General features: G+C 45.1%; 55 protein-coding genes and 1 pseudogene. 26 read left to right on the forward strand and 30 right to left on the reverse strand.

What is annotated here, in order from left to right; all coding sequences use genetic code 11:
• The 6 genes and pseudogenes from QUB10_RS10705 to QUB10_RS10730 form a co-directional block, all read right to left on the reverse strand.
• Positions 1-184 (reverse strand): annotated as a pseudogene (locus QUB10_RS10705) (IS630 family transposase); the annotation flags it as partial.
• On the reverse strand, positions 181-576 hold the full coding sequence (locus QUB10_RS10710; RefSeq protein WP_333201919.1) for a helix-turn-helix domain-containing protein: 396 nt from the start codon (positions 574-576) through the stop codon (positions 181-183). The gene QUB10_RS10710 and the pseudogene QUB10_RS10705, both read right to left, overlap by 4 nt.
• Positions 577-795: 219 nt before the next feature.
• The gene (locus tag QUB10_RS10715) at positions 796-990 is read right to left on the reverse strand and encodes a type II toxin-antitoxin system HicB family antitoxin (protein ID WP_333201920.1); all 195 of its coding nucleotides are present in this window, start codon (positions 988-990) and stop codon (positions 796-798) included.
• A 151-nt stretch (positions 991-1,141) separates the two neighbouring features.
• Entirely contained in the window at positions 1,142-1,507 is a 366-nt protein-coding gene (locus QUB10_RS10720; protein ID WP_333201922.1) for a DOPA 4,5-dioxygenase family protein, read from the reverse strand.
• 216 nt (positions 1,508-1,723) lie between these two features.
• Positions 1,724-1,963 (reverse strand): DUF5615 family PIN-like protein, encoded by a 240-nt coding sequence (locus tag QUB10_RS10725; RefSeq protein ID WP_333201924.1) that lies wholly within the window; start codon positions 1,961-1,963, stop codon positions 1,724-1,726.
• Positions 1,960-2,184: a DUF433 domain-containing protein gene (locus QUB10_RS10730; RefSeq protein ID WP_333201926.1), complete on the reverse strand. Its 225-nt coding sequence runs from the start codon at positions 2,182-2,184 to the stop codon at positions 1,960-1,962. The genes QUB10_RS10725 and QUB10_RS10730 overlap by 4 nt, the downstream gene beginning before the upstream one ends.
• Positions 2,185-2,732: 548 nt before the next feature.
• Here QUB10_RS10730 and QUB10_RS10735 point away from each other — a divergent pair.
• The 4 genes from QUB10_RS10735 (at position 2,733) to QUB10_RS10750 (ending at position 4,507) form a co-directional block, all read left to right on the forward strand.
• The gene (locus QUB10_RS10735; RefSeq protein WP_333201928.1) at positions 2,733-2,948 is read left to right on the forward strand and encodes a hypothetical protein; all 216 of its coding nucleotides are present in this window, start codon (positions 2,733-2,735) and stop codon (positions 2,946-2,948) included.
• A 30-nt stretch (positions 2,949-2,978) separates the two neighbouring features.
• Positions 2,979-3,215, forward strand: coding sequence for a hypothetical protein (locus QUB10_RS10740; protein WP_333201930.1), 237 nt, complete (start codon positions 2,979-2,981; stop codon positions 3,213-3,215).
• A 256-nt stretch (positions 3,216-3,471) separates the two neighbouring features.
• Positions 3,472-3,744: a hypothetical protein gene (locus tag QUB10_RS10745; protein WP_333201932.1), complete on the forward strand. Its 273-nt coding sequence runs from the start codon at positions 3,472-3,474 to the stop codon at positions 3,742-3,744.
• Positions 3,745-4,138: 394 nt separating this feature from the next.
• Positions 4,139-4,507 (forward strand): hypothetical protein, encoded by a 369-nt coding sequence (locus QUB10_RS10750; protein WP_333201934.1) that lies wholly within the window; start codon positions 4,139-4,141, stop codon positions 4,505-4,507.
• Positions 4,508-4,648: 141 nt separating this feature from the next.
• Here QUB10_RS10750 and QUB10_RS10755 read toward each other — a convergent pair whose 3' ends face one another.
• The 3 genes from QUB10_RS10755 to QUB10_RS10765 form a co-directional block, all read right to left on the reverse strand.
• Entirely contained in the window at positions 4,649-5,404 is a 756-nt protein-coding gene (locus QUB10_RS10755; protein ID WP_333201936.1) for a hypothetical protein, read from the reverse strand.
• A 245-nt stretch (positions 5,405-5,649) separates the two neighbouring features.
• Positions 5,650-5,895, reverse strand: a complete 246-nt coding sequence (locus QUB10_RS10760; protein WP_333128634.1) for a hypothetical protein — start codon at positions 5,893-5,895, stop codon at positions 5,650-5,652.
• Between the two features lie 95 nt (positions 5,896-5,990).
• On the reverse strand, positions 5,991-6,164 hold the full coding sequence (locus QUB10_RS10765) for a hypothetical protein (protein ID WP_333201938.1): 174 nt from the start codon (positions 6,162-6,164) through the stop codon (positions 5,991-5,993).
• A gap of 185 nt (positions 6,165-6,349) precedes the next feature.
• On the opposite strand from QUB10_RS10765, the gene QUB10_RS10770 reads away from it, so the two are divergent.
• Both QUB10_RS10770 and QUB10_RS10775 read left to right on the forward strand, forming a co-directional pair.
• On the forward strand, positions 6,350-6,631 hold the full coding sequence (locus QUB10_RS10770) for a hypothetical protein (protein WP_333201940.1): 282 nt from the start codon (positions 6,350-6,352) through the stop codon (positions 6,629-6,631).
• The gene (locus tag QUB10_RS10775; protein WP_333201941.1) at positions 6,632-7,075 is read left to right on the forward strand and encodes a PIN domain-containing protein; all 444 of its coding nucleotides are present in this window, start codon (positions 6,632-6,634) and stop codon (positions 7,073-7,075) included.
• Positions 7,076-7,657: 582 nt separating this feature from the next.
• Here the strand turns inward: QUB10_RS10775 and QUB10_RS10780 are convergent.
• Positions 7,658-8,884, reverse strand: coding sequence for a class I SAM-dependent methyltransferase (locus QUB10_RS10780; protein WP_333102780.1), 1,227 nt, complete (start codon positions 8,882-8,884; stop codon positions 7,658-7,660).
• A gap of 657 nt (positions 8,885-9,541) precedes the next feature.
• Between QUB10_RS10780 and QUB10_RS10785 the strand changes: the two genes are divergently transcribed.
• From QUB10_RS10785 to QUB10_RS10800, 4 genes are all read left to right on the forward strand, one after another.
• Positions 9,542-12,319, forward strand: coding sequence for a phycobilisome rod-core linker polypeptide (locus tag QUB10_RS10785; RefSeq protein WP_333201943.1), 2,778 nt, complete (start codon positions 9,542-9,544; stop codon positions 12,317-12,319).
• A gap of 114 nt (positions 12,320-12,433) precedes the next feature.
• Positions 12,434-12,904, forward strand: coding sequence for a hypothetical protein (locus QUB10_RS10790; RefSeq protein WP_333201945.1), 471 nt, complete (start codon positions 12,434-12,436; stop codon positions 12,902-12,904).
• 70 nt (positions 12,905-12,974) lie between these two features.
• A protein-coding gene (locus tag QUB10_RS10795) for an ISKra4 family transposase (RefSeq protein WP_333201947.1) occupies positions 12,975-14,050 on the forward strand; the annotation gives its coding sequence in 2 pieces (ribosomal slippage) (positions 12,975-13,131 and positions 13,131-14,050; 1,077 coding nt in all).
• A 95-nt stretch (positions 14,051-14,145) separates the two neighbouring features.
• The gene (locus tag QUB10_RS10800) at positions 14,146-15,066 is read left to right on the forward strand and encodes a HEAT repeat domain-containing protein (RefSeq protein ID WP_333201949.1); all 921 of its coding nucleotides are present in this window, start codon (positions 14,146-14,148) and stop codon (positions 15,064-15,066) included.
• Positions 15,067-15,068: 2 nt separating this feature from the next.
• On the opposite strand, the gene QUB10_RS10805 is transcribed toward QUB10_RS10800, so the two are convergent.
• Positions 15,069-15,953 (reverse strand): LysR family transcriptional regulator, encoded by an 885-nt coding sequence (locus QUB10_RS10805; protein WP_333201951.1) that lies wholly within the window; start codon positions 15,951-15,953, stop codon positions 15,069-15,071.
• Between the two features lie 108 nt (positions 15,954-16,061).
• On the opposite strand from QUB10_RS10805, the gene QUB10_RS10810 reads away from it, so the two are divergent.
• From QUB10_RS10810 to QUB10_RS10825, 4 genes are all read left to right on the forward strand, one after another.
• Positions 16,062-16,742, forward strand: a complete 681-nt coding sequence (locus QUB10_RS10810) for a type 1 glutamine amidotransferase domain-containing protein (RefSeq protein ID WP_333201953.1) — start codon at positions 16,062-16,064, stop codon at positions 16,740-16,742.
• A gap of 489 nt (positions 16,743-17,231) precedes the next feature.
• The gene (locus QUB10_RS10815) at positions 17,232-18,596 is read left to right on the forward strand and encodes a P-loop NTPase fold protein (protein ID WP_333201955.1); all 1,365 of its coding nucleotides are present in this window, start codon (positions 17,232-17,234) and stop codon (positions 18,594-18,596) included.
• Between the two features lie 177 nt (positions 18,597-18,773).
• Positions 18,774-19,787 (forward strand): shikimate dehydrogenase, encoded by a 1,014-nt coding sequence (locus QUB10_RS10820; RefSeq protein ID WP_333201957.1) that lies wholly within the window; start codon positions 18,774-18,776, stop codon positions 19,785-19,787.
• A gap of 107 nt (positions 19,788-19,894) precedes the next feature.
• Positions 19,895-20,326: a hypothetical protein gene (locus QUB10_RS10825; protein WP_015175619.1), complete on the forward strand. Its 432-nt coding sequence runs from the start codon at positions 19,895-19,897 to the stop codon at positions 20,324-20,326.
• A gap of 259 nt (positions 20,327-20,585) precedes the next feature.
• On the opposite strand, the gene QUB10_RS10830 is transcribed toward QUB10_RS10825, so the two are convergent.
• From QUB10_RS10830 to QUB10_RS10840, 3 genes are all read right to left on the reverse strand, one after another.
• On the reverse strand, positions 20,586-20,873 hold the full coding sequence (locus tag QUB10_RS10830; RefSeq protein WP_333102770.1) for a YggT family protein: 288 nt from the start codon (positions 20,871-20,873) through the stop codon (positions 20,586-20,588).
• A 408-nt stretch (positions 20,874-21,281) separates the two neighbouring features.
• Entirely contained in the window at positions 21,282-21,605 is a 324-nt protein-coding gene (locus tag QUB10_RS10835; RefSeq protein WP_333201959.1) for a hypothetical protein, read from the reverse strand.
• Positions 21,606-21,807: 202 nt separating this feature from the next.
• Positions 21,808-22,182: a YkgJ family cysteine cluster protein gene (locus QUB10_RS10840; RefSeq protein ID WP_333201961.1), complete on the reverse strand. Its 375-nt coding sequence runs from the start codon at positions 22,180-22,182 to the stop codon at positions 21,808-21,810.
• 350 nt (positions 22,183-22,532) lie between these two features.
• Here QUB10_RS10840 and psb30 point away from each other — a divergent pair, with 350 nt between their 5' ends.
• A complete protein-coding gene (gene psb30, locus QUB10_RS10845) occupies positions 22,533-22,673 on the forward strand; it encodes a photosystem II reaction center protein Ycf12/Psb30 (protein WP_333054512.1) in 141 nt (46 codons plus the stop codon).
• A gap of 106 nt (positions 22,674-22,779) precedes the next feature.
• Here psb30 and QUB10_RS10850 read toward each other — a convergent pair whose 3' ends face one another.
• Entirely contained in the window at positions 22,780-24,927 is a 2,148-nt protein-coding gene (locus QUB10_RS10850) for a DHH family phosphoesterase (RefSeq protein ID WP_333201963.1), read from the reverse strand.
• Positions 24,928-25,301: 374 nt separating this feature from the next.
• On the opposite strand from QUB10_RS10850, the gene QUB10_RS10855 reads away from it, so the two are divergent.
• A complete protein-coding gene (locus QUB10_RS10855; protein ID WP_333201964.1) occupies positions 25,302-26,207 on the forward strand; it encodes a bestrophin family ion channel in 906 nt (301 codons plus the stop codon).
• 73 nt (positions 26,208-26,280) lie between these two features.
• Here QUB10_RS10855 and lnt read toward each other — a convergent pair whose 3' ends face one another.
• The 3 genes from lnt to QUB10_RS10870 all read right to left on the reverse strand — a co-directional run bounded on the left by lnt (position 26,281) and on the right by QUB10_RS10870 (position 30,601).
• Positions 26,281-28,164 carry an apolipoprotein N-acyltransferase gene (lnt, locus tag QUB10_RS10860; protein WP_333202068.1) on the reverse strand — a complete coding sequence of 628 codons (1,884 nt, stop codon included), beginning with the start codon at positions 28,162-28,164 and terminating at the stop codon, positions 26,281-26,283.
• 333 nt (positions 28,165-28,497) lie between these two features.
• On the reverse strand, positions 28,498-29,580 hold the full coding sequence (gene psbA, locus QUB10_RS10865) for a photosystem II q(b) protein (RefSeq protein WP_333083652.1): 1,083 nt from the start codon (positions 29,578-29,580) through the stop codon (positions 28,498-28,500).
• A gap of 673 nt (positions 29,581-30,253) precedes the next feature.
• Positions 30,254-30,601, reverse strand: coding sequence for a histidine triad nucleotide-binding protein (locus tag QUB10_RS10870; RefSeq protein ID WP_333201966.1), 348 nt, complete (start codon positions 30,599-30,601; stop codon positions 30,254-30,256).
• A gap of 251 nt (positions 30,602-30,852) precedes the next feature.
• Between QUB10_RS10870 and QUB10_RS10875 the strand changes: the two genes are divergently transcribed.
• Together QUB10_RS10875 and QUB10_RS10880 are read left to right on the forward strand one after the other, a co-directional pair.
• A complete protein-coding gene (locus QUB10_RS10875) occupies positions 30,853-32,382 on the forward strand; it encodes a YifB family Mg chelatase-like AAA ATPase (protein ID WP_333141728.1) in 1,530 nt (509 codons plus the stop codon).
• A 952-nt stretch (positions 32,383-33,334) separates the two neighbouring features.
• Positions 33,335-34,720, forward strand: a complete 1,386-nt coding sequence (locus QUB10_RS10880; protein ID WP_333141730.1) for a hypothetical protein — start codon at positions 33,335-33,337, stop codon at positions 34,718-34,720.
• Positions 34,721-35,153: 433 nt separating this feature from the next.
• Here the strand turns inward: QUB10_RS10880 and QUB10_RS10885 are convergent, their stop codons facing one another.
• A complete protein-coding gene (locus QUB10_RS10885) occupies positions 35,154-35,996 on the reverse strand; it encodes a hypothetical protein (RefSeq protein ID WP_333201968.1) in 843 nt (280 codons plus the stop codon).
• Between the two features lie 590 nt (positions 35,997-36,586).
• Entirely contained in the window at positions 36,587-36,985 is a 399-nt protein-coding gene (locus tag QUB10_RS10890) for a DUF4342 domain-containing protein (RefSeq protein WP_333153818.1), read from the reverse strand.
• Between the two features lie 398 nt (positions 36,986-37,383).
• Here QUB10_RS10890 and QUB10_RS10895 point away from each other — a divergent pair, with 398 nt between their 5' ends.
• Both QUB10_RS10895 and QUB10_RS10900 read left to right on the forward strand, forming a co-directional pair.
• Entirely contained in the window at positions 37,384-37,509 is a 126-nt protein-coding gene (locus QUB10_RS10895) for a hypothetical protein (RefSeq protein ID WP_333153819.1), read from the forward strand.
• A gap of 907 nt (positions 37,510-38,416) precedes the next feature.
• Entirely contained in the window at positions 38,417-39,901 is a 1,485-nt protein-coding gene (locus QUB10_RS10900) for an ATP-binding protein (RefSeq protein ID WP_333201970.1), read from the forward strand.
• A gap of 179 nt (positions 39,902-40,080) precedes the next feature.
• On the opposite strand, the gene QUB10_RS10905 is transcribed toward QUB10_RS10900, so the two are convergent.
• From QUB10_RS10905 to QUB10_RS10920, 4 genes are all read right to left on the reverse strand, one after another.
• Complete coding sequence (locus QUB10_RS10905) at positions 40,081-40,461, reverse strand: hypothetical protein (RefSeq protein WP_333201972.1); 381 nt, start codon at positions 40,459-40,461, stop codon at positions 40,081-40,083.
• A 255-nt stretch (positions 40,462-40,716) separates the two neighbouring features.
• Entirely contained in the window at positions 40,717-41,685 is a 969-nt protein-coding gene (gene secF / locus QUB10_RS10910) for a protein translocase subunit SecF (RefSeq protein ID WP_333201974.1), read from the reverse strand.
• Positions 41,686-41,832: 147 nt separating this feature from the next.
• Positions 41,833-43,230 (reverse strand): protein translocase subunit SecD, encoded by a 1,398-nt coding sequence (gene secD / locus QUB10_RS10915; protein ID WP_333201976.1) that lies wholly within the window; start codon positions 43,228-43,230, stop codon positions 41,833-41,835.
• Between the two features lie 151 nt (positions 43,231-43,381).
• Positions 43,382-44,365: an alpha-ketoacid dehydrogenase subunit beta gene (locus QUB10_RS10920; RefSeq protein ID WP_333109434.1), complete on the reverse strand. Its 984-nt coding sequence runs from the start codon at positions 44,363-44,365 to the stop codon at positions 43,382-43,384.
• A gap of 378 nt (positions 44,366-44,743) precedes the next feature.
• Between QUB10_RS10920 and QUB10_RS10925 the strand changes: the two genes are divergently transcribed.
• Positions 44,744-45,307 carry a Uma2 family endonuclease gene (locus QUB10_RS10925; RefSeq protein ID WP_333201978.1) on the forward strand — a complete coding sequence of 188 codons (564 nt, stop codon included), beginning with the start codon at positions 44,744-44,746 and terminating at the stop codon, positions 45,305-45,307.
• 235 nt (positions 45,308-45,542) lie between these two features.
• Here the strand turns inward: QUB10_RS10925 and QUB10_RS10930 are convergent, their stop codons facing one another.
• Positions 45,543-45,815 carry a type II toxin-antitoxin system HicB family antitoxin gene (locus QUB10_RS10930; RefSeq protein ID WP_333129908.1) on the reverse strand — a complete coding sequence of 91 codons (273 nt, stop codon included), beginning with the start codon at positions 45,813-45,815 and terminating at the stop codon, positions 45,543-45,545.
• An 81-nt stretch (positions 45,816-45,896) separates the two neighbouring features.
• Complete coding sequence (locus QUB10_RS10935) at positions 45,897-47,264, reverse strand: NACHT domain-containing protein (protein WP_333201980.1); 1,368 nt, start codon at positions 47,262-47,264, stop codon at positions 45,897-45,899.
• A 387-nt stretch (positions 47,265-47,651) separates the two neighbouring features.
• Here QUB10_RS10935 and QUB10_RS10940 point away from each other — a divergent pair, with 387 nt between their 5' ends.
• Entirely contained in the window at positions 47,652-48,491 is an 840-nt protein-coding gene (locus QUB10_RS10940) for an SH3 domain-containing protein (protein ID WP_333201982.1), read from the forward strand.
• A 74-nt stretch (positions 48,492-48,565) separates the two neighbouring features.
• Here the strand turns inward: QUB10_RS10940 and QUB10_RS10945 are convergent, their stop codons facing one another.
• The gene (locus tag QUB10_RS10945; protein WP_333201983.1) at positions 48,566-49,291 is read right to left on the reverse strand and encodes a M15 family metallopeptidase; all 726 of its coding nucleotides are present in this window, start codon (positions 49,289-49,291) and stop codon (positions 48,566-48,568) included.
• A 300-nt stretch (positions 49,292-49,591) separates the two neighbouring features.
• Positions 49,592-50,887, reverse strand: a complete 1,296-nt coding sequence (gene purB, locus QUB10_RS10950; RefSeq protein WP_333039418.1) for an adenylosuccinate lyase — start codon at positions 50,885-50,887, stop codon at positions 49,592-49,594.
• 231 nt (positions 50,888-51,118) lie between these two features.
• Between purB and QUB10_RS10955 the strand changes: the two genes are divergently transcribed.
• The 3 genes from QUB10_RS10955 to QUB10_RS10965 are packed head-to-tail and all read left to right on the forward strand — an operon-like array spanning position 51,119 to position 54,026.
• On the forward strand, positions 51,119-51,325 hold the full coding sequence (locus QUB10_RS10955; RefSeq protein WP_106148795.1) for a type II toxin-antitoxin system HicA family toxin: 207 nt from the start codon (positions 51,119-51,121) through the stop codon (positions 51,323-51,325).
• The gene (locus QUB10_RS10960) at positions 51,322-51,552 is read left to right on the forward strand and encodes a type II toxin-antitoxin system HicB family antitoxin (RefSeq protein ID WP_333201985.1); all 231 of its coding nucleotides are present in this window, start codon (positions 51,322-51,324) and stop codon (positions 51,550-51,552) included. The genes QUB10_RS10955 and QUB10_RS10960 overlap by 4 nt, the downstream gene beginning before the upstream one ends.
• 53 nt (positions 51,553-51,605) lie before the next feature.
• A complete protein-coding gene (locus QUB10_RS10965; RefSeq protein WP_333201987.1) occupies positions 51,606-54,026 on the forward strand; it encodes a dynamin family protein in 2,421 nt (806 codons plus the stop codon).
• Positions 54,027-54,050: 24 nt separating this feature from the next.
• On the opposite strand, the gene QUB10_RS10970 is transcribed toward QUB10_RS10965, so the two are convergent.
• Complete coding sequence (locus QUB10_RS10970; RefSeq protein WP_333201989.1) at positions 54,051-55,229, reverse strand: DNA cytosine methyltransferase; 1,179 nt, start codon at positions 55,227-55,229, stop codon at positions 54,051-54,053.
• 121 nt (positions 55,230-55,350) lie between these two features.
• Positions 55,351-55,587 carry a hypothetical protein gene (locus QUB10_RS10975; RefSeq protein WP_333201991.1) on the reverse strand — a complete coding sequence of 79 codons (237 nt, stop codon included), beginning with the start codon at positions 55,585-55,587 and terminating at the stop codon, positions 55,351-55,353.
• A gap of 238 nt (positions 55,588-55,825) precedes the next feature.
• Here QUB10_RS10975 and QUB10_RS10980 point away from each other — a divergent pair, with 238 nt between their 5' ends.
• On the forward strand, positions 55,826-57,418 hold the full coding sequence (locus QUB10_RS10980) for a metallophosphoesterase (RefSeq protein ID WP_333202070.1): 1,593 nt from the start codon (positions 55,826-55,828) through the stop codon (positions 57,416-57,418).
• The last annotated feature ends 79 nt before the right edge of the window (positions 57,419-57,497 follow it).

The following is a 57,497-nucleotide window of genomic DNA, read 5'->3' on the forward strand; positions in this document are numbered from 1 at the left end:
CAATATCTTGCCATCCATAAGGGACACAAGGGATGCCACAAAATCCGGATTCATCCAAATAGTATAAATCAATTTTTCCCTCATCTTCTAATTGTTTTAATTCTGACAACTTTTCTTTTTTTTCCTGGTATTCTATGGGGTCTGGCTTGCCGCCAACACCTCGACGCATCCTATGCCAACTCATCCTTTTTTTTTTATTATTCTCTTAATTGTTTCTGTACTTATATTGACAGACCATTCTGTTTTTATTTTTTGTACTACTTGCTTTAATTGTTTTGGTTGCAATTTTACCCAGTCTCTAATTTGATCTGATTGTGCGGAATTAAATGTTTCTTTTCTGCCTCTACCTGGTTTATTATATAATCCGAGCATTCCCTCATATTCCCATCGATTCAACCAGTTATACATGGTCTTATAACTAACTTTAAAGATTTTCATTAAATTTTTGTTGTTGATATTTTGTGAAGCTAAAATCAGAAAATGTGCTCTTTGCCGCACTTGATGATGTCTGCTTTCGCGATAAATTCGGTTTAGCAATTTCAACGAAAGTGGATTGATATCTCGAAGTAAAAACATATAAAACCTCTTTGAACAAAACTTGATACTTTTTATTATATCATATTAGTTGTTTGTGTAATTAATTTTGTTGGACTACTTAATATGGGTTTTCAAATCGTGCCGCTGTTGCTATCGGAACTGAAAAAAAATCCCCTTTACTGGTTAGCTGCATTGAATGAAATTACGGGTGAAAATCCCATTAAACCGGAACAAAGGGGAAGGGTAAAACAGATGGCATCAGCTTGGATAGAGTGGGGTAAAGATCGAGGCTACGCGACTATTAGCAACATCGAGCCAACCTTCAATCGCATCTTTTAAATTAGCCATCACTTCTTCCATAGTATCTCCTTCGGTAATGCACCCAGGAAGTGCAGGTACTTCAGCCCAATAGCCACCTTCTTCTGCGGGATGGATGATTGCTCTAATTTTCATACATTTATTCAGTCATTTGTTAAGGATATTATAACTATTATTAGTAAATACAGGAAACTACAGCCGCACCATGTCTCAAATCGGCGGCTAATTATCTATTATCAGCGATAAGTCAGTCTGGAGAAACGCCCTCGCCTTGCGCGCGGATCGATCATAAGCTGGCGTTAGCTGTCCTAGGTCGCAGGAATTCGACATTCAACTCTAGTTTCTCTCCTAGCCACAAAGAATGTTTCGTGTGGTCTGCCACATCGTCGCCTGTTTCAGGGTGGATGAGAATATCGAGCCCCTCACGATTCAGCATTAACCAGGGAACGACTTTGCCAAACTGGTCTGGTAAAAATGCAACTTGATACATTGCTTGGGGGTGGGGGCCAATGGGTTTGTCATGCCAACGCCCAAGCTGCACCTCAAACTGAGTCAATCCTTCTCGTACACGCGCTGCAGCATCGCGATTATCAGCGTCGAAGTAAATATGTCCATGAAAACCAACGATGTTAATGGTGTCTTCTTTCATCATTTTCAGTGGATTATTGAGCAGAGAGCAACAATTTTATATTAGCTTAACTTGCTGGATATTTTATTCACTCCTGTAAACTCCTTAAGTTGATATCTCCTCAGTCTGTGCTTTTTTGGTTTCATGCTAGGACAATACCAGTATACTCTCTGCTTCTCTATCTCCCAACTGACTAATGATGTCGATTTCATCTCGCAGAATTTGAACAATTTTAGATGTTTAGCAATTGCCAACACGGAGATAAATAAATTTGGGAGGATGACCGTAAAGTAAACTCCGTTGATGAAAGTCAGAATCTTTGGAAACAATTACAAAATCATTTGTCTTTGCATATTCCCAAATTTCTGCATCATCAGTATTTGTCAGTCCTAATGTTTTGACATGAGCAGAATCGGGATACAAACCGATAATTCTCTGAAGAATTCGGTCTGAGAGGTTTTCGTCCAACAGTAGTTTCACAGGGATGCCACAAATAACTTTTTTTCACGATCTGCGGCAAAAGCAAGGCAGGCTTTGATGTCTGCCGAAGTTAATTCTGAAAAATCTTCCAGAATTTCTGATTCCGTCATGCCACCGGCGAGATATTCTAAGATGTCGTAGACGGTGATTCGCATTCCCCGAATACATGGTTTGCCACTGCGTTTTCCCGGTTCAATTGTGATGAGGTCGTGGTAGTCCATAAAGCAATATTTTGTACTAATAAGCGTAATTATAGTTGCAAATAATCCTGGTTGGTTTAGGTCAGGATTTCAGGTTTGAGCAAGTAGTGAGAAAAAAAGAACCCTGTCGTTGAAAGTAGCCAAGGCGGATCAGTTTTCTCATGGTCTGCGGCAAAAGCAAGACAGGCTTTGATGTCTGCCGAATTTAGTAGGGTTTTCCACCAATAAGACTCCAAAATTGGCGGCAGTCCGATCGCCCCGTGTCAAGTCGATCGCCCCGACACCACAGGCAAGGCTACAAAATGCACCATCTGGCGGGGTCTAGCGGGTTTTGGCATGATTGGATGGCTGGCACGGCTGATGGGGTTTAAATCGCACCACAGGCACGGCTCGCAAGCTTGGAGAGACTGGTAAGGTCAAGCGCTCGCACGGTTGGCACGGTTGGAGAGGCTGGCATAGGTCTTTATGTAAAGAGTTGATGTTTAAGTATTTTCTCGGTAGACACAGAATTGAAAAAGGTTTAATATGCAATAAGGACTTGTAATCTCTTTCTTTTGGAGAAATGATAAATGTCTAATCATAAAAATGACTTTGAAGATAAAGTAGAGCTAGTTGTGTCTGGAGTTGGCGGTGCTGTGGCTGGAGCATCCTTATCTGGTGCAATAGGTGGGATGGGTTTAGCAGTTGGTGGAACCGCTGTTGCAATTGGTGCAGCTCCCGTTGCTGCTGCTGGTGCTGTTGTCGGTTTAGCACTATACGGAATTAAGAAAGCTTTTTTCAATTAAACGAAATTTTAAATATCTTAGGAAAGAGCTATGGATGATTTAAAAATGGCAGGTTTTTTTAGCAGTGTAGCCGCTGCTTTTGGAACAACTTCTGTAACAGTTGCTACAATTACTTCTTCAGCGCCTGGAATTCTTGGAGCTATTGGGTTTACCACAACTACAATCATAACTTTACCTGCGGCTGGTGTTGTGGCAGCAGGAGCGTTGGTTGGCTTGGGTGTTTACAAAGGAATAGAGATTGCCCGCCAGCAATCAGACTCTCAGTAATAATCCAATTTTAAAAACCTGTTATGCAGAGTAAACCTTACCCGGCCACCTTTCCGTAACAGTTTCAAGCACTAGGCTGGGAAATATCCGTTTCCCAGCCTAGCTTTTGCCACGGTTGGAGAGGTAAGGGGGCGGGGCGAGGCGGTTGAAGCGAGTTTACTGTTTCAAGTTGTCACATAAATAGTTTGCGTGTTATATAAGTATTGGTGAATGGTTTGAGCTACCTTTAGAAAAATCAGAGGATTAGATAGAAATTATGGCTAAGAAAAGTGTCCCACCATTGAATAATATTGTTTATTATCCGGTTGGTACTAGGGTTCTTTGGAATGGTGAACCTGGTTTTGTACATAGTCTGGATATTAAACCTTATGACGAATATGAGGTTGGTTATAACATAGTGTTGGATAGTCAAACTCGTAAAAATGAACCTGAAATAGACAATTCAGGTTATCACGAATTAGTGTTTGAAGACACGGGAGAAAAGAGTAAAGATGGTAAATATGTTCCACCTCTTAAAGGACTAGATTAGTAAGGATTAGGGTTTGAAATCACTATGTAGCTGCAAGGGTTACAGGGCTTAAGCGGGGAAATTAGGATATCCCCGCCTAGAACAAGATTTTGGAGTAAACGAGAAAGTAGCCTTCGCTTTCCTAACTATTGGCAACCATAAAAGCTGTGTGTCACACGCTTGAAAGTATGTATTACAAAGAATTGTAATCGATATTCGCTACGGTTGGGATTTTCTCTCCTGCTAATTAGTCAAATTTGACACCTTGATAGGGTTTTTCCTCCAATGGAGTTTGAAGTCGGAAGCTTCTATATGCTAGTATTGATTGGCTTACAAAATTTTTCTTAACTTTATAAAAATGATTGAAATACAGAACGAACTAGCAAACGGGTTCTTGTTCAGAGCTGAGAAGTTCATGCAACAAGAAAGATATTTAGAGGTAATAGCCTATGCTACGGCTGGCTTACAAATCATTCTTAATAGAGCTAAAGAAGATGGTGTAAACAACTCATCGGAGTTAAATGAAATAACTATTTGCTATTATTTAGGAATTGATATAGAACAATATGTTCGCTACAGAAAGATGGCAGGATATTGGAGTCCCAAAGCATCAGGCAGAGAGCCTTATCAAACATCAGGCTTGTTTTCTCACCAGATAGAACCTGAATTAGAACCTGAATTTGATAAGAAAGATGCTGAAATTTCATTAAACTACTGTGTCAAAACTATAGTAAGTATTGAAGAGACTTTAGATCGATTTAATAAGCCTTTAAGCGAGGAATAATTAATATCCTGATTTAGCAGTGGTTACAGGTCTTAGGTGGGGAAATAGGGTTTAATGCGCTTGCTACAGTCTGAGAGGTGGCACGGTCGGGGCGGTTGCTATTCTGGCGGGTTATTCAGTTGAGTTTTTAGAACTTCTATTTTATTTAATTAGATAGGCGTAATTATCCTTAATTGTTAATCCCAATAATTTCGCAATTTTACTAGAATGATCATGAACTAACTCACCTTTCAATGATGTATGATAATTTTTCAATGCTAATTTAGCTTGTTTGTAATCAGAAAAAGGAACACTCAATGTATGCTGGAAAGGATAAAGAGTCCAGCATCCGATAACGTGTTTAACAGCTATCATTAATTCTCCTTGTAATTCTATACTGTCGTACCCTTTATAAACCACTAAGTTTTTCCCATAGTAAATAATACAATCGGTGTGACGATACATAGACAGTGCTACTTCTATTGTCGTTTCAGCCATAGATGAAAAAGGTGTGGTTCCATGTTCTAAAAAATATTGGTTATCGTTTTTTAAATATTTTTCCAACTTTTTTAAAATCATTAATCTCATGGTTTTTATATTACTTACCCATAATAGATGTCGATGCTCGCTAAGTTCTATTGCACCTAATAAATATGCTGCTTTTTCCCAGTAGTTTTGCCAAAAATCTACAATTCCTAATAATGTGTAATTGTCAATATGATCGTGAAAAGTAACCAGAGCAGACCACAGTAACGCTAAATATGGTGAATTTTCACGAGCTTGTTGAAACTCAACATCTTCAATTTCTGAAATTTGGTGAAGAGTCCTATAAAAAATGTTTGAGGATGTTGAGATTTGTTGTGTAGTAGACGTTTTTCCTAAACCACGCGCTTTTTTTCTTCGTTTTGCTTCTCCCATAATGCCTCTCAAATATTCAAAAAAGTTAACATAACACATAAAGTGTTCATGTAACACAACATCAGTTTTCCAATGGTTACAAGGCTTAGGCGGGGAAATGTGCCTATCCCCGCCTAGCTTTTTTAAAGGGGTTTCAGCCTCTAAATTAAGATATGCTCTTATCCTGATTTAGTAAAGTAACGTGCCTGATATTTGTTGGTCTTCTTAACTGGTTCCCAGGCTCTAGCCTGGGAACGAGCAAACACCTACGCTTTGCGCTTCCGACGGCGAATCAGCACACTCATCACTTGCTTCGGATTAGCTGCACGTTGTAGGGGACTCCAATCGCCAACTTGGGCAAATCCCAGGCGGTACAAAGTGAGTATGGTTTCCCTGACACCCTTGGGCGAACCTGTCACCGTTACACAAACCACATCCTGTTCCGATTCTGCTGCTGAGTCGTCATTTGGCCGTGCAAATTTGTTGTCGTCAGGCAAGAATTCCTGTGACATAATTATGTTCTCCTGGTTTTAGGTTTTCTAGAAAAACCCAAAAACCCAGCCGCCCCGCTTTTCAACGCATAGCAGGGCGGCTACAGAGAGTGTTATCATACTCCGTTAGCCTCCAGACTGCTCATACCAGTTTGGCGGTTAGCTGTCCATTGCTGTTGGTAGCAGCTTTGGGCAGTGCAACTAGATTTTTGGGCGACGCCGGCTACTTCCTCTACAAGCAAAGCAACCTCTAACTTCAAAGCGTAGCCGCAGACGGGGGCCTGTGTCAATCCATTTGGGATACTTCTACTTCGCTCAGCACAAGTTTTGGACTGGTTCCCAGGCTAAGAGTCTAGAAACGAGCGCAATCGCCTACTTCCTAGGCTTTGCGCTACAGTTATAATATTAAAATCAATTTAAAAAGTGCGATCGACCCCGCTATCATCAGCCCAAAAACTTGCACTCAAGGATAATTATGCTGCACAATCTTCAGCAATCTCACGAACAAGAGATACAGACGATTACTCAAGTTTTGGGAAAAATCACCAACCGCACGGCGGATCAGATTAAACCATTACTAGATGCGATGCTCAAACAGCTAATTGAACCTCAACAACGTCCCTTTTATGAAACAGCTACCCCAACAGAATGGTCGATCGCATTTCAAGAATGGGTTGACAGTCATCGTACCCTAAATCTCCCCACTCTTTCAGATGAAGCTATTAGCAGAGAGAGCATTTATGGAGACAGAGGTTAAATGCCGTTTCTCGTAGATACAAACATACTGCTGCGTAGCATCGATACAGCACACCCAATGAATCCTGATGCTGTCAATGCCGTGATTACTCTGCGCGATCGCGGGGAACAACTTTATATCGTACCCCAAAATTTGATCGAGTTTTGGAACGTTTGCACGCGCCCGATCCAGAGAAATGGATTAGGGCGTACTGCAACAGAAGCCGAGGCAGAAATTAATCGCTTAAAACAGCTTTTTCCTCTCTTGTTGGATACCGAAGCAATTTATCAAGAATGGGAGCGACGGGTGATAACGTATAAGGTTATAGGTGTCAATGTTCATGATGCGCGGCTAGTTGCTGCTATGCTAGTTCATGGTTTAACCCATATCCTAACTTTTAACATTGCTGATTTCGCTCGTTATTCACAAATTACGGCTGTTAATCCTCCAACTGTAAAGCCTTGATTAATTGGGGATTTAACATACAGCCTTTTCCAGGTTCATGAAGTACACTATAAATATATTGTGTGGTGTTAATCTGTAGGGTGCGTCGCTGCGAAATATTGGTCGATAAAACTTACAGATTGACGGGTGGCGACGCACCTTACACGGGCTAGAAGATTGTGTGTACCACATCTACATGGAATATGCTGTAAATTATACTCCGAGCAAAGAACAGGCAAGATGCCTGTTCCACAACAAGCTAATTTGATTGTGGGGAGTAGGAGTTAAGCATCTTGCCCGCCCTTAGATTTTACCGGGTGTGAGCAAAATTAGCTGTTTTGATAAGATCGATCGCACTTCATCCAATCCAATCTCCACATCAGTTAAAGTAAGGTGCGTCAGTTCGTAGATTATCGATTTTTCGCGAAAATAACGGCGACTGACGCACCCTACGACTCAACTTGGTGTGAGCAAAATTAGCTGTTTGGATAAGATCGATCGCACTTCATCCAATCCAATCTCCACATCAGTTAAAGTAAGGTGCGTCAGTTCGTAGATTATCGATTTTTCGCGAAAATAACGGCGACTGACGCACCCTACGACTCAACTTGGTGTTAGCAAAATTAGCTGTTTTGATAAGATCGATCGCACTTCATCCAATCCAATCTCCACATTCCCCAAAATCTCCCCAACACTCTTCCCACCACCTTGTAGGGGCGGTGCCCCCGTGCCCGCCCTGTCTGGGGGGGGTACACAACCTTGCAAAAACTCAAATTCCGCACTTGACAAATTGAGCAATTGGTAGTTGCAATCAAACACTTGTTGACTAGGCCAACCGTGCATACAACCACTCAACTCTGGAATTGCCGCCAAAAGTGCCTTATCGTCCGACCAATCAATTTTATTAACAGGCTTTTTGCCCAAGAAAAACTCGTAATGAGTGATTTCCGTATCCAACAATTCAATTAATCGATAAAGCTCCCGTTCCCTCAAACCCTGAGCTCTTTCTATCAATTCCGGCGCTTTGCCCAAAAGTCTTTCTAACTGCCAATATCCCGGATTTGAAAAACCAATAAATTCCAATCCCGAAGCGTCAATTAACTCGAACAAAGTCTCAATATTGTAGTCAATTTCCTGCGGGTGAACGTACATATCAGCAAAACATTCGTCTCGCTGATTTTCTCCTGCCCAACGCTGTTTTTCGTACTTGACAAGACGGTTGTTTTCTGGTAAAGAAGCAAAGATTTGACGACCGACTTTCACACCATCGGGATAGTCACCTTTTTTCGGGCCTTGAAGAAGTGCGATCGCCCTTTGCATCAGTTGAATTTCCCAGCGTCCGAGCTCAGCATACACAAAAATGTGCATCAAACCGCCCTCCGCCAACTTCGCCGCCAGCGCTTGAATGCCCCGGATTGGATCGGGTAAGTGGTGCAGCACGCCCACGCAGTTGATCAAATCAAACTCACCCTCTAACTCGGCGGCATCGTACAGGCTGAGGTGGCGAAAATCTGCTTCGCGCGCTCCAGATCGGCGACAGCGTTCTTGTGCTACCTTCAAAGCACCCGCACTCAGGTCGATCGCCGTTACCGAAGCTTCAGGATTGAGGTGAATCAGATAATCAGTGCTCGAACCAGTGCCGCAGCCAGCATCTAAAATCCGAATATCGAGTTTGGGCGGCTTTTGGCCAGTGCAAAAATTGTAAGCATCAGGCCAACTCCAGCGCCAGTTGTACCCAGGGGGCGGTTCATCTGACAAAGGATCGGGCGGGAAAGGGAAAGTATCGTAAAGCCGCCGCACGGCAGCACTGATATCAGGCGTAGTATCCATAGGTGACATTTGTTGCGCTTGGGGATTCGGGATTGGACTGACAACTGACCGCTGACCACTGACCGACAGCAATTTGATCCGCGCCCCCCGGATTTATCGGTGGGGTCGATTCTTCAATCTAAAATCTAAAATCTAAAATCTAAAATCGGTTGACAGCTTGTGCGTAATAAAACTTATCATTTTTTCTCATATAAGCTCTCTTAAATCTATACAATAAATCTCGACAGGCTTTTTAACAAACAAGGACTGTCAATAGCCCACCGCTGAACTGTCGGGTAAAGCGGAGGCGTCTTTCCGCAGAAAGTCAACAGCCCCGAAACAGGCAGAAGAAAATTTTTGATTTTCTTTTCCTTTAATTCAAGGCACTGGCTGCGATCGCCCAAAGGCAACTCTCCTGCCGAGTCTTTTTTTCCACGGGTATGCCGGCGGAGTGCAGCGGAGGGAGTACCCCGTGCCTGCCTTCGGATCGGACATTTCCCCGCAGGCAGAAAGATGAAACCAAAACATTTTAATCTAAGAAAGTAAGCGCGCCCGAACCTCGTGACAGGTAAAGGCAAAAAGTAAACAAAGCAAAAATACCTACTTTGACCTGCATGAGAAGGCAAGGTTAGTCTGGTTAAATGCTGCAACGATTTAGATAGGGAGCTAAGGAGTCTAATGACTGTAAAAGCAAGTGGTGGAAGCTCGGTTGCGCGTCCGCAACTATATCAAACTGTACCGGTCGCAACAATTTCGCAAGCAGAACAGCAAGACCGCTTTCTACAGCGGGGCGAACTCAGCGAACTGGCAAGTTATTTCAGTTCAGGGGCTCTTCGGATCGATATCTCTGCGACGCTGACCCAAAACTCGGAACTGATAGTATCCCGCGCAGCCAACCGGATTTTTACCGGCGGTTCCCCGCTGGCATTTTTGGAAAGACCACAAGAACCTGCGATGGCTGTAGCAGGTGCGGCTCGCGGCGGATCGGGCAATGTCTCTGAAGGCATGAAACTGGGAACTGTTACCTACGTTGAAGGTCGCGCAGGTGGCGGCAACGGCGGTGGCGGTGGCGGTGGTTTCTTGGGGCTAGGAAATCTATTTTCTGGCAACGGTGGCGGCTACAGCGGCCCAATCCCAGCAGGATTTCAGCCGATCAATGTCTCGCGCTACGGCCCGGGCAACATGACCAAATCTCTGCGGGATTTGAGCTGGTTTTTGCGTTACATCACCTACGCGATCGTAGCTGGCGACCCGAACATTATTTCGGTGAACGTGCGCGGATTGCGGGAAATCATCGAAAATGCTTGCTCTTCAGCGGCCACAATTGTGGCAATGCAGGAAATGAAGGCAGCATCCTTGGGCTATTTCAAAAACAATGCAGAGGCCGCGGCGATCGTCGGACAGTATTTCGACGTAGCAATTACCGAATTCAAAGCTCCCACACCTTCAGACAAGGTGCGTCAGCGCGAAAGCAACGACCAGCAAGGCTTGCAACTGCCTCAAATCTACTTCAACGCAGCCGAGCGCCGATCGAAATTCGTCATGAAAACCGGCCTGTCTTCGGCCGAAAAGCTAGAAGTAATCAAAGCAGCTTACCGCCAAGTATTCGAGCGCGACATTAGCCGCGCATACAGCCAAAGCATTTCTGACTTGGAATCCAAGGTCAAAAATGGCGAAATCTCGATGAAAGAGTTTATTCGCCGCCTTGGCAAATCTCCTCTGTACCGCCAGCAATTCTACGAGCCGTTTGTCAACAGCCGTGCTGTAGAATTGGCCGCCCGCCACTTCCTCGGCCGCGGTTTGAGCTCGCGGGAGGAATTTAGCAAGTATTTTGCGATCGTCAGCAAAGGCGGCCTGCCAGCCCTCGTAGACGCGATGGTTTATTCCCAGGAATATTCCGACTACTTCGGCGAAGAAACAGTGCCTTACCTGCGCGGTTTGGGCCAAGAAGCTCAGGAGTGTCGCAACTGGGGCCCGCAAATTGATTTGTTCAATTTCAGCGCTCCGTTCCGCAAGGTTCCTCAGTTCATCACCTTGTTTGCCGGCTACAACCAGCCTCTGCCAGACCAGCACGTTTACGGTGTTGGCAATGACCCGTTAGAAATTCAGTTCGGCGCGATTTTCCCGAAAGAAACTCGCAACCCCAAGAGCCGTCCGGCTCCCTTCGGCAAAGACACTCGCCGCATCCTGATCCGTCAAGGTGCAGGTATTGACAATCAGTTGAGCAATCCGGCGGCTCGCGGTGCTGCTCCTGGTTCTCTGGGCCCCAAGGTCTTTAAATTAGACCAGTTACCGAGCAACTATGTTGCTTCCAAGAAAACTGCCCGCGGTGTCTCCAGCAGCTACAGCAATGCTTCCAGTGTCAAATTTACCGAAAGTTCCACCCAAGCGGTGATTCGGGCTGCTTACCTGCAAGTGTTTGGTCGCGACGTGTTCGACGGCCAGCGCCAAAAGGTGGCGGAAATTAAGCTGGAAAACGGCGAGATTCCGATGCGCGAGTTTATTCGGATGTTGGCGAAGTCTGACGTGTTCCGCAATATGTACTGGAGCAAGCTCTACGTTTGTAAGGCGATCGAGTACATTCACCGCCGACTCCTGGGACGCCCTACCTATGGCCGTCAGGAAATGAACGCTTACTTTGACATTTGCGCCAAGAAGGGTTTCTACGCGCTCGTCGATGGCATCATGGACAGCATGGAGTACAACGAAGCTTTCGGGGAAGATACAGTGCCCTACGAGCGCTATGTGACTCCCGGTGGTTTGTCGATGCGGACGATGCGATCGGGTTCCGTCGCTGAGCAAAATGTCCAAGCTAAGACTCCTGAAACTCCTCGGTTTATCGAACTCGGCACTGCGCTCGATCGCGGCGATTTCGAGTTACAAAATAGCCTCGCTCAAGGTGTCAGCAAGCGGCGCGAACAAACTAAGGTGTTCAAGCTGACGACTACTTCTGACAAAGTAGCTTTGAAAACTTTAATTCAAGCTGCTTACCGTCAAATTTTTGAGCGCGATTTAAACCCCTACGTTGTGAAGAATGAATTCACGGCGCTGGAAAGCAAACTGGGCAACAATGAAATCAATCTCAAGGAGTTCATTGAGGCTTTGGGCTGCTCGTCGCTGTACGTCAAACAGTTCTACGCACCTTATCCCAATACTAAGGTGATTGAGTTGGGAACCAAGCACTTCTTGGGTCGCGCTCCCCGCAATCAAGCGGAGATTCGGACGTACAACCAAATCTTGGCAAGTAAAGGGATTAAGGGCTTTATCAACGCGATGTTGAACAGCGTTGAATATGCCGAGGCCTTTGGCGAGGATACTGTTCCTTACCGTCGCTTCCCGACTCTGCCGGCTGCGAATTTCCCGAATACTGAAAGGCTGTACAATCAACTCACTAAGCAGAATGGTGAGTTGGTGGTTCCAAGCTTTGAACCAGTAGCTGCTACTGACAGAAGCTAACAACAAACTGCAAGAAAATTGAGTTGGTAGATTGACAAAAATCCCTCGCTATGGTAATGCTGTAGCGGGGGATTTTTGGTAGAGGGCGATCGGGAATTGGGAATCCAGTAACAGATGAATCCAAAGGGAAATAACGAGCAATCAAATCCACTGCAAAAACTCAGGACTACCCCTACAACCTCAGAGGCTAAATTAATTCAAAATCGAGAGACTTGGCTACCGCGTGCCGAAGCTCTAGCAGTAGATAAAGCTCAGGAAGTGATGAATGACCTTTACAGGGAGGGAGCAGAGTACGGTGATGGAAGTTGTGCTTTCATGGTAATGAAGGAACAATTTGAAGGAGGCGTAGGAAATCCACCGCAGTCGCTAAAAGATAGCACCCTCCACGCTGGAAAGTGCCAGCAGTATATTAAGGGACTTCGGAGGCATTTAGCAAAGTTGCCCTCTGAGGCAAAGGAAAAAATTGAGCAGGAAATTGTCAAGATGGAAGAGGCGCTAAAATGGGCTGAAGACTACCGCAACAGCGATGAACCGGGAGCGTGTCACTTTTGCAATAAGTATAAATGCTCAGAAAAAGCAGAATAGTAGCTTTGAGCTATTGTTGAGCAAAATAGGCGAAAATAGTAATGATGTCTTAATTAGTGGCGAATGAATCATGACTCCCGAACAAAAACAGGCAATTAAAACATATGTGGAGGCTATTTCGGCAATTCTTTATGCTGATTGTGACCCTGAATCCTTGAAAACATTAGAAGATATTGAAATAACAGTCAAAGATAAAGTGTTAACTCATGTGACACCAGAGATAGGATTTTTTTTATCTACTCAGCTAGCGGTACAAAAGCAGGAAGGGTAAAGAGATTAAAAAGTACATTAGGTAATTTAAGCATCACCCAAAAGCAAGCAGATAAACTAGGGTGTGGGAGTGGGAGTAGATTGAGTCCACATTTAGAGAACTGTTGTTTAAGACTGAGTGCTAATGTTGCCTATCAAAATGCAGCGAAAGATATTGAATATATCACAGGGATTACGGTTCCAGCGAAGACACAACAAAGATTAGTACATTATCAAAAATTTGAGCAGCCCATTGCAACAGCAGATATTGCCGAGTTAAGTGTAGACGGTGGAAAAGCACGATTAATCACACCACTCGGAGAAAAATCGGAGTGGAAAGATTATAAAGCAATTGTGTCAGAAGCAGGGATAGTAGGTAGTTTTGACAAAAATGAGATAATTATTAATTGGGCAAATCAACAGCCACTAGAAAAACCAGTAAATTGTTTAGGTGATGGACATGATGGTGTATGGAATATATTCAAGGAAATTAGTTGTAAACAGGACAGAAGGGAAATTCGGGACTGGTATCATTTGAAGGAAAATCTTCAGAAAGTAGGCGGTTCAATTAAGCGATTGAAGCAAGCAGAAACATATTTATGGAAAGGAAATGTAAAAAGTGCAAAAGCACTATTTACAGAGTTAAAGAGAAAAACAGCAGTTAATTTTTGCAAATATTTAGAAAAGCACAAAGAAAGAATTATTAATTACGAAACTTTCCAAAGAGATGAAATATGTTCAATTGGCTCTGGCGCAGTAGAATCAGGAATTAAGCAAATAGCTAGACGAATTAAAATATCTGGAGCAAGTTGGAAATCAGAACATATTGGACAGGTATTGGCTCATCGATGTGCTTACTTAAATGACTTAATTGGTAAATCACCAAAAGCTGCTTAAGTATTTTTACTCATCACAAAAGTGACACGCTCCCGATGAACCGGAGATTCCCAGATGGGCAAAACCTTGGAAAGAACAATTGGGGAAATAAAGTAATGCTTAAGTTAGACAGCAAGCGCAGTCGTTATTTAGGAATGGATTGGCAAAGCAAGCAGCATCCATTTGCGATCGAGCCGAATGACTCTCTAATCTGTTGCGATTTAAGAGGTTGTATCTTTGATAAACTAGATTTATCGGGATGTGAGTTTTTTGGTTGTCGCTTGAATGGAACATCTTTTCAAGGAGCAACTTTACATGAAACAAAATTTATTGGCTGTTTTTCTGATGAAGGAGATCGCCCAACGGATTTTAGCAATACGATCGCAGGAAGTGTATCAGTAGTAAGTTCTCACATAAACTTTCTATCGGAAGAACATCAGCCTAATTTTCAAAATAGTTTCTGGGGTGATGATTTAATCTTGGGAGATTCTATCCGAAATGTTTTTAGATGGCCTTCGGAAGTAGCAAAGGCTGCTGCTGATACACTCTCAGAACGCAATGATGTTAGATACAATGCTACTGTAAAATTGGGAGAGTTAGATAATCCCGTTGTTGCTCCTCTACTGGGTTGCTTGCTTGCTGACAAGGAATGGGATGTAAGGGCGATCGCCCTGGAAGTATTAGGGAAGCTACGACATCAGGAATTTGGGTACGGTGACGAAGTATTATTAGAGTGGATGTTTGTATGTCTGGGAGACAAGCATTCGATCGTGCGGCAGACAGCGGCAGAACTTGTAGAAACTATTTCACCGCCAGATCGCGTTTTACTGACTTCTATTAATAGAATGGTTGTAGGTACTTCCGATGAGGAGCGACTGGCTGGTTTGCTGGCGGTTATTGAACTCTGCCAACTCGATGATAATTATGTTGATTTATTGGATCGAGAAGTAATTGATTCTCTACTTTTAAAGGAAGGATCTGAAATTCGCAGCGAATCCTCGCGGCTGCTGGAGATAATTGGCGATCGGGCGATTTAGAATTATTGAAATTGGCAAAATTCTAACATCCGTTTGATTTTTGGCAACTGTCTTTCAGATTTTCGGAAAGCCAGCCAGATGCGATTGGTAACAGCCTGTGCAGGTTTGAGGACAAGTGTCAAGCGATTTTCTTTCACCCAATCTGCACACAAGTAGTCGGGAAGAACGCTAAAGCCAAATCCCAATGCAACGGCTTGTCTAATTGCTCTTAAATCGGGAATAATTAGTTTGGGCTGAACGTCAATTCTTCTGCCAAATACCACTCGCCACAAGCGGCGGGCGATCGGCAATTCTTCGCTGTAAGCAATCCAAGGTTGGGTTAGAAGCCATTGAGCGAGTGGATTCAAATCAGCTTGGCTGGTTCCTTCAGCAATAGGATTTGCAATATTTGGCGGCCCAATAAGCCAGAAATTTTCCTCGAATAGCAGTTGACATTCAATATCGGATAAAGTGATTTTTTGAGTAGCAATTACAATGTCTAGCTTTCCTGCTTTGAGTTGTTGGACTAACTCTGCTGTCAACCCAAATTGCACGGTGTAAAAAGTGCTATCGTCCTGCGGTAGTCGATCGAGAATTCGTTCTGTGAAAAATTCTTGGGGCGTACCGATTCTGATTGTTTGCGGAGTTTGGGATGTTGAGTTTTTGTGGGGAATTGATTCGAGTTTCTCGATCGCACCAGCAATTTGAGTATAAAGTCTTTGTCCCGCTTCGGTGGGAACCCTCCGCCTCGGAGTCCTTTGAAACAAAGGATTTCCCAAAGCTGACTCTCTTGCTGCGACCTGTTGGCTAACAGCCGATTGCGTAAGGTGGAGAACTTGGGCGGCCCCCGATACGGTTCCCACGCGGTAAACCTCGATCGAGCTGCGATACCATTCAAAGTTAATCATAAATAGATTTATACCAGCTCTAAAATTTTATAATTTGTATTTTAGATAAATTCCACCTAGGATCAGAACAACAGGCACAAACACACCTGATAGTAAGAGGAATAGACGATGACTAGCCAAAAAGTTCTGATTGTTTTAACCAGCCACGGTACATTGGGCGACACTGGTAAAGAAACTGGTTTTTATCTCCCAGAGGTGACGCATCCATGGGACGCATTTACTCAGGCTGGATTAACGGTAGATTTTGTCAGCCCCAAAGGCGGTAAAGCTCCAATGATTGGGGTAGATTTAGAAGACCCGCTAAATAGGGCTTTTTTAGAGGATTTGCGACAGGTGGCGCAAGTGGAAAATACTCTCCATCCTAGAGAAATTGACCCCGCAGAATATGGCGCTATTTTCTACGCTGGGGGACACGGTACAATGTGGGATTTTGCGGATAACCCGGAACTTGCTGCGATTGGTGCTGCTATTTACGAAGCAGGTGGCGTTGTCGGTGCTGTCTGTCACGGACCGGCGGCGTTAGTTAATCTTAAGTTGTCGGATGGTGAGTACCTGGTTGCAAATAAGACTGTGGCTGCTTTTACTAATGAAGAGGAAGCCGCTGTGGGACTGACTGAAATAGTGCCGTTTTTGCTGGAGTCGAAATTAATTGAACGCGGCGCTAATTATACGAAAGTTCCTAATTTTCAGCCTCATGTTGTCGTCAGCGAGAGGCTCGTCACAGGCCAAAACCCCGCTTCGGCGGCAGGTGTCGGTCACAAAATGGTAGAATTGATCAAAAATAAGTAGATCCCAAAAAAAGATCGCACCGAGAAACCCGGTTTCTTAAACAACACCTTCGCGTCTAAGTCAAAATCCTGTAAGAAAGTAGGTTGGGTGGAGGCACTCGTACCCAACCTACTCTGAAAATGGCGATGGTATGATTAAAAAAATCTGGTTTTGGGATAGCTAATTACTACCTGTTTTTTTTTCTGCGGTTAACCGTACTCAAATAGCCACTTTTATCCGAGAACATTACTGCCAAATTTTCGTCTGTGATGCCAATGAAGTCGCGCTCGCTGTACGAATATAAATTACTTATTTCTGGGGGTATTAGTTGATTCTATTGATTCCCAGTACGCAAAAAATAAGTATAATTTCAGAGTGATGGTTTAGGGAGGTATCAAGATATTGAGCGTCCCAGAAAACATCAAAATAAGTTGATAATTAGTGCTGATTATTACCATAGCGAAACGAATAAGGTATTAGGGCATAATGTTGTGAAAGATGGAACAGGGTATGGAACTAAATTTACAGAAATTTTATAGCGCCTGCAATCCCAGCTACACCCTGGCAGTAGCAAATCAACAAGACCGACAATACTATATCGATTTCTCTTCAGTGCGGGGCGGCACAATCGTAGAACAATTGGAGCGCACCATCAGCCGTCTGTCCCCCGATGCACCTACCTGTCAATTATTCACCGGTCACATCGGCTCTGGTAAATCAACTGAATTGCTGCGGCTGCAAGCTCAATTGCAGCAACAAGGATTTCATGTTGTTTATTTTGAGTCGAGTAAAGACTTAGACATGGCAGATGTAGATATCACTGACATTTTGTTGAGCGTTGCTCGTCAGGTGAGCGAAAGCATTGAGAAAATGAAAATCAAGCTGCAACCGACGGGTTTTAAAGCTTTGCTCAAAGGGGTTGCTGATGTTTTTCAAACTCAAATAGACTTGAGTGCTGAAGCTAATGTCCCTGGTGTTGGGGAAATAAATGCCAGCACCGAGGGAGAATTTTCTCTGGCGTTGGGAATTGGCAAAATTACTGCTAAGGCGAAAGATGCTCCGAATCTGCGATCGGAGTTGAGGCAATATTTGGAGCCGCGAACTAACGTAATTTTAGATGCACTGAATAAGGAGTTGTTGGAGCCGGCTAATCAAGAACTAAAACGCCAAGGGAAACAAGGACTTGTAGTAATTATCGACAATCTCGATCGCATACACCTGTGCGCGAAACCGACGGGGCGACTGCAGCCGGAATACCTGTTTGTCGATCGCGGCGAACAGTTGGCAAGACTAAATTGCCACGTCGTGTATACAATTCCTTTGGTGCTGATTTTCTCTAACGATTTGGGCCAGTTGACCAATCGATTTGGGGTAGATCCGAAGGTTTTGCCGATGGTGCCGGTGCAGTTGAGCGACGGTTCTGAGTGCTCTGAGGGTGTGGAATTGCTGCAGCAGATGGTTCTGGCGCGGGCTTTTCCCACAGTGCACCCTTCGCAGCGCTATGCTTTGGTTGGCAAAGTTTTCGACTCTGCGGAAACTCTCGATCGCCTGTGTCGAGTCAGCGGCGGTCATGTCCGCAATTTGCTGCAACTACTGTATGGCTGTCTGCAGAAACAAGACCCTCCTCTGTCGCGGGAAACTTTGGAAAATGTGATCATCCAGCGCCGCCACCAGCTTACTTTGGCGATCGAACCCGATGAGTGGAAATTGCTGCGCCAAGTATCCGCTACCAAAACTGTGAACGGGGAAACTAAATACCAAATATTGCTGCGGAGTCTCTGGGTGTTTGAATACCGTTACGGCGAAGATTATTGGTTTGATGTCAATCCGATTTTGGCTGACGCCAAAGAGTTTCGGGAAACAGTTGACAGTTGACAGTTGACAGTTGACAGTTGACGGTTGACAGTCACTCGGCGAGGAAAATCGCTTCTGAACCAACGAAGTTCACTCCTAGCTGACTAAAGAATCAGGGCCCAACTGTAGCAGGATGTGGTATTAAAACTAACAACAGTTAACAGTCAACAGTCAACAGTCAACAGTCAACTAACAAAAATGATTAAAGGCACTACTAAACTGTTAGGAGTAATTGGTCATCCCGTCGAACATTCTCTGTCGCCGGCGATGCACAATGCTGCTATTTCCCACTTGGGAGTCGATTTTGTTTACTTGCCGTTTCCGGTAAAACCAGGGGATTTAAAAGCTGCTCTTGCAGGATTTGCGGCGATCGGCGTTCGGGGATTTAGCATCACGATTCCGCACAAACAAGCAATCCTACCGCTGCTGTCGGAAGTTTCCCCGATCGCCAGATCGATCGGCGCAGTCAATACCGTATACCTAACTGACAAAGGTTGGTGCGGCACAAATACTGACGTTGAAGGCTTTCTCGCGCCGCTGCAAACCCCCCCAACCCCCCCTTACCAAGGGGGGGCTAAAGACGCGACCTCTGGCTTAGAAACGGGCAATACGGCTGTCGAATCCTGTCCCCCCCCTTACCAAGGGGGGGCTGTCGAATCCTGTCCCCCCCCTTACCAAGGGGGGGCTAGGGGGGGTTCCGATTGGAGTCAGAAAGTAGCGGTAATTTTGGGGAATGGCGGGGCGGCGAGAGCTGTTGTGGCTGGATGCGCTCAATTGGGATGTGCAGAGATTCACGTTATCGGCCGCAACGAACAAAATTTAGCGGAATTTCAGCAGAGTTGGGTCAATTCTCCGATGCCCGTGCAGAATTTGCAGGTGCATACTTGGGATAATTTGTCAATGTTAATCTCGCAGGCAGATTTGCTTGTGAACACGACGCCTGTGGGGATGTATCCGCAGGGGGAAAAGTCGCCGGTTGCGGCTGGTGAGCTCGATCGAATTTCAGCAGGTGCGATCGTCTATGATTTAATTTACACCCCTAATCCTACCCAGTTTCTCAAAGATGCACAGCTTCGGGGAGCGCGAGCTATTGACGGACTCGAAATGCTAGTTCAACAAGGAGCAGCCGCCTTAAAAATTTGGCTGGATAAAGAATCTGTCCCAGTCGATGTGATGCGCCAAGCCTTGCGACAGCATTTAGGTCTAGATTAATGCCATTTCTTCAAAAAGTAGCTGTAGTTTTCAGAATTCCTATAAGTAGGAATTTGAGGCCCAATTCGCGCTAAGCTGAGGATTAAAATATACTTGCGCTGCAATTTATGAAATTTCGAGCTATCAGCCTTTTTTTTGCTACTTGCCTAATCGGAATTTTTAGTTTGGTATTCACTCCACCTGCTTGGGCTCTGACGCAGATTAAACTTTCCGACCTTTCTTATCGCGAATGTCCTGCCGAAATGGGAGAAGGAACAGTCACCAGTGGAAGTTCTATGGAAGCTAACTGCTTTTTGATTACTGGGAAAGCTGAAAATAGCACGGGCAAACCAGTTGTCAATGCCGATATTTTCGGCCGCATTTATGATGCTGACGACAATCCGGTGATGCAAAACCGGACTCGCTTGGGTTCTATAGAAGAAGTTCCTCCCGGAGTTAGCGATTTTCAGCTCAGAATTTCCGTTGCAGCAAATCAACGAACACCTTTGAAGCTCAAGCAATTTAAAGCTACAGGTTTTACTGGCGTGGTTCGCCGTTAACGAAACTCTTGGAGATTTTAGATGGCTGAGAAAGAGATTTTGGGTTAGCTGGTGAGAAACCGCGAGGCAGTTTGAGATTTGAGATTTGAGATTTGAGATTGTTGAGTGGGTGGCAATTTCTCCTTTCTAATGTAAGACTAACTCCCCAGCTTTTCAACCGGGGAGTTTATCTAAAAATGTCAAATCTAAAATTTAGTTGTCGGCAGCTAGGTCGGCAAAACAATTTACGCTCGATGCTTAAAAACTTAAGCTTTTCAAACTACAAGGATGTTTGCAAGCTGGTCAAAAGACCGATCAAGAATTCCGAGCCGAACTGCAGTACAAAAAATGCAATCAGTGGCGAAAAGTCAATCCCTCCCAAGGGGGGGATAATCGAGCGGAATAGATTGAGGTAAGGATCTGTTAACTGACTCAAAATTGAAAACGGGGGGTCGTACCAATTGATGTTAGGGAACCAGCTTAACAGCACCCGAATAATCATCAGGGCTACATAGATTTGCAGAAATGTGGACAGCGTGGTTGCCAAAAGGCCTATTGAAGAACTCATAAATTTTGCTTCTAGTTTGAGTAAAGTTTACAGACACTTTAACTGTGAGTTTAGCATAGCTGGGGCAGAGAGAGGGGGAGAGGGCAGGGCTGTTTCATTCTCTTGTAGGGGCAATCCCTCGTGAAGAGCCCCTATATCTGAAACCCCGATGCGCTCGTCTATGGGCCAGGGCGGGGACTCTTGGCACCGCCCCTACAAAATCTTGGTTTTTCTGATAATGAAACCGCCCTGGGGGAGAGGGGGAGCATCAGGCTGTTTACGGGCGGGCAGGATAGGATACTCAACCCCTACTCCCCACAATAAAATTCACTGTTTGTGCCACAGGCCCAAAAGCCAGTTGTTGAGAATAGCGCAAGATGTTAGTAGCCCCCATTGATCTGCCAGACTAATCTAAAATTTTAAATGGATTCAGGAGTCTTGGGCGATCGAACCCTCGCTGTTGTGCTGCTGCGCGTTGCCGTTTACGTCGCCGAGTTGCAGCCGCACGTCATCTATTGCCTGATTTAGCTGGGCAATTTTATCTTCTAAACTCAGCCTTGCTACTTCCATCCCGTCGGCTTCGAGTTGGCTGGCTTTCCTCTGGCGGATTTTTCTGGTTTTTGCGTCTGAAGGTTCACTCAGCAAAGCTTCAGCAGCGCGCCGCGACAGCACCGCGCCTAAAACTGCACCCACCAAGCCACCAACAGCAGCTCCGGCAATAAATCCCCCTGTAAAACCCTCTCGATTACTCATAGCTCAACTCAACTGCGCGATATTTCCTTGATTTGTTTATTTTGACACTCTCCCGGTGAGAAACCAGGAGATTGTTAGTTGTTGTCAGGTAGGCGTTGCACAATTTGAGGAGGATGGTTGTGGGGTGTCCCGCCTGCTGTGAAAATACACGCCTTCGGGCTACGAGATCCCATCCGACAAAACAATCAAAATCATCCCGCAATTATGCAACACCGTCAGGTAAGGCGAGAATTCCGACTTCAGAGTTAAAGCGGATCATTTCCAAAGATCGATCGCCATAAAGATCTTCAATGTGCTCCAAGCAGCACTCGATCGCGAAATCGTTCAATTCAGTCGGCTCAACGCCGTACATTTCCTCAAACACCTCTGAGTCTACCCGACAAAAGCGCGGTCGATCGGCATAAATTCCGCATTCTCGCGTCGCTCTGTCAAAATTAATACACCAACCGTCATCTCCGACTAAGCTCAAATAGAGCGCTAATTCGTCTTCAGATAAATACTCGTCTAAGTCTGGGCGCTCTGTTGGGTCGAGGTAACAACAAGCACCGCACTGCTTTACGCAACGCCAAGTAGCCATAGTTTGATTTTAGATTTTAGATTTTAGATTTTAGATTTTAGATTCGGAGCATTATGTGGAAAATGCCAAACTTTAGGAGACTAGAGCTCTTCAAGTATATCAATTGCCAGCGCCGGAGGCGGATATCCCGAAGGGGCGGTTCGATTTTAGATTTTAGATTTTAGATTGGGGGGACTTTCCAGGAAGGGGCATCAAGTCCCTGGTTTCCTGTGACTGAGAGGTCGATCGTAGTTTACATTTTGTTGAATTTTGTAAAGTTCCTTAAAAAATATGGTCGATCGCCCGGTAAAATCAGAAGCGGATTTTCTAATTCAACAATCTAGACTTAATCACTACAGTCAGGAGGACACATGGACTTTATAACCGATCTTTTCAGTGGTATGGGTGGTGTAGACTACCAACTCATTGTTCAGGTAGCTTTACTCGCAGCCGTCGTGCTTTCTGGCCCGATCGTGATTTTTCTCTTGGCAGCTAAAGGCGGCGACCTGTAATTATAGCACGCTAGGCGGCGATCGATAGTTGGGAGTTTTGAGTTTTAAATGATGCAAAATTCACAAGGCTCGATCGCCAATTTTCCCAGTAGCACGAGCTTTGTTATCAAATACCTAGGGCGTGTTTAGCAGTTTGAATCAAATTCTCAAAAAAAGGTAGAGATACATCGACTTCTCTAGCATCTTTGCGGGAGTTGCCTAATAAACCGATGTTTTGTCCGGGTGCAACAGCCAAAACTTGCCCTTGAGAGTTGCGAATTCTCAATTCCTCGATCGAGCCTGCAGGAGATAGACTGCAAGAATAAGTGCGATCGCAATAATCAAACTCAACTTTTCCGAACCTCGGTAGCCTCGAAGTAGCAGCATTTGCCGGCAGCCGAACGCCCAACAATTCTAACTCAACCGATGTCTTGCCATTAAAACTATTTTCCCGCAATCGGTAAGCAATATCAACCCGCCGAGGCAAAGGAAAATATTCCCCCCAACGCCAAGCAATCGCCTTCACACTAGCCGATACATTTCCATCTTGAGTTGCAGTTAGTTTAACGTGACCTCCTTTACCAACAATTTTCTGTTCAGTTATGCAAACATTAGGCGTCCAAAATACAGGAGCCTTATTTTCAATGCCGCAAGGTTCTAGAGCATCAATTTGTCGGTAAAGGTCGAGATTTATCTCTGCCAAATTTGCCTGCACATCTACTGAAACCAGCGGTTTTAGGTGTTCCGGCTGCAAACATTGATTGGCAAAAATTGACAGTTGATTGCGGAATTCTTCGAGGTTATCAGCAGGCATAGAAAAACCGCCAGCCGCTTTGTGTCCGCCAAATTTAGTTAATAAATCCGCGCAAAAATTCAGCCCGTCAAATACATTAAACTCAGGAATTCCCCTCGCCGAACCCCGGACAATTTTAGCGGGCGGGCACGGGGGCACGGAGGAGGATGAGGTTGTAGGGGCGGTGCCCCCGTGCCCGCCCTCATCCTCAAAAGTACCAATAAACACAGGTACGCCGTAGCGTTCCACCAACCGAGAAGCTACAATCCCGATCACCCCGTGGTGCCAACCCGGTTGCACGACAACTAAAACTCGTTCTTGCTGCAAGTCTAGCTCACTTTTCTCGCACCAAGCGATGGCTTCCTGCTCAATTTCCTGGCACAACTCCTGCCTACGCTGATTGATTTGTTCGCACTGCATCGCGTTTTTAAGAGCCAATTCGCGATCGTCCGTAGTCAGCAACTCTATCACAATTTGAGGGTCAGCCAGCCGCCCCACAGCATTAATCCGGGGCCCAAGCCTAAAACCAATATCTTCAGGCTTTAAGGAATTTTGAGTAGGGGCGGTGCCCCCGTGCCCGCCCTTGAGTTTTGAGTTAAGAATAGATGAACTTTCGGCACTTCCCGGCTGCACTCCAGCCACCTGAATCAAAGCCTGAATACCGGCCAATTGCGAGTGAGGTAACAGCCGCAAACCACGCTTTACCCAGCGCCGATTAACCCCAGTCAAAGGCGCTAAATCCGCAATAGTTCCCAACGTGAATAACTCCAGCAGGGGATTTACCAACCCCCCAACTTTCTGCATATCCTGAGCCAAAGTAATAGCCAAAACATAAGCAACGCCTACGCCAGCTAAACCGCGATAAGGCGAAGATTCCGCGATTAATTTCGGGTTGAGAATAGCATCTGCCGGCGGCAGTTTTGGTGGCAAATCATGGTGGTCTGTAATAATAACTTTAACACCGAGTTCTCGCGCTCTAGCAACCGGGCCGTAGGCTGCAATTCCGTTGTCAACCGTGAGAATGAGAGCGACACCTTCCGAGTGAAATTCTTCTACAATGCGATCGTTAATCCCATAACCTTCTCGCATCCGGCTGGGAATAGCATAATCCACATTCGCCCCCAGAACCCTGAGAGCTCGCAGCAACAAAGCCGTGCTCGTCATCCCGTCAGCATCGTAGTCGCCGCAAATCGCAATTTTTTGCCCTCCCGAAATCGCCTCCCGCAACAATTTGACACTCGCAGCCAAATCTGGAAACTCATCCATTGGCGCGGGCAAAACCAGAGATTCCGGTTCGATAAACCCTTGCACTTCTTTAACAGAATCGATGCCCCGGTTAATCAGTACCTGTGCCAGCAAGGGCGACAAACCGATTTCAGTGGCAAACTGTTCGGCTTGCTGTGGTTGAGGCGAATAAATTTGCCACCGTTGGTTTGGCAATCGGTGAAAATGCGGGGGCACAGATGTCGGTAGCTCTTGCACGGAAGCTGAGGTTTAAATATACATAATTAATCTTACCTAATTAAGTGCATCCGTCCATCAATTTTAGATTTTAGATTTTAGATTTTAGATTTTAGATTGATGCTGATGAGTTTTTTGGGTAAAATCCAAAGGTTGTTTGTAGGAAAGCTTTTTTGGGAAGATCTCACCGCACCCACATAGGGATATAAGCCCTGCTAGCAGTCGTGGAAACCAAAAAATTTTAGACCAAAGTTCAAACCCCCCAGATTTATCTGTGGAGTCAATCTAAAATCTCGAATCTCAAATTGACTAGCGGGAGCTGCAGAACTAAATGTAGCAGGCATTTGCGCTGCCCGCCCTAGGGCGCAGACTACTAATTTAATGAGGAGACTTGCATGAGTGGCGATCGACCACCTTGGTTTAAAATTGCATTACAGGTTCGGGGGTCTGTCATTCCCTCAATTTTGCCCCGCGTTTTGCTGTGCGGCGGCTTTGGAGTTCTTATTTCCCTGCTGCACTTTTTTAAGTGGCCGGTTTCCTTACCAATTTTGTCGAGTATTGTACCCAGTATTGTCCTGGGTCTACTGTTGGTTTTTCGGACAAATACAGCCTACGAAAGATTTTGGGACGGTCGAAAAATGTGGGGAACTTTAGTCAACAACGTCCGCAATTTGGCGCGCCAAATCTGGGTAGCAATCGAGGAAAAAGACCCGCAGGATATCGTAATCAAAAAGTCAGTCCTGCGCCTCTTACCTGCCTTTGCAGTAGCCCTGAAACTGCACTTGCGCCAAGAATTAGTAAATTCAGAATTGGAGCATTTGATGTCCCCATCGCAGTACCAAAAGCTCAAGTCGATGAACAATCCGCCCCTAGAGATTGCCTTTTGGATTGAGGATTACTTGCACGAACAGTACGAGGGCAATTGCGTTGATGTCTATCAGTTAACTGCTATGAAGGAGTTGATCAACTCTATGATAGATGTATTAGGCGGCTGCGAGCGAATTTTGAAGACCCCTATCCCTTTGGCTTACGCGATTCACCTGAAACAACTATTGTTGCTTTACTGTTTGGCACTGCCCTTTCAAATGGTGAAAGATTTGAGTTGGGGAACCGGCTTAGTTGTGGCTTTAATTAGTTTTACTTTGTTCGGCATCGAAGAAATCGGCATTGAAATAGAAAATCCCTTCGGGCACGATGACAATGATTTGCCTTTGGACAATATTTGTGCTGCCATGCAGCGCAATATCGACGATTTAATTTCTTTATCTCCTAGCGTTCATGAACACGTGAAAGATAAGTAGAGTCATTCGATTTGAGATTTGAGATTTGAGATTTTAGATTGGTACATAAAATCTAAAATCTCAAAGCTTCGGATTAATTTTTTTTAACAATAAACAGCATTAACCCAGCCCATACTAACAATACAGGTGTCAGCCAATCTCCCCACCGCACGTACAAAGTCCGAGTTTGCCGCCGATAAATAGTAGTATCTCGGACTTCATAGGTATTAATCCCAGACTTCCAAACCGTCTCGCCGCGAGGATTTACAAAAGCAGAGTAACCGGTATTAGTTGCGATAACTGCCCATCTATCAGTTTCAATTGCCCGCATCACATCTAGAGCATGATGTTGAGCCAACATGGGCGGTTTGTAATGGGCATTGTTGGAAGCGGTGATCATAAATTCGCCTCCATTCGCCGCCTGATATCGGAAGATTTCAGCAAAGGCCGAATCGTAACAAATTCCGACAATGGCGCGGCCAAACGGCGTATCAAACAATTGTTTAGAATTGCCTGGTACTAAATGAGCATCTAAGGGAGAAAGCCGATTAATAATCCCGCCTAAGATTTCATAAAAAGGGATATATTCGCCTAAAGGCACTAGCTTGAGTTTATCGTAGCGACCGACAATTTCTCCAGTGCGATCGATCGCCAATAAGCTATTAGTGATACTATTCTCTTGCTGTCCGAATCCTCCAACCCAAGCCACAACGCCGCGTTCGAGAATAGCTTGGTAAAAGGAAAGAGTAGAACGCTGATACTCGTTTGTCCAGATAAAAGGCAACGCTGTCTCTGGAATTAACACAGCATCGACTTTCCTGTCTGCTAACTGTTTGTACCCAGCCGTGTAACCTTCCAAAGCGCGCCGCCACCCCCCTGAGTCAAACTTAATCTGGTTGGGAATATTGCCTTGAATGATGCCAATTTTTAATGATGTTCCCGCCTCTTGAATTAAAGGCCGATTGTACAAACTCCAGCCTGCAATATGCAAAACTAAAAATAAACCCGCAGGCAAAATATAAGCAACCGACTTCTTCCCTCGGACTTCTCCCTTCTTACCTCGGACTCTCTCCTGCTTCCATCCATCAGTTACATCAGTTACATCCGTTACACAATCCGTTGCCGAACTTCCTTCTTCCTTCTTCCTTCTTCCTTCAATAAAAGCTTCTGCGATTAAGCCATTTACTGCTACAATAGCGGCTGTTACTGCGCTGGGCCCGGAGAGTTGACCGAGGTGCAATATTGCTAAATTGTGCGGGCTTTGCGTGTAAGATAGTGATGTCCACCACAGCGAACCTGTACTCCAAATACTTTCTAAGGCACACCACAAAGCTGTGCCAATTAAAACGCGAGTTAATGCTGAAAATTTAGAGCTACCCCCCCCAGCCCCCCCTTGTAAAGGGGGGGAGTTAAGAAGAATAAGATCGGAGCTACCCCCCCCAGCCCCCCCTTGTAAAGGGGGGGAGTTAAGAATAAGATTTGGATTTTTTCCGGGTAAAGTTAGGGAGTTGAGAATTACAAATAGCCACGCCCAAACGGCGACTAAGGCGGCTCCCCAGAGGGTGATGAATGCCCAGCAAAAAAGTGCGATCGCCAAACTCGGCCACCAAGGAACTCCCAACCAAGTCATCGGGTGAATTCCCATAATCCAAGATAAGGCTAATCCGTGATAGCCAATTCCCCACAGTGAAGGAAGAAGGAAGTTCGGCAACGGATTCTGTAACGGATGTAACGGATGGATTTTGAGGAAAGAAGGAAGAAAGAGAAATTTTTGTTTTTGTTGTTCTATTTTTGGCTTTTGATAACTGACAACCAAAACCCACAGCGGAGCTAATGCTACCCAAGCCAATAGCCAAGCATTTACTGGTGCGGTTGTCAATGCCATCAAAATGCCGCTGAAAAGTGCGATCGCCCAGGCTAATGTTTTGGATTTATGAACCACGAGTTTTTCAAATTTGTGCCTGTTAAATATCGCCACTTTGATGATTGCCAAAAATAATAATTCTTAATCAATATATCAGATCGATCGGGAAGAAGGAAGCTCGGAAACGCGCAGTGTACGAGATTTAATAGATTTAACGGATTCAACTGAGAAGTTGCACCATTCTCAATAAGCTTTTTATGAACAGGCAAGATGCCTGTTCCACAAGAAAATTCACTCTTTGTGGAACAGGCATCTTGCCTGTTCCTGAGAATGGTGCAAGATGTGATATTTAACGGATTTAACAGAAAAAAATCTATCAAATTATACTTGCTCAAGCAAAAAGCGCCCCTATTTCTAGGAGCGCTTTTTGTTAATCAAAAGCTAAGTTTAGCCGTTGATGGAGGGAGCAACCATTGCTACGGGAGTTGTTTCACCGGCGGCCAAGTCGAGGGGGAAGTTGTGAGCGTTGCGCTCGTGCATTACTTCCATACCCAAGTTAGCGCGGTTGATGACATCAGCCCAAGTGTTGATGACGCGACCTTGCGAGTCGATAACCGATTGGTTGAAGTTGAAACCGTTGAGGTTAAACGCCATCGTGGAAATACCCAAAGAGGTAAACCAGATACCGACAACTGGCCATGCACCTAACAAGAAGTGCAAAGAACGGCTGTTGTTAAAGCTCGCGTATTGGAAGATTAACCGACCGAAGTAGCCGTGGGCTGCGACGATGTTGTAGGTTTCTTCTTCTTGACCGAATTTGTAACCGTAGTTCAAAGATTCAGTTTCGGTTGTTTCGCGAACCAAGCTGGAGGTAACAAGAGAACCGTGCATGGCGGAGAACAGAGCACCGCCGAAGACACCAGCAACTCCCAACATATGGAAGGGGTGCATCAGGATGTTGTGCTCGGCTTGGAACACGATCATGAAGTTGAAGGTGCCGGAGATACCCAAGGGCATACCGTCAGAAAAACTGCCTTGTCCGATCGGGTAAATCAAGAATACTGCGGTTGCTGCTGCAACAGGTGCAGAGTAAGCGACGCAGATCCAAGGACGCATACCTAAGCGGTAGGACAGTTCCCATTCACGACCCATGTAGCAGAAAATGCCAATCAGGAAGTGAAATACTACCAATTGGTAGGGGCCGCCGTTGTACAACCACTCATCGAGGGAAGCTGCTTCCCAGATGGGATAAAAGTGCAAGCCTATAGCATTCGATGAAGGCACAACAGCACCAGTAATGATGTTGTTGCCGTACATCAAGGAACCTGCAACGGGTTCGCGGATGCCGTCGATGTCCACAGGAGGAGCAGCGATGAAGGCGATGATGTAGCAGATGGTGGCGCTGAGCAAGGTGGGAATCATCAAGACGCCGAACCAACCGATGTAAATCCGGTTTTCAGTGCTTGTGACCCATTCACAAAAGCGTTCCCAAACGTTGCCGCTTTCGCGACGCTGTACGGTTGTTGTCATTTGGTTTATGATGGCTTAATTGAATTTTCAAGGTTCGTTGTGGGGAGGCCCCACGCTTATATTAGTAACACCATTCACTAAAGTTTGCCAAGGGATTACTGCTGACAATTCAAAAATTTTACAAACATTTACAAAAACTGGATTATTGGTAAATATTTGTAGTTTTTTACAAAGTAATATTACAAGCCAAACGGGTTAAATACAGCGACCTGAATAACTGAATCTATTGGCTGTAGCTTGGTTCAGCAGTTCGAGCATTGTTTTTTGTTCAGGTCGATTCTCTTTCTCTTTAAATATCTGTTAATTAGGTCGTGAAGAGATGATTTTTAATATTTATTTACATATCATCGGTGGATTCTGCGAGGGTAAATTTGTATCGGGAGAATACTGAAAATCTGGTTTTTAGTGCGATCGGGCTGCATTAGACAAGATTGCAACAGTTCTTTTAATTAAATTTTAGGACGGGCTAGAAGCCCATCCCACAAGAAAAAAAATTTGTGGGATGGGCTTCTAGCCCGTCCTAATTATTTTTGCAATTCAAGTCTATTCTCAATAATCTCCAATCAACCGGGTTTATTGACGAAAAAAGAAACCCGGTTTCTGAGGCGCTGGGCAATAGAAATCAACCGGGTTTCTGAGGATGAGTCCGCAAGTTCTGCGTAAAAATTAGGCTTTAGCCTGGGGGCCAGTTCATCTGCCGACCGCCGAGAATGTGAAGGTGCAGGTGGTCTACAGTTTGGCCGCCGTCGCTGCCGCTATTAATGACGACGCGATAGCCGTTGCTAAGTCCGAGTTGTTCTGCTACCCGTTTGACAGTCAGCAGCAAGTGTCCCATGAGAGCATGATCTCCCGATTCGGCATCGGCTAATTTGGCAATAGGCTGTTTGGGAATGACGAGGATGTGGACGGGTGCTTGCGGATGGATATCTCTAAACGCGAGGGCCAAGTCGTCTTCATAAACGATGTCTGCGGGAATCTCTTTGCGGATGATTTTGCTGAAAAGCGTTTCTTGAGTTGTCATGGGTGTTAACGAAGTTCGGCAACGGATTGTGTAACGGATGTAACGGATGTAACGGATGTAACGGATGTAACGGATGTAACGGATGTAACGGATGTCGGGAAGAGGTTCGAGGGAAGACTCAGCAGGAGAGAGGGAAGAGGAGAAAAAGAAGAGGCAAGGAAAAGTTTTTCTTGCCTCTCCCGATATTCATTAGTCATTGTTAATCATAATAGATGATGAATCAAGGACAGGCAAATTAAGGATAAAGAAAAATGCTTGCTAGGGTTTGGAGTGCATCGATCGTTGGAATTGACGCGGTAAAGGTGGGTGTTGAGGCTGATGTGTCAGGGGGGCTACCGAAAATCGTCGTTGTGGGGTTGCCCGATTCTGCGGTGCAAGAAGCTAAAGAAAGGGTTAAGGCTACGCTAAAAAATTCTGGATATGCTTTTCCGATGCGGAGTATTGTGATTAATTTGACTCCGGCGGATTTGCGGAAGGAGGGGCCGAGTTTTGATTTGCCGATCGCCATTGGCATTTTAGCAGCATCCGAACAAGTCAGCGGTCAACTTTTGGGAGATTATTTGTTTTTAGGGGAACTTTCTTTAGATGGGAGTTTACGGCCTGTGGCTGGGGTTTTGCCGATCGCCGCTGCTGCTCAAAAAATGGGTATTTCGGGGTTGGTTGTACCGGCTGGTAACGCGCAAGAAGCGGCTTTGGTGCACGGAATATCTGTTTATGGTTTTGAGAATATTTTTGCAGTTACTGATTTTTTGAACAATCCTGAAGTTTATTCGCCTGTAGAAGTAAACGGTCGAGAAGAATTAGCTAAAACGCGGTTTTCTGGCCTTGATTTAAAGGATGTAAAGGGGCAAATTCACGCGCGGCGGGCTTTGGAAATTGCGGCGGCGGGGGGACACAATTTAATTTTTGTGGGGCCGCCAGGGAGCGGTAAGACTATGTTGGCGAGGCGTTTGCCGGGTATTTTGCCGCCGCTGACTTTTGATGAAGCTTTGGATGTGACTCAGATTCATTCGGTGGCTGGGTTGTTGAAGGATAAGGGAAGCTTGGTGGGCGATCGACCTTTTCGCAGTCCTCACCATTCGGCATCTGGGCCTTCTTTGGTAGGTGGCGGCAGTTTTCCGCGTCCGGGTGAAATTTCTTTAGCACATCGCGGCATTCTTTTTTTGGATGAATTAACTGAGTTTAAAAGAGATGTTTTGGAGTTTTTGCGACAACCGCTGGAAGATGGTTATGTGACGATTTCTCGAACTAGACAATCGGTGATGTTTCCGGCGCAATTCACTTTAGTTGCTAGTACGAATCCTTGCGCTTGCGGTTATTACGGCGATTCGATTCAACAGTGTACTTGTTCGCCGCAAAAGAGGGAGCAATATTGGGCAAAACTTTCGGGGCCTTTGATGGATCGGATTGATTTGCAAGTGGCCGTAAATCGTTTGAAACCCGAGGAAATTACGCGACAGCCGACGGGGGAGGAGTCGGAACCGGTGCGGGTGAGGGTGCAGCGGGCGCGAGAACTCGCAACTCGCCGTTTTCAGTCGGAATCTAGTTTGCGCTGTAATGCCCAGATGCAAAGCAGTCACATTAACACATGGTGTCAGTTGGATGATGCTTCTCGGAATTTATTGGAGATGGCGATTCGGAAGTTGGGGCTGTCGGCGAGGGGGAGCGATCGCATTTTGAAGGTTGCTAGAACTATTGCTGATTTGTCGGGGGATGAAAGCTTGAAAACGAATCATGTGGCGGAGGCGGTGCAGTATCGGACGATCGATCGGATGCAGTAAGTCAATCGATTTTAGATTTTAGATTTTAGATTTTAGAGGCGACCCCACGGATAAATGCGGGGGCTCTTCTGATTTTCGATTTTCGATTTGGGATTGATTCCACGGATAAATCACGTGGCGGGTACCACCTTTGAAATTCTTGGTCAGCAACGGCTCAAAAGACACAATCCCCCGATCCCCGACTTCTTAAAAAAGTTGGGAATATAACTGTTGATTCGGCGATTTAAATCGCTTCTAAACATACGAATTCCCACCATAGGGCGACTAAGGGATTAAGGGGGTATTTAAGCTCGATTGATGTTGCCAAATTATTTAATTGAGCAACTGAAACGCCCCAATGTTCCAATGTTTATTGTCTGATTTTTTGGTGCATGGTGCCAGGATCACTTGTGACAGTTGCGTAAGTCCTGTTAGTGTTAGATTGGGGGAGGCGACAGCAAACCACGGCAGCAGTTAAAGTGGCGATCTAGGAAGCTTTAGACCAACTGCCCGAAAGCTAATCAACTCAAGTGTATCAGCGCAAATATCAAGAGGTTTATCAGCACGTCTACGAATCTTATTCTGAGGCCACAGGCAGTATTTATAGCACCGCAGCTTGAAGCTGGTGTCAATGCCACCCACCCACAGCTTTTGTCAAAAACCCCTCATAATTTCATCAAAAATTCATCAAGTTTATACCCCCTTTTTGTCATTTTTACTGTAATTTATGATACCGATCGCCCAAGTTGCCCGAAGCTCCACAACGGCAGAATTTTTAATATTTAATTTCTCGCTCTCTCTCTCCCTCGCTCTCCCTCGCTCTTCCTCGCTCTTCCTCTTTCTCTCGCCCCCTCTCTCTGTTTCACCCTAAAATTTGAAATTTTTGAGTGACGAATTATGGCACGATCGCAGCGCGTTTTGATACCATTCAATCAAGCGCAAGACAATCAGGGAATGCACTGGAGGTGTGTAAATGGAGCTTTTGGCAGAACAAAAACGGTGCTTGGATTGCTTGGTAAGCTCGATCGAGCAATTGGGAGGTCGAGTAGACATTCCAAAGCTGGAGCAGATAGCTGAGCTAATTATTCAAACGATGAGAGGGCCTTGGCGCTACTTTCACACGTCGGAACACATTTTTGAGGTCGGGGGGTCAGTCGATCCGATCGAGGTGCTGGCTGCGCTGTTTCACGACCTCGTGTACGTGCAAGTCGATCAGGGCGTTAGTTTCAATATTAGCAGCGCCCTTTGTCCTTTTGTCAAAGAGGTGCGATCGCAGTTAGTTATTAGAAATGAAACCGAACTGCCCGACGATGCCATGTATCACCTAGTGGCCTCAGTATTTGGGTTTATTCCCGGCAAGACTCTCTCTCCGTTTGGCGGCCAAAACGAATTTTTGAGTGCCGTTATTGCTGCCAAATCTTTGGAGCCTTTTTTGCCAGCTAGTACGATCGCCGAAATCGCCGCTTGCATCGAAGCTACTATCCCTTTTCGTCCCGTTTCGCCCAGCGGTTTGAGCGCGATCGAACTTTTGCACCAGCGTTTGGTAAGTGCGAACCGCGATTTTAACTTGGGATGGAGCGATGCCCAAATCGTAGAAATTGTCAAGCGTGCTGTCAGGTTAGCCAATCGGGATGTAGAGAATTTTGCCTCTCCCAATTCCTCTAATTTTTTAGACAATACCTGGAATTTGATGCCAGAAACCAACCACGAATTGACCAATGTTAATTCCTATACTGTTGCCGGATATCGCAGGTCTCTGCAAAAAATGGAAGGATTTTTGAACTTCCTCAAACCCGAACTGGTTTTCCAGCAGTTTATGCAAGAGCCGGACGATGCAACCTACGCTAACCTGATTGCTAGAACTCGCAAAAATATCGAAGTTGCTAAACTTTATCTGGGGGTCAAGCTAATTACTATCGCCATTTTAGAAGCTCTTTCCTACCGTTTGGGGCGCGATATTCCGCTTTCAACTATGATGGGAGAATTGCGTACACCAGGATTTAAAACCTCGGTTTTGGAGGATTACTTGCCCAACAGACAGAGCGCCTACCCCTTAGACAGTCAGTTGCAAAGAGAAGTGTTAGACCTGCTAGAAATAGGACGCAATCAAGAATCGCGCTATGATATTAAAAACTCCCCGGTTTCTACGTTTATTATCAAATCTATCGGCTTTGCTGAAACAGAAAACTTTTTGAAGAAAGCTCAAGAGTTTTTTGCAGATCCTACTTCTTCGGAAGAGTTTCTCTCTTACTGCGCTCCCGATGTCATCGAGACCATCACCTCCGGCGTGATGAAACTCTTTGACAGCAGGAAGACGGCTTTAGGGAAAGTTAAATTAGTTCACCAAACTGTTTCTTAGGATAGGTTGGCACACTCTTAAAACGTTTTCCACCGCAGAAACCAGGTTTCTTGAGTTCAGCCACAATGTCCGGTTAGTCTGAGATGTTGCACCATTCTCGCTTAACAGGCTTTCGCGCCTGTTTCACAAAGAATGAGTTTTCTTGTGGGGAGTAGGGTTTGGGCAGGAGATTCCGCCTATAGCAGGCTTATTGATAATGGTGCAAGATTTCACTTTAAACCCTAAAAAAAAGTCCTCTTTAACTAATATGTTGCACCATTCTCAATCAGCCTTTTATGAACAGGCTTTTCGGCCTGTTCCACAATAAAATTTATATTTTGTGGAACAGGCCGAAAAGCCTGTTCTTGAGACTGGTGCCAGATATCAGCTTTAAAGGACTTTAGCTATGAGTCTGGGGTTTGAACCCCAGGCGGACTAATTCGACATCCAACTTCTATTGCGGTGAACCAGTCGCACCCTCTGCGCCGGAGTTGCTTTCAGGTACAGCCGTATCCGTAGGATTAGACTCGCTCCGGCTTTCGGTATTAGTTTCGCCGCTGGTACCTGCTCCAGGAGCGCCCTCATCTTGAGTTGGAGAAGGAGTAGCTGAACTCTCAGGTGCTGCAGTTGGCGGAGTGGAAGCTGGCTCATCCTGCGGATTCGGAACCGTAGTATTGGTATTATTTGACGGCGAAGATGGAGACGGCGCTGCTTGCTGAGCGGGTGCATCTTGCTGCTGTGAATTTGGAATTGTAATATTGATATTGGGAGCCGGACTTGGTTGAGGAGCCGGAGTTGCCTTTTGAGCTGGACTTGGTTGAGGACTCGGCGTAGCCTTTTGAGCTGGAGATGGTTGAACCGGAACCGGAACAATCTTTTGAATGATCGTTTTTTCTCTCTCTATAGTCCGAGTCGGAGCAGGTGTTGCTGAAGGTTGATTCGCTTTCGGTACAACAATCACAGGAGCAGCAGTAGGAGTAGGAGCCTCCTCACCCCGATTGAAGTAATATACACTGCCGAGAACTAAGCCTACCAAAGAAGTAAGAAGAATTCCTAACAGTAACCCGCGACCTGCATTCTCGTTATCGCGGACTTCTTGGACTCCAACTTGGCGGTGATTTTCGGCCATTTCACCCTGTACATAACCTTGGTGATGAGCTGCTTCTTTAGAAGCCTTCGCAGTTGTACTCGGAACACTTGTAGTGGTTCGCGTTGTACTGACGTGACCGTTAGTTGCATCTGTGTGAACTTCTTGATGAATTTCACGGCTAGAGCTATTTTCTTCGTTAGGTTTCATAATTATCTTCGCCACCACTATTCAAAAAATATTTGTCTGTAGGAGATGCTCTGGTTGGAAAACTTGAGCTAAGCTGTTGAGCATTTAAATCACTTATTTCGATTTACTGTCAAGATTCAGGTGTAAGCGTTGGGTGTTTGGCTCATGAGTTTAAATGCTTAACAGCTTTTAGCTTAGGGAGTTTAGAGAACTTTTGGTTTTTCCTTCATTTGTATCCAATGTAACTTGTTAAGGTATTAACCAGGCTCTACCCTTAGAGTGATTCCCAAGTCCCCAAAGGCATAGAATTAGCCATACTTCAACAAAGAATATGGGCTAAATGAGTTATTTATAATGCTTACTCTGCAAGCAGATAGCAATCCTTGCAGGAGTCGTAAAAAAAATTAGGACTCCTGCAAGGATTGCTATATTTATAAAGCCAGTTTGTGCTTGAAATGTGTTTAAGTCCGGTTAGATAACCACAATTAAGTTTTTAGTAATAAAGACAACTTTTTTCTCATCTATCAAGAGAGGATAGTCGTACTCACTACCAAGAAGCTTGATTACGGGAAATTAACCGGACAGGAGCCTTACTAACAACTGAATTTTTTTTATTCTGTTCTTTCAATGATGATGGTCATGTGAGCGACTAATGCACCTATCGCTCCCACTGCTGCAATGACGGGAAACAATGCCGCACCGATGACTCCACCGACTACTCCCACTGTCAAAGGAACTTCTACTAAGATCCGTCCCTCTTCATTTTTGATAATGATGCGGCGGATATTTCCTTCGTGAATCAATTCTTTAACTTTAGCAACCAAATCGTCGCCGTTAATTTTTACCTCTTCGACGCTAACTTTTTCCTGAGTATAAGCAGGGGTTTCTAAAGGAGTCGTTTCAAAATTAACCTCAGTAACTTTTTGGGACGAAACTTTTTCAGATACAGGTATTGATTCTAGTTCTCTTGTCCCGACTGGTTCTTGTTCGCGATCTGTAGGTGTGTCCATTTTTTGTTCTCCTTTTAGGTAAAAGTATTTTTGTATAGAATTATATTAAAATATAACACGCAACTTTTTTTCTATCAATCATTCTTTTGGGTGATATTGCTGGGGGTGCTATGGTGCTTTTCTCTATTGAGATTTGACGGTGAGAGTCTAAACTCCTTCCTCAGTGGGCGTTAGCGGCCGACTTCCCTTGTGCCGTTTAGTTAACTGTCTGCTTCTAACCCTCGCACCACCTAACCATTGAAAAACTTCCAATCCAGACAAGGAAAGGATGAGAGCGACTTTCACACTCTCAGAGACTCATACTCAACAGGTGTACAGGTTGAAATACTGACATTGTACTGAAAGTACGATCGCCCCGCCGTGTATATAGTTACCACCTCTCGTTCGGGAAACCGCACATGGAAACCGTCGCTTACTTTCCTCAAAAGTCATTTCAATTTAGCTCAGTGCGATCGCCCAACCAAACCCCACCCCCGGAGGTTCCTCAAATCAACATCTTAGAGTTTCTAATGAGAATTGCCTAAAATCAAGGGGGAGGAGAAGTAATAATGATCGAAAGATTATCGCAACCAAACCAACTTCCTCAAAGTGAAGTGGAGGTTGGAGAAAAGTCGGGTAAAATACAATTATTTCCTTCTGCTTCCTCTTGATTCTCCGTCTCTGATTTTCCAGCGAGAGAATTTAAATATCAAGTTGGCAGCCAGACGGTACTTTTCTGCAAATTTTTAAGGAACATCAAGCGGATGTGTGGAGCATGAGTTTTAGTTGCGATCGCACAACTTTAGCATCGGTCGAGAAAAATTTCCTCGGTGAAGGTTTGGAGTCTCGATGCGGCTAAAGTATAAGCTGCCGAACTTGACAAATTGCTCGCCATCGGCTGTCCTTGGCTCGGAGACTACCTACAATACAATATTCGGGTTGAGTGCGATCGGCATTTGTGCAAAAAAACTGACAATTGAGATTTATGGGCAATTGCCGGAAACCAGTTTTGCCTGAATTTTACAATCGGGCGATCGGCAGCCGATTTGTCGCTATTGTTGTCTTATTGTAATATAATTTTACGCAAGGGGTAATAGCAAATGTACTGGCACAGGTCGCAGATGTCTATCCATCTGAACCAAATTAATGTCATCAAACATTAAAAATAGTTATGACTGTTATATTCGGATTAGTAAAATCTTGGATATATAAAATTCAATACATAGTCAGGTTTCAAAGGGGTGTCTGCTGTTAAATCAATCTAACCTGCAATATCGTTTCGGGGGACACCAGCAGGATTTAAGGCAAAAAATAATCCTGCTGAATTAACTGGATTCGAGGGAGCAGAGGGAAGTTGATAACTAAGCTATAAAAAGAGTAGAAAAGGCATTCTAAATAGTAGGCAAGACTCCAGCAGCCAACCGCAACTGCCAATTACCAAAGGAGGGAGCAGTGTATGAAACTGACGGGTTGAGTCCCCTAAAATCGCCGCTTGGTTTGCGATCGACTCTACAGGAATTAACCCTGTACGACTTTTTCCTAGAATCTGAGTGTCAGGGGGACGAAGTTGCTAAAATTTTTCAAGCAAACCCTTTAGTTCCCGGCATCATCATCACTCAGCAAGGAAAGTTTATAGGGATGATTTCGCGGCGGCGTTATTTTGAACACATGAGCCGCCCCTACAGCTTGGAGTTATTTTCTCAACAGCCTTTGTTCATACTCTACCGCTTTACTAAAACGGATATGTTGGTTCTCGATCGCGACACCTCAATTATGACAGCAGTGCGGCAGTCTTTGGAGCGATCGCCCGAACTAATCCACGAACCAATTGTAGTACAAGTAGAACCGGAAACTTACAAACTTTTAGACGTACACCAACTGCTGCTTTCTCAGTTGCAAATTCACGAGTTATCAACCGTAGCGATGCGCGAGTCGCAAGCGCAATTGAGACATCAAGCCCAACAGCTCGAACTTGCACTGCTGGAACTTCAGCGCACTCAAACTCAACTAATTCAAACAGAGAAAATGTCTTCTTTGGGGCAGTTAGTAGCAGGAGTAGCTCACGAAATCAACAATCCGATCGGCTTTATATACAGCAATTTGCACCACGCTAAAGAATACACGCAAGCTTTAATGCAGATGCTCGACATCTATAGGCAGCACTGTCCCGAATTCATACCGCAAATTGCAGCGGAAGCAGAAAAAATCGAACTCGATTATTTGCTAGAAGACTTGCCAAAAGTCTTAAATTCCATGCAGCAAGGTGCAGAAAGAGTGCGCGACATCGTTTTATCGCTGCGGAATTTTTGCAGATTAGACGAAGCTGAAATGAAGCAGGTCAACATTCACGACGGTATCAACAACACGATTATGCTTTTGCAAAGCCAGCTTAAAGGGAAACCGGGGCAGGAGGCGATCGAAATTTACAAAGAATACAGCGAATTGCCGCTGGTGCAGTGCTATCCCGGACAGCTCAATCAGGTATTTATGAATATTTTACTTAATGCAATTTACGCTCTTGTTGAGTCTAATAAGCACGAAAATGTTGATAAAAAAATCCTGAAAAAGTCGCAATCAGGCGAGGAAAAGCAGTCTTGTACAAAGACTCAATCATCAGTTTCTAAGTCTACCAGCCTGATTCCTACGATTTGGATTCGCACGGAGTTAATTGAGAAAAAAAAGGTAATAATTAAAATTTCTGACAACGGGCCGGGGATGACAGAAGATGTTCGGAAGCGGTTGTTTGATCCTTTCTTTACTACTAAGCCGGTCGGTCAAGGAACGGGTTTGGGACTGTCGATTAGCTATGAAATTGTTGTCAACCAACACGGCGGCACATTGAAGTGCTTTTCGGAACCGGGAAAAGGAGCAGAATTTGCGATCGAAATTCCACTTCAACAGTCTTCCCTAGCACAGATTTTGCCTCGCTTTGCGTGATATAGCAGAAGGAAGTTCGGCAACGGATTTTGTAACGGATGTAACGGATGTAAAGGATAGAAGGAAGATGGAAGACGGAAGATGGAAGAAGGAATAAAAGTTAGGGACTCGGCTGTTGAAACCGCTTCTTGTTAAACTTTCGTTCCTCTGGCTTGAGACTAAAGAATAAAGCCCGTCAGCTACCGCGAACCTTTGCAAACCCACTTCCACAAAGGATGACTCGGCCCCTGTTGGCGAATGCGGCGAACTTGTTGTTCCAAACCCTGTTTTTCCCGCAGGGGCAATCCTCGCACCATATTGCGACTTTGCCAAGTTAGCACTGCTAAAGTCATTCCCAAGCACAAACCCAAACCGAGAGTGGGCCAACGATTAAAAGATAAACCGTAGCGCACCGCCGCCCAAGTGAAGTGTTCTAACCACAAAGCGATTTCGCGGCGCAAACCCCAAATGCTCAAAGAACCGACGCTAATCCACAGCAATATCACTGTTAACCAGCGACCGTAAACTGTTAGTTTGTGAAGTCTTTGGACTTCAATTTGAAAAGTTTGGTCAGTAGTCATTTGTTATTTGTTATTTGTTATATTATGCCCGGTCGATTACCCCTAATACGGTAGGGGCTCCCCTCACGAAAAATATCTGCCAATAATTGACAATCTCAAAAACCAGCCCTTTTAATCGCTCGATCGGACATGATATTATTTGTCATGTGTCATTTGTCATTTGTTATTGATTCTTTATTATTAGTCAGTCAACAGTTAACCGTCAACAGTTAACCGTCAACAGTTAACCGTTCACAGTTAACCGTTCACAGTCAATTAAACTTCCTCTGACTGGTTGATTCCTTCTGCGGGGACGGGGATGGAGTGACCGGTGCGACTGCGCCACCAAGCTAGCAGCGTACTGGCAATGAAAATACTCGAATACGAACCAGCAATAAAGCCGACAATCAAAGCTAAAGCAAAGTATTTGAGGGTTTCGCCACCAAACAAAAAGATTGAAAACAATGTCAGCAGGGTGGTAAACGTTGTGTTAATTGACCTTCCCAGGGTCTGCATGACAGCATCATCGACAATTTGATCGATCGACTGTCCCGGATTTAGCTTGATTACTTCGCGCACGCGATCGTAAATTACCACTGTATCGTTAACAGAAAAACCGATAATTGTCAAGAGAGCGACAACAAATAAGCTGTCAACTTCCACTCCTTGAACTAAACCCAAAAACGAGAAAACACCAAGAGTAACCAACACGTCGTGGAAGAGAGCAACGAAAGCAAAAAAGGCATAATCCAACTGAAAGCGGAACGTTAGATATACCGTAATTCCAGCAAAGGAAAGGAATAAAGCCAACAATCCCGAAGTAAATAATTGTTTACCGAGGGTAGGCCCAACCGTATCGATTTGAGTAGATTGAGGAGAAAAAGTGCCTATTTTTTCGCTCAAAGCTGTTTGCAAATTAGTCCGCTGTTCGACATCCAAAGTTTTTGTTCGCAGTGACAAACCGCGCTGTTCTTTGCCGATAACTTGAAGGCTGCTGCCACCTAAACCTTGGGTGTCCAGGACTTCACGGACAGCAGGAAGATCGATGGGTTTACAATTTTCCGGTTTCGTGCAGTCGAGTTCAAATTGCAGCCGAGTGCCACCGACAAAATCTAAACTTGGGCGCAGTGGTGCGCGGATGTCGGGACGAGTCCAAGAAATCGCCATCGACACTATACCTGCGAGGATTATAGCGGCGGAAATACTCCACCAGAGCGATCGCTGTTTGATTACACTGAATTTCATAATTTGAAGGAAGAGGGAAGGCACGACACGGATTTTGACACAGATACACGGATTAATTATTGAGCGTGACTCAGAAGTTAACAGTCAACCGTCAACCGTCAACCGTCAACCGTCAACCGTCAACCGTCAACAGTCAACAGTCAACAGTTAACTATTAGCAGTTTTCGACAAATCGGGACAGAACCACTGAGGTTTCCGCAATGCTGGAAAGCTCAATACTACGAAAAGCAGAGTGCGGCTGCAAGTGAGCGCAGTAAACATACTCACTCCCACCCCCAATGCCAGAGTTACAGCAAACCCTTTAACTAAACCAGCGCCCAACCAGAACAAAGCAGCACAAGCAATAACTGTTGTGACGTTGCCGTCTAAAATGCTGGAAAAAGCGCGGTAAAAACCAGATTCTACCGATCGATAAAGCGACTTCCCCGCCCGCAACTCTTCCCGCGTGCGCTCAAAAATCAGCACGTTAGCATCCACAGCCATCCCGATGCTGAGCACAAAACCAGCTATTCCCGGCAGTGTTAATGTCACTCCCAAAAGCACGAAAGCTGCCCAAGTTAACAGAGCATAAATTAACAGCGCAATATTGGCAATTACGCCGGGGAGTCGATAGTAGGCAACCATGAAAATCAAGACTAAAACTAAGCCGCCGATACCTGCGTTAATACTGCTTTGAATGCTGTCTTTACCCAAGCTAGCGCCGATGGTGCGGTTTTCTACAATTTCGACCGGCACAGGCAAAGCGCCGCCCCGCAATTGCACTGCCAAATCGTTGGCTTCTTGCGTTGTAAAGTTGCCTTGAATTACGGCACTCCCACCAGTAATTCCTGTTTGGGCAAATTCAACGCCGACGACTGGAGAACTGATCATTCTTTCGTCTAGGAAAATACCGATACTGCGTCCGGTACCGGCTAAATTTTTAGTGAGTTGGGCAAAGAGTTCGCCTCCTTTGGTATCGAAAACAAGAGCAACGTTCCAGTTGTTCCCAGAGGCCAAGGGTTGAGGTTGAGCGTCTTTGAGGTTTTCGCCGCCGAGGCCGCTGCTTTTGAATAGTTTGGCGATCGCCTCATTGCTTCTTTTCAAAGCAGCCTGATTTTCTTTAATTGCTGCCTCATTCGGGCTAGTTTTCAATTCTTCTTGTTTGACCAGCAATTCCTGCTGCAACTGCCTTTCAATGCCCAATTGTGCTTCTGTTCCGGGCAGTTGTTCCAGAAATTCTAGCTTGGCCGTGCCGCCCAAAACTCGTTCTGCTTGCTGCGGGTCATTTACTCCGGGCAACTGCACGAGAATTTGGTCTTCTCCTACTGTTTGGACTAATGCTTCGGAAACACCCAAACCGTTGACGCGGTTTTCGACAATCCGCCGCACTGCTTCTAACATTCCCTGGTCAATTTTGGGAATTGTGGGGGTAGTTTTTACTTGAATTGTGAGTTGCGACCCTCCTTGCAAGTCTAATCCCAGCCGCGTTGGAATTGTTACTATTACAGTAATGGCGGCGATGATTAAAACAAAAATTAGGGCTAATAGGGAACGTTGTTTTTGCATATTTAATTATTAGTCATTGGTCAGTTGGCAGTTGTCAGTTGGCAGTTGTCAGTTGGCAGATTTTAGTCATCAGTCATCAGTCATCAGTCAACAGTCATCAGTCAACAGTCAACAGTCAACAGTCAACCAATGACTACTGACTAATCACTATTTATACTCGCAAAGCTACCATTTTTTGGACGGCTTCGACAATTTGATTGGGCTGGACAATGGTCAGTCTTTCCAAATTGCCGTTGTAAGGTGTGGGAATATCTTGTGAAGACAGGCGCAAAACCGGTGCGTCGAGTTCGTCAAAAAATCGATCACTAATCGAAGCAATTAGTTCGGCGCCGATGCCTCCTGTTTTCATGCACTCCTCTACAATAATTACTTTGTGAGTTTTGCGAATGGATGCGCCGATGGTCTCCATGTCCAGGGGTTTGAGAGAAATCAGGTCGATTACTTCTGGATCGTAACCTTCTTTTACCAGGGCGGGCACGGCTTGCATGACGTGGTGCCGCATCCGGGAATAAGTCACGATTGTGACATCTTTGCCCGATCGCACAATTTCTGCTTTGTCCAGCGGCACTAAATATTCTGTTTCTGGCAAATTTTCTTTCAGGTTGTAAAGAAGAACGTGCTCGAAAAACAGAACGGGGTTATCGTCGCGGATGGCTGATTTTAAGAGTCCTTTGGCGTTGTAGGGAGTCGAACAGGCGACTATTTTCAAACCCGGTACTGCTTGGAAATATGCTTCTAGGCGCTGGGAGTGTTCCGCGCCGAGTTGCCTGCCCACGCCGCCGGGCCCACGAATTACCATTGGCATTTTGAAGTTGCCGCCCGATGTGTAGCGCAGCATTCCGGCATTGTTGGAAATTTGGTTGAAGGCCAGCAGCAAAAAGCCCATGTTCATGCCTTCGATGACCGGCCGCAATCCCGTCATTGCTGCGCCTACTGCCATGCCTGTAAAGCTATTTTCGGCGATCGGGGTGTCGAGCACTCTAAGTTCGCCGTATTTGTTGTAGAGGTCTTTGGTGACTTTGTAGGAACCGCCGTATTGACCTACGTCTTCGCCGAGTACGAATACGGCGGAGTCGCGGGCCATTTCTTCGTCTAACGCCTCGCGGAGGGCGTTGAACAATAAGGTTTCTGCCATAGGAGGTTAAGCAATGATTGCAGGAGGGTCAGACTAGAATATTAACCTTTTGGGGGTGTCGATCTAGGAGTCGATCGCAAATTCGGCAGTTAAAACCTGAGATTTTGCCAATCTTTATCATAACATTTGTATTATGTCAATCAATATTTAAGTCATGCAACCTTAGCTGTAGGGTGTGTCGGGATCAACAATCCTCAAGAAAAAGCGACAATCTAGTAGCGACGCACCTGTGCTTGCAAGACTCGTGGAAACAAACCTATATGTAAGGTGCGTCGCCACTCGAAAAGTCGATATAATTTAGAGATTAAAAATGGCGACGCACCCTACGAATACTAAGCTTTTGTCGCATTCTATGCCGTTTAACAGCAGAAAAACACCATGCTCCAGACAAAAACTCAACTCACTTTGGAAGAGTTTCTCACTCTTCCCGAAGGAGAAGGCGATATTACCTACGAACTTATTGACGAGCAAGCAGTACCGAAGATGTCACCTAAAAAATTTCATTCTCGCCTCACCCGAAGCCTAATAAAAATCCTCGAACAGTGGGGTGAGGAACGGGGAGAAATTGGTGTAGAATGGGCGGTAAGATTAACCAGACTGGGGCGAGACTGGGTGCCAGTACCCGATCTTTTATATGTTTCTTACGAACGCTTATCTCCTGACTGGAATCAAGATGAAGCCTGTCCTGTAGCCCCAGAATTAGTCATAGAAATTATTTCACCCGAACAAACTTTCGGTCAGTTAGCTGCTAAAGCGAGAGATTATTTAGATGCTAAGGTATTGCGGGTTTGGATAGTAGATAGCAAGGCGAGAAGCATTACAGTTTTTTACCCCGATGCAGCACCGCAGACTTATATGGGAGATACGCTATTAATAGATACACTTTTTGATGGGTTAGAATTTACGGCTTCACAGCTATTTCAGATGGCAAAAATACCATAAACTTTTTTGGGATGAGTGTGTGTTAGTTCACAAGCTATTCCATTCTTCAAGAGTAATTTGCCTTTCTATAATCTCCTCGGTCTCTCGAATCATCATCCGTAGCTGAGGGACAGAATACTCATCATTAGAGGGAATCGTTAATCGATACTCCTGATAAATCATAAACTGGTGCTTACTTCCAGAAAAAGGGCCAGAAAAGCCTAGCTGTTGTAATTTCTGGATGAACTCTCGACGCTTACAAGGTGTCCAACGGCTCAAGGCTAGGCTCCTGATTTAAATCAATATTGTCAATGACGGGCATTCGATGTCGCAATTTCAACCCTAGCAAAATCCAGTCTTCCAAAGTTGATCGCAACTCATTTTGACACTCTTTTAAAGTTGAACCAAAGGCGATGACTCCCTTGCAAACAGGAATTTTCCCAACAAAGCTATGATCTTCAAGTTTGTCATACATAGCCTCAGCCATTGCTTTGTCAACGTATTCGCTCAGAATGAATTTTACAGTCATTGAGTTTCCTTTTGCTTGTCGAATATTGGAATCTCCTTCACAGTTACATCCATTATATTTGTTTTTGTCAACCTCCGGCATTTATATCTCTGAAAAATGTTTTTGCAATAAATCGTGAATAAATCGGTAGCGCCGATCGCCCGTTTTTTGCAGCAACAAGCGATCGCCCGCAGCATCGAGAAAACGCCTGTAATCCCAAGGAATGCAGCCGCTAGACCACAGCACGAGGCGCAATACAAAACTTTCAATCGCCGGAATTCCAGGCAACAAAGCACTAATTACCGCAGCAACCGCACCCGCAATCAATCCCCAAATTGACCCGGAGACTAGGGTGGCAATTAATCCCAAAATCACCCAAATCAGGCCGCCAAGCAGCTTAACTCCAAACTGATACTTGCGCCGTTCATCGGCTGTTTGCAGCCAGCTAGAGGGTATGCGATCGAGGTAAAATTCTTGAATTCCTTGCTGTTCCATCCTTCTCGCCAACCATCCCAGCCAGTGGCGAATTTGTTCCGGCCGCAGTTCCTTACCTCTGGGATACTGCTTGACTTCCCCGGTCATTTGGTGGCGAATATAGGCAGTTAACAGATATTTGCGCTGTTCTTCTGCGGAAGTAATGCGCTTCCAAGCTTCAATTAAAATATCGTCGTAAGCCAGAGCCATCATGCTCAAAAGCAAGGGAACTTTTGCCAATTTCAACAACTCCGGCTCATGCTCAATGCTGTACCAAAGTTCGCGGCTTCGGGCTTCTAGCAGATAATTTTGGATTTTAGTTTCTGTTAAAGGTTTCAATAAAACCGCTGCTTGCAGGCGAAATCTAGTATCGCAGTTTTTGTAAGCATCAAAACTGCTGCAAGCTACTAAATGTTTGGGTTTAAATTCGCTTTCAACAAATTGATTGATTGCTTGAATGCAGATATTTTGGCGGTGGGTTTCTACTTCGTCCAAGCCGTCGAGGAGAGGCAGCAATTTTTGTTCGGCAAGCCATTTTTTGCCGACAGCAGGAGAGATGCGGTATTTAAACTGAAGTTGAGCAATTAACCAATCTGCGATCGCCCCGGATTCTGCTTTCCATGATCCGAGTTCAAACAGCACTGGTACTGGCAAACTAGCATCTTTTTGGGCGCGGGAAATTAACACGCGAGCTAATTCTAGCAGCGTCGTAGTTTTGCCTGCACCCGTCGCTCCCAAAATTACCAATTTGCCACCGGTGCGATCGAACACTTTGGCAATGCTGGCTTTGGGAGGAAGCCGAAAACTCGGACGGTTCCCCGCTTTCACTTCCACATCCCAACAGCGGTTAACACCAACAGGCGACGAGTCTTGACTGAGGTTAGCCAGCACAGCAGCGTGCAAAGACTGCGCGAGGCCTGCTTGGACTTCCTGCTTCACCTCCTCCAATAATCGATCGCGAGGCGGTTGTAATCTCAGAGGAATCAATTTTGACATTTTATGTACCTCGCGCTGAACGCTTACTTTCGCAAATTTGCGCGCAAATAACCCAGAGCAAGATTACCATCAGTATAGGCGTCCAGTATATATTGACTCAAATTATTGCGACAATTATGGATCTGAAATTTTATCTAAAAATCCTGACCAAGAATTTCAAAGCTGGTACCCGCCACGTGATTTATCCGTGGAATCAATCCCAAATCGAAAATCTAAAATCCTCAAGCCCCCGAATTTATCTGGCGCAAGTCAATCCAAAATCCAAAATCTAAAATCTAAAATCGAATGACCCTGTGGCCCGCACTAGGTGTTTCCACTATAAATTAACTGGCGATCGCCTCAACTCCCAAACAAAAATTATTAGTATAGATACAGAGAGGATTTTTTATGTCATTTACGAAGGGTCAAATCATCACAGTAAGCTTAGCAGGAGTGGCAACAGCGGTGGGAGTGGCTGTTGCAACTATACAGTCGGGTGCGATGAAACAATCCCATCCTCCCCTCGCTGAATCACCGGCATCCACCAGAAACCAGATTGCAGGGCCGACGAACAACCCTGAATCTCGGCAACCAGAACCTCTGCAAGCACAAACCCCGGCTGCAGAATCTCCGAAATCCCCACCCCAACCTGCAAAAACCCCGGCTGTTCAATCCTCGGTAGTTGCAGGAGTCTCTGGATCAAAAGTTGAGCCAGTAGTTGTCACACCGCCAAATTCGGGTTGCAAAATCAGTATGGCTGTAGTCAGCGATCCGAATCCACCGCTAAATGTGCGATCGATCCCGCAAGTAAGGGGCAGCCAAATAGTAGGAAAACTTAAAAATAATACCTTTGTTTCAGTCGCCGAAGAACAAAACGGTTGGCTGCGAATTACAGATCCGCCCGGTTGGATTGCCAAAAACCGCACCGAAAGCAGTTGTTCTAACGTCAACCAGCAGATTAATTTTCGGCCGGGAGGAGATGAGGCAATTGTTAAAGGTCGAATTATCGGCGGCGGCAGCCACTCTTACCGGATTCGCGCCCGAAAAGGTCAAACAATGACTGTTAGGAATCGGAAAGATGTTTTTCCGCAAATTATAACTCCTCGTGGCCAACTATTAGCAGGAGAGCCTTATCAAGGCAATGAAACAGAGTGGACTGGAAAAGTGCCAGTAACAGGCAATTACACATTACAATTAGACTCGAATTTCCGGGGATATGAATACGAATTTTCGGTACAAGTGCGATAATTTCCCTGATATCTGTAAGGACACGGGAGTGCCATCTTCCTACCCGGATCTGCGACTTTTAATCAATAGTATAATTAAGGAATCGCCCCAAGGGATATATCAAGAATTGCAAATTTCTGCCAATCTTCCGAATCAAAGTGCCACCATTCGGTTGTGATACCCATAAATCCGTGTTTTTTCATCGCATCCTTAAGCACTTGACGATTTTTCCGAGATTCTGCGCTGCCGCCTTGATAATCTCCGTGAGCTTTTTCGGTAAAATCATCATAAGGAGTAGGCATTTCTAATTCTTTGCCAGTGCGATCGACTAAAGTCAAATCAATAGCAGCACCGCGATTGTGCCGCGAACCCCTAGCAGGATTAGCAACATAGCGCGGATCTGGCCAAGCTTGCCACATTTGCTTAGTGACAGAGAAAGGCCTGTAGCAATCGTAAACTTTCAAACCCAATCCGATTTTTTCCAAATCTGTTTGAACTAGCCCTAACTTTTGAGCAACAGAACTTCTCAAAGCGCATTTCGATATAGGGTAAAGTTTTCGTTTCAAAAAATTGTTAGTAGTGGCGTATCGGATATCGAGGCGAATGTTGGGATTTACAGTGCGGATGTCAACCAGTCGTGCTCCACTGGGAAGTTGACTCATGAAAATGCTTTCAGGTACTACTGGGTTGGGTTCGGGTTGGGTAATTTGCACTTGTGGCGGCTCCTGGGCGCTAATAGATGTTGTATAATTCAGTGTGGTTGTAGATAGTAATATTAGAGCGAATACAATTAAATATTTTGTAAATCGGTTTAATTTCATAGCTGTGTTAAGTGGATATTTAATAGAGTTTTTACATTGGATATTTTGGGGAATTTTCGCGCTTTTCGTGTTGTCTGTCATCCCGCCAGACCGACAGGGGTTGAAACCCCTGTCTCATAGCTAAAGTCCTCTGAAGAGGACTGAAATATTTCTCTAAAACTTTTATTTTATGAGTCTTTCAGTCGGTTTTAACCGACTTTAGCTATGAGACGGGGGTTTTAACCCCCGGCGGACTGTGAAACAAGCGCGAGAACGCTCGCTCTCTTTTCTCTCTGAGTCATTTTTAATTGTTAATTGTCCTCAAATTCCCAAGCGCTGATACACTAAATCTAAGTGCCTCAATTGATATTGCGGATCGAAACAATCATCAATTTCTTTGGTGGTCATCTTAGCTGTTACCCGATCGTCCTTAGCAATTAAATTGTAGAAATTGCCGCCCGGTTTGTTCCAAGCTTCGTGAGCACAAGATTGCACAATTTTGTATGCGTCTTCGCGACTTGTGCCTTTTTCTACTAAGGCTAACATGACGCGCTGGCTGAAGATGACTCCGCCGTAAAGGTTCATGTTTTGTTTCATGTTTTCGGGATAGACTAGCAGGTGTTTTACTAAGTCTGTGGTTTCTACTAACATGAAGTGAGTTACTGTAGAACTGTCGGGCAAAATCATCCGTTCTACGGAACTGTGAGAGATATCTCTTTCGTGCCAAAGCGCTACGTTTTCTAAGGCTGCGACGGCGTTGGCGCGGACGATTCTAGCCATTCCTGTCAGTCTTTCCGATCGAATCGGGTTGCGTTTGTGGGGCATGGCGGATGAGCCTTTTTGCCCTTTGGAAAAGAATTCTTCGACTTCGAGAACGTCGGTGCGTTGCAGGTTGCGGATTTCTACTGCAAAACGCTCGATCGATGCTGCTAAGAGTGCTAAGGTTTGGACGTATTCGGCGTGTCGATCGCGCGAAATGACTTGAGTGGATGCGGTATCCGGTTCGAGTCCGAGGTTTTGACAGGCGATCGCTTCAATTCGCGGGTCAATATTAGCATAGGTTCCGACTGCGCCGGAGATTTTGCCGACTGCAATGGACGATCGCAAATTCACTAATCGGGCGCGGTTGCGAAAGACTTCTGCCAGCCATCCTGCTAGTTTAAAGCCAAAGGTGATGGGTTCGGCGTGAATTCCGTGCGATCGGCCAACCATGACGGTATTGCGATGCTGTTGAGCCTGATAGCGAATAGCTTGACTCAATTCTTCGACACGTTCTAACAAGATATTGACGCTGGCGACTAATTGCAGCGCCAAAGCAGTATCCAGCACATCGGAACTGGTTAAGCCGAGGTGAATGTAGCGGCCGGCATCGCCTACATATTCGTTGACATTTGTCAAGAAAGCGATCATGTCGTGGCGGACTTCGGCTTCAATTTCGAGGACTCGTTTGGGGTCAAAATTAGCCTTAGCTTTGATTTCTTCGACTGCGGCGGCGGGGATGTAGCCGAGTTCGGCTTGAGCTTCGCAGACAGCGATTTCTACTTGCAGCCAGCTTTTCAGTTTGGCGGTTTCAGTCCAGATGTTGCCCATTTCGGGCAAAGTGTAGCGCTCTATCACGGTGGGAGTTGGGGAATGCGATCGTCCTATTGTACCTCTGCGAGGCGATGCAAGGGCCATAGGATTTAGCATGGGGCCCAGAAACCGGGTTTTTACCGAATCTGCGGGCTACAACGGGTCTTTTCGTAAAAACCCGGTTTCTTTGGTTGGAGTGCAGAAACTAGGTTTTTATATTTTTGTAGTTTGGGCGATCGGCTACAATATCCTAAACCCCGTTAGCTGGCATCACTCATGCCTAAAAAAATCAGAGAATTGAAAAGCCTATTACTAAAAGCAGGCTTTACTTACAGACAGGGAAAAGGCAGTCACACCGTATGGGAACACCCTTTATTACCTGAAAAAATTACATTATCAGGTAATGATGGCGATGATGCACCAAATTATCACGAAAAAAGAGTAATTTCTGACTTGCAGAAACTGAAGGAGATAGAAGAATGAATAGCCATTATAGTCTCATCATCCAGTGGTCAAAAGAAGATCAGCTTTTTGTTGTCAGCTTGCCTGAATTTACCGATGTCATGCAGCCTTGCACTCACGGACACACTTACGAAGAAGCGGCAAAACACGGACAAGAATTGTTAGAAACATTGATTGAACTTTATCAAGAAGATGGCAAACCTCTACCAGAACCTCAGACGTTGGGGAAACGATTACAGATTGCTTAAAGTTGTTATACAATCTCTGCTATCATTAACCATAAACACCAACTAAAAACCCTATGACTTCTCAAGCCTCCAACCCAAATGTCCAAGACCTGCAAAGACAGGTAATTGCCCTGTTACAAGAAGTTAGCACTCTGATGGGTCGCGCTAGCAAAGAACTTAAGTCTGAGGATAGCTCAGAAAACAAGTACCAGATATATCAACAGGAAATTGCAAAGGAGATTGGTACAGTCACAGACCTAAAACTCAGAATGGCTATTGCCGCACCGATGAATGCTGGCAAATCCAAAATTATTAATGCCATTATTGGTCAAGAACTCCTGCCGAGTTCTGCTACAGCGATGACCACACTGCCAACAGAGATTGTATTGAAAGAAAATGCTGCAGAGCCGATTCTAAAATTGAGTCCTAGAATTTGTGAAGCATTTAAGAAAGCATTGGATGCTATCAGGCAGCAAATTCAGCAGCAAGGGATGGAAGAAGTTCTTAAGCATACTGGTGAATATCCGCATTTAGCAAGTTTACTCGAAGAAATCCACAGCGATAGAGATTTTGGAATTTCAGAAGAAATCTCTGGCAGTAAGAATATCAACAAGATCCTGACAGAGTTGAATCATATTATCCGTCTTTGCAATATTCTGGCAGTATCCCAAGCTCGAGATCCTCTCCAGTTGCTTAATGACAATGACATTCCATCTATCGAAACTCCTTTTTTCAGAACAGAGCAAAATCAACAACTAGAGAAGCTAGGTAATCTTGTAATCGTTGATACGCCTGGGCCAAGTGAAGCCGGAGTCAGCGAAAAGCTAGAAATTGTAGTTTCCAAGCAACTTAAGCGTAGCCAACTTGTGCTACTTGTCCTGAATTTCACTGAATTGAGGGCTGAAGCAGCCGAAAAGATTAAAGCAGAAGTTCACAAAGTTATTAGAACAAGCAGTCAAAAAAATTTATATGTTTTAGTTAATAAAATCGATGAGCGTCGTCGAGGTGACATAGATACCGAAATGGTAAAACAATTTGTTGCTAATAACCTCCAACTTGCCAACACAGACCGCGTATTTGAAGTTTCTGCTAGGCAAGCATTCTGCGCTAAGGATTTTCTCCGTCAATCATCTCTCAGTAGTCAAGATATTAAAGATCCTGAAGCTGCCGAAGCATTAGCTAGAGAAGTCTGGCCTGTTGATTGGGAGGATGAACTCAAGGATGTAACTGTAGAGGAATTACAAAAGAAAGCGGTAAGACTTTGGAAAGCATCAAAGTTTGCATCTTTTCTGGAAGAAGCAATTAATGTAATTTTGCGACAAGTTGCCCCCCGCTGCATGGAGTTTGCATTGAATCGTTGTCTTATTCATCTAAATGATTTATGTAATAATGCAAAAAATGACCTGACTTACATTAACAGTAATGCTGAAAAGCTCCAGCAAGCAATTGAGGATCTTAAAATAGAGCTTTCTAGTCTAGCTGCTTGCCGTCGGAATCTAGATGAAGAGGTTGCCCAAACAAAAAAGCAAATAAAGGAAACGGTAAACGCCAACCTAGAAAACCTCAAAAAAGACGTAAAAAACGAACTTGACACACTATTGAAAAAGTATGTTTTAGATTCTGCTATAAAAGTATTTTCCAATTTGTGGGACGACATATCCAATAGGTTTAATAGAGATAAGGATGAATTTGAATTTGATAGTAAGCAAGATGCCAAGCTATTCGCTGAGCAAATAGCAGCTTCGGCGAAGCAAATTATTGAACGTCAATTGGATGTCGCTTGTAAACAGACGGATACACAGACTGAAGGCAGGATTCAAAAATTATCCGAGTCACTAGATAATGAAACTAAGCCTATTATTGAACGCGCTCAAGATCGGTTAAAAAGAGATTTTGATGTTATTTTTAAGCCAGATATACTCAAGCTAGTTGATATTCACATAGAAGTGAATACCCCTGATCTTGAATTCAGAGGGTATGGATTATCTGATTTACTCACAGCATTGTTAGAAGAAGCATTTGGTGGTTTGTTGGTGCAGTTTGGTGCTCGTTTAGTGGCAATGGTAGCTAACCATCCAATACTGAGCGCAATTTATGGTGGAGTTAGCACCTTTTTTGGTTGGTTCGGTGTGAACTTAGACAAACATGTATATAAAGAAAGATATACAGTTAACATAATCCTTTTCAAGGGTGAAATAGTTAAATTCTTTGACAATAAAGTCGAAGAAATTCAAGAACAATCTAACCGATTGATTGAGCAATCATTGGATAAACAAATTAAAAGGTACTTTGATGATCTAGACTCTCTTCTAGGTGATTATAGGAAGGATTTGGAGCAATCACTAAAAGCTCAAGCTTTACCTTTAGAAACATTGAAAGAATTAAAGCAAGCGCTTGAATCCTTTTCAGTAGGTAATGATAAATTACAGGTCGATAAGTTGAAAGAGAAGGCTAATGAACTTCTGAGTCAGACAAAACCATTAATAGCAAGCTGAGATGCGCTTACGTTTTTTACTAATTTAAGATTTCTCGAACAGGAACTTATTAACTAAACTAGCTTTGTTCAAAGTAATATCTGCCAAATATGGAATAAGTGCAAAGCCGATACACTCTGCTAAACGAGGCGGCACGGCATTTCCAATTTGCCACATGGCCTTTTTCATTGAACCTTCAAAAATAAATGAATCCGGGAAACTTTGCAATCTAGCCATTTCGCGAGCTGAAATAACGCGATTGAGATAAGGATGAATATGAGTGCCACCGTGATTTTCTTTAACAGTCATACTCGGTTTTCCCGGATACTGTCGCTTGAAAGCATCGGCGTAGCTTTCGTACAAGGAACCGCCTGGTGGAACTTGAGCAAGTCTTTCCATGTACTCAACAGAATGACGAGTCCATTCGTGGTTAATTTGTGGTATGGGAGTATACTCTGGTAAATCATCAATTGCTGACTCAATCGCTTTGTATTGTTCGGGCAACAATTGCGGCTTCGGATAGGGATTTTGCATCCCAAATCTATTGGCAATAAAAATCGCTCGCGGGCGGATTTGCGGGACTCCATAGGCGGCTGATTCCAGAACAGCAACGGACATATTGGGATAGCCAATTTCCTGAAAAGCCTCGCAAATCGCTTGCTTAACCGCTCCTTTTTGTATAGTCAATATTCCGGGTACGTTTTCCATGACAACATACCAAGGACGTATTTCAGAGACAACGCGGACAAACTCTCTAAATAAGCGATTTCGAGGGTCGTTGGGGTCGCGTTTGCCTGCAACTGAGAAGCCTTGACACGGCGGGCCGCCTACAACAACATGAACTTCTGGCGAACCGATTTCAGCGAGCAACTTTTGGGGATTTAAGTTTTTTATATCGTCGCACAAGTGATGGCAATCGGGAAAGTTTTTTGTGTGAGTTGCCGAGGCGATCGCATTAATTTCAACACTTGCTACTGGTCGAAAACCTGCTTGCAATAAACCTTGAGTCATGCCGCCAGCACCGCAAAAAAGATCGACAAATGTATAGTCTGATTTTGGCAGTGACTGAGATTCAATATCAATGAATATCTTGTAGGGGTCGCAGTCATTTGCTTCTAGTTCGCGTTGGATGCGTTCGTAACGCCCTAATTTTGCTTTCTTCTGCTTTTTGGCAGGAATTGGTTCTGACTCATTTGAGAACAAAGACAGTTGTATTGCTTCCATTTTATATTTTTTTACTGCGTTCTATAGCAATCCTCGCATCATTTGTGAATTTCTTACTCCCTCCCCTTGATAAGGGGAGGGTTGGGGTGGGGTAAAAAGTTTACGACTCCTGCAAGGATTGCTATATCTGATGTTGCCCACTTGGGCCAGGGTGTAGGGCTCGATCGCCCTTGGAGTCGGAGAGTGCGATCGTCTCACATATTGCACCATTCTCGCTTAACACGCTTTCCGACCTGTTCCACAAAGAGTGAATTTTTTTGTGGGCTGGGCCCCAGAGTCCGCCCATAACAGGCTTATTGAGAATGCGACAAGATGTGAGTTGTAACTGAGATGTTGCACCATTCTCAAGAACAGGCAAGATGCCTGTTCCACAAGAGATGAATTTTATTGTGGAACAGGCATCTTGCCTGTTCCTAAAAAGCTTATTGAGAATGGTGCAATATGTCAGTTGTCAGGCAGTATTCTCCTAAAAACCTGGTTTCTGAGTACCCGCGCCTCGATTTTCAGCTTTTAGAGAGATGTGAAAACTCGCCCGATCGCTACACTATGATTAACTAGGAACTCAGCAATTTGGGAGACTAGGTGAATTGAAATTCGTGTCCGACCCGCGAATAACAGTCAAAATCCGCAAAATGAACGAGCGGGTGCGGTGGCAAGAACAGTCGATCGTCCATCGGGGAATCGACCAAACTCGGATGGTTTTAGAATCTCAAACCACCGACTCTCCAGAGTTTTCGTTTTTAGTCGTAGGCGACAGCGGCACGGGCAATCACCGCGGTTACAATCCCCAGCGGCAGATTGCCGAACAGATGGTCTCCGAGCGCGAAACTTGCCGTTTCGTCCTCCACACGGGCGATGTAGTTTATCTCGTAGGTTCCAGCGAATATTACTTGCAAAACTTTATTCGCCCTTACCGAGAATTTATAGTCGGCGGCGAGCATCCCTCTCGGATTGCCTACGATCGCATGGTGTTTAACTTTCCGTTTTTGCCCGTACCAGGAAACCACGACTATTACGACTTGCCGATAGTCTACGGCCTTCTGTCGGCGACAGCTTTGCCGCTGCGGCGGCTGTTGGGTGCCAAGTTGGATCTCGATGTCGGCTGGCACGGTTCCGATCGCGGAAATACCTACGCCAAAGCCTTTCTCGACTACCTCAAAGCTCACAAAATGCCGGGAGAACTCGATCGCCACCTAGACGCCCACTACACCGCCAGCACCAGCACAGGCCGCTGCATCCGCTACCAACCCGGACACTTTACCCGCTTACCCAACCGCTACTACACCTTCCGCAGCGGCGGCATCGACTTCTTCGCCCTCGACTCCAACACCTTCAACGAACCCTTACCGATCCCGAAAACCAAACAGGGCGACATTCGCCGCCAGAATTTGGAACTCGATCGCCAGAAGTTGGAACAAGAAAAATTGGCAATGCTCGAAATGTGCGATCGGCTCAAGCCGGAGATTCCCGAGGAAGACGAACAGCTAGACGACTTGACCGCCAAATTAGAGCAAGTTGACGAAATGCTGATGGATATTGACAAACAACTGTCCCCCGACAAAACAGCCGCCACCGACGTTGAACAGCTCGAATGGCTGAAAAAAAGGCTGATTAACTCTTGGGGCGATTCCGAGGTGCGGGGGCGGGTAATTTACCTGCACCATCCCCCCTACGTGACCGAGGCGACAAAGTGGAATCAAGCTCAAACTTTGGCGGTTCGGTGGCGATTGCGCGAGGTACTCGACGGGGTGGCCGATGCAGTTGGGGATGTGGCGCGGGGGCGTCCGCTAGTAGATTTGGTGCTGACGGGCCACGCTCACTGTTTGGAATACCTGCGGACTGGGAATACCGGACACGGCGACTCTGGGATTAATTGGATTGTCTGCGGGGGAAGCGGCCACAGTCTCCGCCGCCAGCGCCCGGAAGGGCCGGTGTTGGAGGAAGCATTGAGTCCTGAAGCTTATCGCTTGGCGCGGGAGTCTGGTTCGGAAACAGCCAGCCGGCGGGTAGCGGAGTCTTTGCTATTTGTCGGCCGCAGCGGTCAAGGTTCCCACAAACGCCGTCCTTATTCGTGTTTGCGGATTGATGTTCTCGACGGATGCCCCCCGAAGTTCCGCATCCGACCTATGGTTGTCGAACGATTTGAGGGGAAATGGCAGGAGATCTCGATCGAACCTTTTGTGATTTAACATCAGTCATTCAATTTGATTGTGGGGAGTAGGGGTTGGGCTTCTAGCCGGCCCAAACAGGCTTTCCGGCCTGTTCCAC

Origin of the sequence: Microcoleus sp. B5-D4 (assembly GCF_036705145.1) — a bacterium.
Taxonomy (GTDB): Bacteria; Cyanobacteriota; Cyanobacteriia; order Cyanobacteriales; family Microcoleaceae; genus Microcoleus.

Coding starts and splice junctions, on each gene's coding strand:
- QUB10_RS10785 (WP_333201943.1), top strand. CDS start 9,542: ATGACTGTAAAAGCAAGTGGTGGAAGCTCGGTTGCGCGTCCGCAACTA.
- secD (WP_333201976.1), bottom strand. CDS start 43,230: ATGCAAAAACAACGTTCCCTATTAGCCCTAATTTTTGTTTTAATCATC.
- QUB10_RS10745 (WP_333201932.1), top strand. CDS start 3,472: ATGGCTAAGAAAAGTGTCCCACCATTGAATAATATTGTTTATTATCCG.
- QUB10_RS10835 (WP_333201959.1), bottom strand. CDS start 21,605: ATGAGTAATCGAGAGGGTTTTACAGGGGGATTTATTGCCGGAGCTGCT.
- QUB10_RS10740 (WP_333201930.1), top strand. CDS start 2,979: ATGGATGATTTAAAAATGGCAGGTTTTTTTAGCAGTGTAGCCGCTGCT.
- QUB10_RS10855 (WP_333201964.1), top strand. CDS start 25,302: ATGAGTGGCGATCGACCACCTTGGTTTAAAATTGCATTACAGGTTCGG.
- QUB10_RS10770 (WP_333201940.1), top strand. CDS start 6,350: ATGCTGCACAATCTTCAGCAATCTCACGAACAAGAGATACAGACGATT.
- QUB10_RS10820 (WP_333201957.1), top strand. CDS start 18,774: ATGATTAAAGGCACTACTAAACTGTTAGGAGTAATTGGTCATCCCGTC.
- QUB10_RS10715 (WP_333201920.1), bottom strand. CDS start 990: ATGAAAATTAGAGCAATCATCCATCCCGCAGAAGAAGGTGGCTATTGG.
- QUB10_RS10940 (WP_333201982.1), top strand. CDS start 47,652: ATGTCATTTACGAAGGGTCAAATCATCACAGTAAGCTTAGCAGGAGTG.
- QUB10_RS10905 (WP_333201972.1), bottom strand. CDS start 40,461: ATGACTACTGACCAAACTTTTCAAATTGAAGTCCAAAGACTTCACAAA.
- QUB10_RS10735 (WP_333201928.1), top strand. CDS start 2,733: ATGTCTAATCATAAAAATGACTTTGAAGATAAAGTAGAGCTAGTTGTG.
- QUB10_RS10895 (WP_333153819.1), top strand. CDS start 37,384: ATGGAAACCGTCGCTTACTTTCCTCAAAAGTCATTTCAATTTAGCTCA.
- QUB10_RS10960 (WP_333201985.1), top strand. CDS start 51,322: ATGAATAGCCATTATAGTCTCATCATCCAGTGGTCAAAAGAAGATCAG.
- psbA (WP_333083652.1), bottom strand. CDS start 29,580: ATGACAACAACCGTACAGCGTCGCGAAAGCGGCAACGTTTGGGAACGC.
- QUB10_RS10840 (WP_333201961.1), bottom strand. CDS start 22,182: ATGGCTACTTGGCGTTGCGTAAAGCAGTGCGGTGCTTGTTGTTACCTC.
- QUB10_RS10945 (WP_333201983.1), bottom strand. CDS start 49,291: ATGAAATTAAACCGATTTACAAAATATTTAATTGTATTCGCTCTAATA.
- QUB10_RS10710 (WP_333201919.1), bottom strand. CDS start 576: ATGTTTTTACTTCGAGATATCAATCCACTTTCGTTGAAATTGCTAAAC.
- QUB10_RS10965 (WP_333201987.1), top strand. CDS start 51,606: ATGACTTCTCAAGCCTCCAACCCAAATGTCCAAGACCTGCAAAGACAG.
- QUB10_RS10720 (WP_333201922.1), bottom strand. CDS start 1,507: ATGATGAAAGAAGACACCATTAACATCGTTGGTTTTCATGGACATATT.
- QUB10_RS10920 (WP_333109434.1), bottom strand. CDS start 44,365: ATGGCAGAAACCTTATTGTTCAACGCCCTCCGCGAGGCGTTAGACGAA.
- QUB10_RS10880 (WP_333141730.1), top strand. CDS start 33,335: ATGGAGCTTTTGGCAGAACAAAAACGGTGCTTGGATTGCTTGGTAAGC.
- QUB10_RS10930 (WP_333129908.1), bottom strand. CDS start 45,815: ATGACTGTAAAATTCATTCTGAGCGAATACGTTGACAAAGCAATGGCT.
- QUB10_RS10870 (WP_333201966.1), bottom strand. CDS start 30,601: ATGACAACTCAAGAAACGCTTTTCAGCAAAATCATCCGCAAAGAGATT.
- QUB10_RS10780 (WP_333102780.1), bottom strand. CDS start 8,884: ATGGATACTACGCCTGATATCAGTGCTGCCGTGCGGCGGCTTTACGAT.
- QUB10_RS10935 (WP_333201980.1), bottom strand. CDS start 47,264: ATGTCAAAATTGATTCCTCTGAGATTACAACCGCCTCGCGATCGATTA.
- QUB10_RS10755 (WP_333201936.1), bottom strand. CDS start 5,404: ATGGGAGAAGCAAAACGAAGAAAAAAAGCGCGTGGTTTAGGAAAAACG.
- QUB10_RS10805 (WP_333201951.1), bottom strand. CDS start 15,953: ATGATTAACTTTGAATGGTATCGCAGCTCGATCGAGGTTTACCGCGTG.
- QUB10_RS10800 (WP_333201949.1), top strand. CDS start 14,146: ATGCTTAAGTTAGACAGCAAGCGCAGTCGTTATTTAGGAATGGATTGG.
- QUB10_RS10775 (WP_333201941.1), top strand. CDS start 6,632: ATGCCGTTTCTCGTAGATACAAACATACTGCTGCGTAGCATCGATACA.
- psb30 (WP_333054512.1), top strand. CDS start 22,533: ATGGACTTTATAACCGATCTTTTCAGTGGTATGGGTGGTGTAGACTAC.
- QUB10_RS10730 (WP_333201926.1), bottom strand. CDS start 2,184: ATGGACTACCACGACCTCATCACAATTGAACCGGGAAAACGCAGTGGC.
- QUB10_RS10885 (WP_333201968.1), bottom strand. CDS start 35,996: ATGAAACCTAACGAAGAAAATAGCTCTAGCCGTGAAATTCATCAAGAA.
- QUB10_RS10815 (WP_333201955.1), top strand. CDS start 17,232: ATGGAACTAAATTTACAGAAATTTTATAGCGCCTGCAATCCCAGCTAC.
- QUB10_RS10790 (WP_333201945.1), top strand. CDS start 12,434: ATGAATCCAAAGGGAAATAACGAGCAATCAAATCCACTGCAAAAACTC.
- secF (WP_333201974.1), bottom strand. CDS start 41,685: ATGAAATTCAGTGTAATCAAACAGCGATCGCTCTGGTGGAGTATTTCC.
- QUB10_RS10890 (WP_333153818.1), bottom strand. CDS start 36,985: ATGGACACACCTACAGATCGCGAACAAGAACCAGTCGGGACAAGAGAA.
- QUB10_RS10875 (WP_333141728.1), top strand. CDS start 30,853: ATGCTTGCTAGGGTTTGGAGTGCATCGATCGTTGGAATTGACGCGGTA.
- QUB10_RS10825 (WP_015175619.1), top strand. CDS start 19,895: ATGAAATTTCGAGCTATCAGCCTTTTTTTTGCTACTTGCCTAATCGGA.
- QUB10_RS10750 (WP_333201934.1), top strand. CDS start 4,139: ATGCAACAAGAAAGATATTTAGAGGTAATAGCCTATGCTACGGCTGGC.
- QUB10_RS10760 (WP_333128634.1), bottom strand. CDS start 5,895: ATGTCACAGGAATTCTTGCCTGACGACAACAAATTTGCACGGCCAAAT.
- QUB10_RS10925 (WP_333201978.1), top strand. CDS start 44,744: ATGCTCCAGACAAAAACTCAACTCACTTTGGAAGAGTTTCTCACTCTT.
- QUB10_RS10970 (WP_333201989.1), bottom strand. CDS start 55,229: ATGGAAGCAATACAACTGTCTTTGTTCTCAAATGAGTCAGAACCAATT.
- QUB10_RS10830 (WP_333102770.1), bottom strand. CDS start 20,873: ATGAGTTCTTCAATAGGCCTTTTGGCAACCACGCTGTCCACATTTCTG.
- QUB10_RS10810 (WP_333201953.1), top strand. CDS start 16,062: ATGACTAGCCAAAAAGTTCTGATTGTTTTAACCAGCCACGGTACATTG.
- QUB10_RS10955 (WP_106148795.1), top strand. CDS start 51,119: ATGCCTAAAAAAATCAGAGAATTGAAAAGCCTATTACTAAAAGCAGGC.